Annotated in this window: 46 protein-coding genes and 1 pseudogene; 15 read left to right on the top strand and 32 right to left on the bottom strand. The window is 59.2% G+C overall.

The genetic code is table 11. The annotated features are described in order from the left end of the window. Window positions 1-220 precede the first annotated feature (220 nt). The 16 genes and pseudogenes from HMCN_RS0106200 to HMCN_RS0106125 form a co-directional block, all read right to left on the bottom strand. Entirely contained in the window at window positions 221-1,429 is a 1,209-nt protein-coding gene (locus HMCN_RS0106200; RefSeq protein WP_025916564.1) for an acyl-CoA desaturase, read from the bottom strand. Window positions 1,430-1,575: 146 nt separating this feature from the next. Beyond that, window positions 1,576-2,166, bottom strand: coding sequence for a phospholipase D family protein (locus HMCN_RS0106195; RefSeq protein ID WP_025916563.1), 591 nt, complete (start codon window positions 2,164-2,166; stop codon window positions 1,576-1,578). Next, on the bottom strand, window positions 2,159-3,472 hold the full coding sequence (locus HMCN_RS0106190) for an RsmB/NOP family class I SAM-dependent RNA methyltransferase (protein ID WP_025916562.1): 1,314 nt from the start codon (window positions 3,470-3,472) through the stop codon (window positions 2,159-2,161). The genes HMCN_RS0106195 and HMCN_RS0106190 overlap by 8 nt, the downstream gene beginning before the upstream one ends. Continuing rightward, a complete protein-coding gene (gene purN / locus HMCN_RS0106185) occupies window positions 3,469-4,113 on the bottom strand; it encodes a phosphoribosylglycinamide formyltransferase (protein WP_025916561.1) in 645 nt (214 codons plus the stop codon). The genes HMCN_RS0106190 and purN overlap by 4 nt, the downstream gene beginning before the upstream one ends. 91 nt (window positions 4,114-4,204) lie before the next feature. Beyond that, window positions 4,205-4,603: pseudogene (locus tag HMCN_RS0106180) on the bottom strand (barstar family protein); the annotation flags it as partial. Window positions 4,604-4,649: 46 nt separating this feature from the next. Next, window positions 4,650-5,030, bottom strand: coding sequence for a ribonuclease (locus HMCN_RS0106175; protein WP_035626056.1), 381 nt, complete (start codon window positions 5,028-5,030; stop codon window positions 4,650-4,652). Window positions 5,031-5,392: 362 nt separating this feature from the next. Then, window positions 5,393-6,562 (bottom strand): patatin-like phospholipase family protein, encoded by a 1,170-nt coding sequence (locus tag HMCN_RS0106170; protein WP_025916558.1) that lies wholly within the window; start codon window positions 6,560-6,562, stop codon window positions 5,393-5,395. A 69-nt stretch (window positions 6,563-6,631) separates the two neighbouring features. Next, entirely contained in the window at window positions 6,632-8,428 is a 1,797-nt protein-coding gene (ggt, locus tag HMCN_RS0106165; RefSeq protein WP_035626055.1) for a gamma-glutamyltransferase, read from the bottom strand. A gap of 99 nt (window positions 8,429-8,527) precedes the next feature. Next, window positions 8,528-9,286 carry a 3-hydroxyacyl-CoA dehydrogenase gene (locus HMCN_RS0106160; RefSeq protein ID WP_025916556.1) on the bottom strand — a complete coding sequence of 253 codons (759 nt, stop codon included), beginning with the start codon at window positions 9,284-9,286 and terminating at the stop codon, window positions 8,528-8,530. 154 nt (window positions 9,287-9,440) lie between these two features. After that, window positions 9,441-11,915, bottom strand: coding sequence for a sodium-translocating pyrophosphatase (locus HMCN_RS0106155; RefSeq protein ID WP_025916555.1), 2,475 nt, complete (start codon window positions 11,913-11,915; stop codon window positions 9,441-9,443). Between the two features lie 427 nt (window positions 11,916-12,342). Further along, window positions 12,343-12,999, bottom strand: coding sequence for an adenylate kinase (gene adk / locus HMCN_RS0106150; protein WP_025916554.1), 657 nt, complete (start codon window positions 12,997-12,999; stop codon window positions 12,343-12,345). A 187-nt stretch (window positions 13,000-13,186) separates the two neighbouring features. Further along, on the bottom strand, window positions 13,187-13,936 hold the full coding sequence (gene kdsB / locus HMCN_RS0106145) for a 3-deoxy-manno-octulosonate cytidylyltransferase (protein WP_025916553.1): 750 nt from the start codon (window positions 13,934-13,936) through the stop codon (window positions 13,187-13,189). Window positions 13,937-13,944: 8 nt separating this feature from the next. After that, window positions 13,945-14,136, bottom strand: coding sequence for a Trm112 family protein (locus HMCN_RS0106140; RefSeq protein WP_025916552.1), 192 nt, complete (start codon window positions 14,134-14,136; stop codon window positions 13,945-13,947). Further along, window positions 14,117-15,157, bottom strand: a complete 1,041-nt coding sequence (gene lpxK, locus HMCN_RS0106135) for a tetraacyldisaccharide 4'-kinase (RefSeq protein WP_025916551.1) — start codon at window positions 15,155-15,157, stop codon at window positions 14,117-14,119. Before lpxK ends, HMCN_RS0106140 begins: the two co-directional genes overlap by 20 nt. A gap of 112 nt (window positions 15,158-15,269) precedes the next feature. Next, window positions 15,270-15,707, bottom strand: coding sequence for a biopolymer transporter ExbD (locus HMCN_RS0106130; RefSeq protein WP_025916550.1), 438 nt, complete (start codon window positions 15,705-15,707; stop codon window positions 15,270-15,272). Window positions 15,708-15,721: 14 nt separating this feature from the next. Then, on the bottom strand, window positions 15,722-16,330 hold the full coding sequence (locus HMCN_RS0106125) for a MotA/TolQ/ExbB proton channel family protein (RefSeq protein WP_025916549.1): 609 nt from the start codon (window positions 16,328-16,330) through the stop codon (window positions 15,722-15,724). A 614-nt stretch (window positions 16,331-16,944) separates the two neighbouring features. On the opposite strand from HMCN_RS0106125, the gene xseA reads away from it, so the two are divergent. Further along, window positions 16,945-18,324, top strand: a complete 1,380-nt coding sequence (gene xseA, locus HMCN_RS0106115; RefSeq protein ID WP_025916548.1) for an exodeoxyribonuclease VII large subunit — start codon at window positions 16,945-16,947, stop codon at window positions 18,322-18,324. A gap of 90 nt (window positions 18,325-18,414) precedes the next feature. After that, window positions 18,415-18,993 carry a superoxide dismutase [Fe] gene (gene sodB / locus HMCN_RS0106110; RefSeq protein WP_025916547.1) on the top strand — a complete coding sequence of 193 codons (579 nt, stop codon included), beginning with the start codon at window positions 18,415-18,417 and terminating at the stop codon, window positions 18,991-18,993. A 307-nt stretch (window positions 18,994-19,300) separates the two neighbouring features. On the opposite strand, the gene HMCN_RS0106105 is transcribed toward sodB, so the two are convergent. Beyond that, entirely contained in the window at window positions 19,301-20,245 is a 945-nt protein-coding gene (locus tag HMCN_RS0106105) for a LysR family transcriptional regulator (RefSeq protein WP_155837433.1), read from the bottom strand. A gap of 648 nt (window positions 20,246-20,893) precedes the next feature. Here HMCN_RS0106105 and HMCN_RS0106095 point away from each other — a divergent pair. Further along, window positions 20,894-21,856, top strand: coding sequence for a glutathione S-transferase family protein (locus tag HMCN_RS0106095; protein ID WP_025916545.1), 963 nt, complete (start codon window positions 20,894-20,896; stop codon window positions 21,854-21,856). 11 nt (window positions 21,857-21,867) lie between these two features. Further along, entirely contained in the window at window positions 21,868-22,809 is a 942-nt protein-coding gene (locus HMCN_RS0106090) for a VTT domain-containing protein (protein ID WP_025916544.1), read from the top strand. 363 nt (window positions 22,810-23,172) lie between these two features. Here the strand turns inward: HMCN_RS0106090 and HMCN_RS0106085 are convergent, their stop codons facing one another. From HMCN_RS0106085 to HMCN_RS0106075, 3 genes are all read right to left on the bottom strand, one after another. Further along, window positions 23,173-23,727: a flavodoxin family protein gene (locus tag HMCN_RS0106085; RefSeq protein ID WP_025916543.1), complete on the bottom strand. Its 555-nt coding sequence runs from the start codon at window positions 23,725-23,727 to the stop codon at window positions 23,173-23,175. Between the two features lie 99 nt (window positions 23,728-23,826). Continuing rightward, the gene (locus HMCN_RS0106080; RefSeq protein ID WP_025916542.1) at window positions 23,827-24,237 is read right to left on the bottom strand and encodes a DoxX family protein; all 411 of its coding nucleotides are present in this window, start codon (window positions 24,235-24,237) and stop codon (window positions 23,827-23,829) included. Between the two features lie 36 nt (window positions 24,238-24,273). Continuing rightward, window positions 24,274-24,975, bottom strand: a complete 702-nt coding sequence (locus tag HMCN_RS0106075; RefSeq protein ID WP_025916541.1) for a pirin family protein — start codon at window positions 24,973-24,975, stop codon at window positions 24,274-24,276. A gap of 435 nt (window positions 24,976-25,410) precedes the next feature. Between HMCN_RS0106075 and HMCN_RS0106070 the strand changes: the two genes are divergently transcribed. The 6 genes from HMCN_RS0106070 to HMCN_RS0106045 are packed head-to-tail and all read left to right on the top strand — an operon-like array spanning window position 25,411 to window position 31,191. Next, window positions 25,411-25,992 (top strand): nitroreductase family protein, encoded by a 582-nt coding sequence (locus HMCN_RS0106070; protein WP_035626049.1) that lies wholly within the window; start codon window positions 25,411-25,413, stop codon window positions 25,990-25,992. Further along, entirely contained in the window at window positions 25,983-27,011 is a 1,029-nt protein-coding gene (locus HMCN_RS0106065) for an HlyD family secretion protein (protein WP_238551974.1), read from the top strand. The genes HMCN_RS0106070 and HMCN_RS0106065 overlap by 10 nt, the downstream gene beginning before the upstream one ends. Next, window positions 27,011-27,961, top strand: coding sequence for an ABC transporter ATP-binding protein (locus HMCN_RS0106060; protein ID WP_025916538.1), 951 nt, complete (start codon window positions 27,011-27,013; stop codon window positions 27,959-27,961). Before HMCN_RS0106065 ends, HMCN_RS0106060 begins: the two co-directional genes overlap by 1 nt. Next, a complete protein-coding gene (locus HMCN_RS0106055) occupies window positions 27,958-28,917 on the top strand; it encodes an ABC transporter ATP-binding protein (protein ID WP_025916537.1) in 960 nt (319 codons plus the stop codon). The genes HMCN_RS0106060 and HMCN_RS0106055 overlap by 4 nt, the downstream gene beginning before the upstream one ends. Next, the gene (locus HMCN_RS0106050; RefSeq protein WP_025916536.1) at window positions 28,914-30,050 is read left to right on the top strand and encodes an ABC transporter permease; all 1,137 of its coding nucleotides are present in this window, start codon (window positions 28,914-28,916) and stop codon (window positions 30,048-30,050) included. The genes HMCN_RS0106055 and HMCN_RS0106050 overlap by 4 nt, the downstream gene beginning before the upstream one ends. Before the next feature lie 7 nt (window positions 30,051-30,057). Further along, window positions 30,058-31,191, top strand: a complete 1,134-nt coding sequence (locus HMCN_RS0106045; RefSeq protein WP_025916535.1) for an ABC transporter permease — start codon at window positions 30,058-30,060, stop codon at window positions 31,189-31,191. A 212-nt stretch (window positions 31,192-31,403) separates the two neighbouring features. Here the strand turns inward: HMCN_RS0106045 and HMCN_RS0106040 are convergent, their stop codons facing one another. Further along, window positions 31,404-32,738, bottom strand: coding sequence for a D-amino acid dehydrogenase (locus tag HMCN_RS0106040; RefSeq protein WP_025916534.1), 1,335 nt, complete (start codon window positions 32,736-32,738; stop codon window positions 31,404-31,406). Window positions 32,739-32,853: 115 nt separating this feature from the next. Continuing rightward, window positions 32,854-33,726: an NAD(P)-dependent oxidoreductase gene (locus HMCN_RS0106035; protein WP_025916533.1), complete on the bottom strand. Its 873-nt coding sequence runs from the start codon at window positions 33,724-33,726 to the stop codon at window positions 32,854-32,856. Window positions 33,727-33,912: 186 nt separating this feature from the next. Here HMCN_RS0106035 and HMCN_RS0106030 point away from each other — a divergent pair, with 186 nt between their 5' ends. From HMCN_RS0106030 to HMCN_RS0106010, 4 genes are all read left to right on the top strand, one after another. After that, a complete protein-coding gene (locus HMCN_RS0106030) occupies window positions 33,913-34,596 on the top strand; it encodes a DsbA family protein (RefSeq protein ID WP_025916532.1) in 684 nt (227 codons plus the stop codon). 193 nt (window positions 34,597-34,789) lie between these two features. Further along, window positions 34,790-36,118 (top strand): dicarboxylate/amino acid:cation symporter, encoded by a 1,329-nt coding sequence (locus HMCN_RS0106025; RefSeq protein WP_193366396.1) that lies wholly within the window; start codon window positions 34,790-34,792, stop codon window positions 36,116-36,118. 244 nt (window positions 36,119-36,362) lie between these two features. Then, a complete protein-coding gene (yegQ, locus tag HMCN_RS0106015; RefSeq protein ID WP_025916530.1) occupies window positions 36,363-37,727 on the top strand; it encodes a tRNA 5-hydroxyuridine modification protein YegQ in 1,365 nt (454 codons plus the stop codon). Window positions 37,728-37,778: 51 nt separating this feature from the next. Next, window positions 37,779-38,648 carry a neutral zinc metallopeptidase gene (locus HMCN_RS0106010; RefSeq protein ID WP_025916529.1) on the top strand — a complete coding sequence of 290 codons (870 nt, stop codon included), beginning with the start codon at window positions 37,779-37,781 and terminating at the stop codon, window positions 38,646-38,648. Window positions 38,649-38,818: 170 nt separating this feature from the next. Here HMCN_RS0106010 and phaP read toward each other — a convergent pair whose 3' ends face one another. Together phaP and HMCN_RS0106000 are read right to left on the bottom strand one after the other, a co-directional pair. Then, window positions 38,819-39,385 (bottom strand): TIGR01841 family phasin, encoded by a 567-nt coding sequence (gene phaP, locus HMCN_RS0106005; protein ID WP_025916528.1) that lies wholly within the window; start codon window positions 39,383-39,385, stop codon window positions 38,819-38,821. 159 nt (window positions 39,386-39,544) lie between these two features. Beyond that, window positions 39,545-39,928 (bottom strand): beta-eliminating lyase-related protein, encoded by a 384-nt coding sequence (locus HMCN_RS0106000; RefSeq protein ID WP_025916527.1) that lies wholly within the window; start codon window positions 39,926-39,928, stop codon window positions 39,545-39,547. A gap of 223 nt (window positions 39,929-40,151) precedes the next feature. Here HMCN_RS0106000 and HMCN_RS0105995 point away from each other — a divergent pair, with 223 nt between their 5' ends. Next, a complete protein-coding gene (locus HMCN_RS0105995) occupies window positions 40,152-41,342 on the top strand; it encodes an acetyl-CoA C-acyltransferase family protein (RefSeq protein ID WP_025916526.1) in 1,191 nt (396 codons plus the stop codon). A gap of 93 nt (window positions 41,343-41,435) precedes the next feature. On the opposite strand, the gene HMCN_RS0105990 is transcribed toward HMCN_RS0105995, so the two are convergent. The 8 genes from HMCN_RS0105990 to iscU form a co-directional block, all read right to left on the bottom strand. Continuing rightward, complete coding sequence (locus HMCN_RS0105990) at window positions 41,436-42,281, bottom strand: methyltransferase (protein WP_035626045.1); 846 nt, start codon at window positions 42,279-42,281, stop codon at window positions 41,436-41,438. A 212-nt stretch (window positions 42,282-42,493) separates the two neighbouring features. Further along, window positions 42,494-42,688 carry a Fe-S cluster assembly protein IscX gene (gene iscX, locus HMCN_RS0105985; RefSeq protein WP_025916524.1) on the bottom strand — a complete coding sequence of 65 codons (195 nt, stop codon included), beginning with the start codon at window positions 42,686-42,688 and terminating at the stop codon, window positions 42,494-42,496. Window positions 42,689-42,713: 25 nt separating this feature from the next. Then, window positions 42,714-43,052 (bottom strand): ISC system 2Fe-2S type ferredoxin, encoded by a 339-nt coding sequence (fdx, locus tag HMCN_RS0105980; protein WP_025916523.1) that lies wholly within the window; start codon window positions 43,050-43,052, stop codon window positions 42,714-42,716. Window positions 43,053-43,120: 68 nt separating this feature from the next. Then, complete coding sequence (gene hscA / locus HMCN_RS0105975; RefSeq protein ID WP_025916522.1) at window positions 43,121-44,986, bottom strand: Fe-S protein assembly chaperone HscA; 1,866 nt, start codon at window positions 44,984-44,986, stop codon at window positions 43,121-43,123. 6 nt (window positions 44,987-44,992) lie between these two features. After that, window positions 44,993-45,613 carry a LysE family translocator gene (locus HMCN_RS0105970; RefSeq protein ID WP_025916521.1) on the bottom strand — a complete coding sequence of 207 codons (621 nt, stop codon included), beginning with the start codon at window positions 45,611-45,613 and terminating at the stop codon, window positions 44,993-44,995. Between the two features lie 27 nt (window positions 45,614-45,640). Further along, a complete protein-coding gene (hscB, locus tag HMCN_RS0105965; protein ID WP_025916520.1) occupies window positions 45,641-46,159 on the bottom strand; it encodes a Fe-S protein assembly co-chaperone HscB in 519 nt (172 codons plus the stop codon). A 376-nt stretch (window positions 46,160-46,535) separates the two neighbouring features. Then, a complete protein-coding gene (gene iscA / locus HMCN_RS0105960) occupies window positions 46,536-46,859 on the bottom strand; it encodes an iron-sulfur cluster assembly protein IscA (protein WP_025916519.1) in 324 nt (107 codons plus the stop codon). A gap of 58 nt (window positions 46,860-46,917) precedes the next feature. Further along, window positions 46,918-47,316 carry a Fe-S cluster assembly scaffold IscU gene (gene iscU, locus HMCN_RS0105955; protein ID WP_025916518.1) on the bottom strand — a complete coding sequence of 133 codons (399 nt, stop codon included), beginning with the start codon at window positions 47,314-47,316 and terminating at the stop codon, window positions 46,918-46,920. Between the last annotated feature and the right edge of the window lie 184 nt (window positions 47,317-47,500).

Raw genomic sequence — 47,500 nt, 5'->3', positions numbered from 1 at the left:
GTTCGACCTAACAAAAGAAAAACAAAATACAAAGTAATCGTATTTTTGTCGATAAAAAGCCCCGCACGACTCGGTCCTGCGGGGCTTTTTCTTGTGTGCCGCCCTTGCCTGCTAAACAGGCAGGAAGTCGTTATGCAAAAACGGCCCGGATGATCCGGGCCGTTTCATATCGAAGACCGGAGGACAATCAATCCATCATGCCGGCGCCTCTTGCATAATTTCAAGCATAGGTGCGCAAACGCAGCGAAAAATCCTGCAGCGACCTGATGCCGGAAGTTTCGGCCTTGGCGCACCAGTCCTGCAGCTGCTGCAGCAACTGGTCGCGACTGGCGTGCGAACGTTCCCAGATTGCCCCGAGTTCGACCCGCATCTCATGCATGGTCTTGAGCGCCTTGCTGTGGACGAACAATTCGGACAGCTGCTGCTGATGCGTGGCTTCCAGCTTGCATGGTTCGCGTTGTAAAAGTTTTTTTGACGAATTCAGGAAACCTGACTCCAGCTGCGCTTTTTCTTTCAGGTAAGCCAATTCTTCATGCCATGCGCGCTTCAGGAATTTGACGTACTTCGACATCACCTCATAGCGGTTGGCAATCACCGATTGCAGCGTATCGAGGTCAGCAATCAGCTTCTGCCGATCGAATTTCGGCTGCGGCGCGATTTTCCTGATCTTTGCCAAGCCAATGATTTCCATCATGCGGATATACATCCAGCCGATATCGAATTCATACCATTTCGACGACAGTTTGGCCGAAGTGCCAAAGGTGTGGTGATTATTATGCAATTCTTCGCCACCAATCAGAATCCCCCACGGCACAATGTTGGTGGAGGCATCGACGCAGTCATAATTGCGATAGCCCCAATAGTGGCCGACCCCGTTGATGATGCCGGCGGCAGTAATCGGAATCCACATCATCTGCACCGCCCAGACGGTGATGCCGATGACGCCGAACAGCAGCACGTCAATGAACAGCATCAGCACCACGCCTAAGCCACTGTATTTAGTGTAGACATTGCGCTCCAACCAGTCATCGGGAGTGCCGTGGCCGTATTTTTCGATAGTTTCGCGGTTTTTCGATTCGGCACGATACAGTTCCGCCCCCTCGAACAGCACTTTCCTGATGCCACGCGTAACCGGACTATGCGGATCTTCTTCCGTTTCGCACTTGGCATGATGCTTGCGATGAATCGCCGCCCACTCCTTGGTCACCTGCCCTGTGGTCAGCCACAGCCAGAAGCGGAAAAAATGACTCGGAATTGCATGCAACTCGAGCGCCCGGTGGGCTTGGCAGCGGTGCAGGAAAATCGTCACCGAAGCAATCGTGATGTGCGTGACGATCATGGTGAAAATGAACACTTGCCATCCGCTTGCCCGGCTAATGCCGGCGGAGAGAAAATCCAGCGACGCCTCAAAAATACTACTTAAAATCATTACTTCTCCGAATGAATCGCATCCGCGCGACTGTTTCCACGCCGACTAAATTTAGTCGGCATTGTACGCCCTTTGCAGAATTAGGATTTCAGCTGCGAATGCGCCTGTCTTTGGAAATGCACAAAGAATAAACGCCAGATCGCGCCTTATTTGTAAGACACTGCGCCCTGCCGGTGCCGCTCCCAGTTCTGCGCGTAGCGCGCTGCCAGCAACGGATTTTTGCGGGCGATCAGAATATTTTCCGCATTTTTATGCTGTGCCGACCAGGTGAAATTGTAGCTGCCGGTAATCACCGTAGCACTTGCGGTGCCGGCATCAATGACGATGACCTTGTTGTGCGCATTCTGATATTGGGTCTCCAGCCACACCGGAACCCCGGCTTGCGACAAGTCATGCGCTTTGGAGGATGGAACCTTGGCGGACTGCTCGGCATCGAGCAACACCAGAACGCTAACGCCGCGCTGCTGCGCGGCAATCAATGCATCGGCGATTTTTTTACTGGTCAGCAGGTAGGTTTGCACCAGTATCTGCTTTTTTGCGCCATCGATTGTAGTGATGATCAGTGTTTCAATATCATCCCAGGGCGAAAAAGCTGCTTGCAGGGTTCCTTGCGCGGCGATCGGATCAATCGACGACGCATCGAACGCCTGCGCTATCGGGGCGCCCGATAGCGCACCGACACCGGCCAGGGCGAGGCAAGCCCTGACAACTCGCCGCCGATTGAAAAACTCAATCAACTTGGGCCGGCTCGATTGCGTCCTCGGTGGCTGCAGCGGTCGCCACCGGCAGCGTCTTGCGCACCATAGCAGCGGCAAAAAAGCCGTCAGTCTGATGCAGATGCGGCGCGAGCTTCAAGTAATCCTGCATTTCGAGCGGGATTTTCTGCTCTGCCAGCACCTCTTTCATCGGCAACAGCGTGAAATCCGGATGACTGGACAAGAACTGGCTGACGATATCTTCGTTTTCCTCGTTCAGCAGGCTGCAGGTTGCATACACCAGCCGCCCGCCCGGCTTGAGCAGTCTGGCGGCGCTATCCAGGATGGCCGTCTGCTTCGCATTGAGTTCAACAATCGATTCCGGCGTCTGGCGCCATTTGACATCCGGGTTGCGTCGCAAGGTGCCCAGGCCGCTGCAGGGTGCATCGACCAGCACCCGGTCGATCTTGCCGGCCAGGCGTTTGATCTTGGCATCGCGTTCATGCGCGATCAGGACTGGATGCACGTTCGACAAGCCGCTGCGCGCCAGGCGCGGCTTGAGTTTGGCCAGGCGCTTTTCGGACACATCGAAAGCGTACAGGCGTCCGGTATTGCGCATTGCGGCACCCAACGACAAGGTTTTACCGCCGGCGCCGGCGCAGAAATCAACCACCATTTCACCGCGCCTGGCGCCCACCACTTGGGACAGCAACTGGCTGCCCTCGTCCTGGACTTCGATCGCGCCCTCCTTAAACAAAGGCAGATTTTGCAATGCCGGTTTCTTGATGACCCGCAGCCCCAGCGGCGAATACGGGGTCGGCTCGCACAGGATCGGCGCTTCTGCCAGTTTGGTGATGACGTCGTTGCGTGCCGCCTTGATCGAATTGACGCGCAAATCCAGCGGCGCCGGCTGGTTCAGGGCGTCGGCCAGTTGCAATGCCTGCTCCTGGCCATCGCGCGCAACCAGCTTTTCAAACAACCATTGCGGCAGATTCGAACGCAATGCAGGCTGCAGCAGGTTGCGGTCGATTTGCATCACCCGCGTCAGCCATTCGGTCTCCTCCTCGCTCAGGCCGCCGAGCACATCCACGCCCACCGCATCGGCCAGCCCGAGCAGGGTCAGCTTGCGCATGGTGGCGCCGCCGCCCGATTCGGCGAAGCTCGAATACACCGATTTATTGCGCAGCAGACCATAAATGCCTTCCGCAATGACGCCGCGCTCGCGCGAGCCCAAGCGCGGATGATCACGGAAATAGCGCGACAGCGTACCGTCGGCGGGGCCGGTAAAGCGCAAGATCTCGCGCAATACTTCTTCGGTTTGGTGTATGACTGCGGGTGGCAATCTCATGCGACATCCTTCTTTGTATGATCTGGCCGACATTCTTCGGCGTGGGTGCGGAGCTGCTTCTGCTGTGATGCCAGGCTGCCTTCGATAAACATGCGTACCGCACGCGGATAAATGAGGTGTTCCTGCACCAGCACGCGCGCCGCCAGCGATTGTTCGGTATCGCCCGGCAGAACAGGAATTTTTGCCTGCAGCACGGCCGGGCCATGATCAAGCTCGTCGGTGACGAAGTGCACCGTTGCGCCATGCTCGGCAACGCCAGCCGCCAACGCCTGCCGATGGGTGGCCAGGCCGGGGAAATTCGGCAGCAGCGATGGATGGATATTCAGTATCCGGCCGGCATAATGGGCGACAAACGGCGCCGTCAGGATCCGCATGAATCCGGCCAGCACCACCAGGTCGGGCGCAAAACCGTCGATGGCCGACTGCAGTGCGGCATCGAACTCCGCCCGGGATGGATAATCCTGGTTGGAAACGACCGCGGTCAGGATCGCGTGCGCGGCGGCGAATTGCAGGCCGGCAGCGTCGGCACGGTTGCTGATGATGGCGGCAATTCTGGCCGGCCAGCGCTCAGCCTCCAAGGCGCGAACTATCGCCTCCATATTGCTGCCGCGCCCGGAAATCAGGATAACGATGTTTTTCATGGCGCGCATTGTACCTTTTGTTGCGGGTTCGGATAGGAAAACAAAAAGCCGACTACGCGGTCGGCCTGTTCAGGACCCGCATTTGCCGGCCTTATTCGAAAGAGTAAAACACCCTGAACGCGACCTTTTTTTCGGCCCAGAAATCGGCGGCATCGCGAAACACATCCAACAAGGTTTCGCGCGCTTCCTTGTCGAATTTCGGGGTGTTGGGAATCTGTTCCAGCACCACCACAAAGCCAGGCTGGCGACCCGCCTTATGCACCAGGTCGGTCAGGCAGTCCGACAGCGCATCAAAATTCTTGCCAAAATGCTTTGGAAAGTGAAACGATTCCGCAATGGTGGACAGCACCTGCTGCTTGGTCGCGGCGTCCCCGCAATAGGCATACAGGAAATGCTGCCCAAGATTGGCGGCTTCCAGTTGCAGATCGGCGACCCGAAACGCGCGGATGGATTGCACCACATTTGGCAGCACGGTTTTTAACAAACTCATTTAACCCTCGGCTGGTACAAAAATTGGGCGTTGGTTTTTATATCCATCATTCTGCGATGCGTCTAAAACTAGCATAGTGATCTTCGGTGTAATAGTACTCGCCGGATGTCTGCGGGTTGCCGCCGGCCACGATGCGGCGCGGTCCGCGGCTGCGCACACCCGGCGTCCTGACGGTGTATTCGTGGTAATACCCGCGCTTCTGCCTGGGCAGTACCTGCTCATAATTACCAAAAACAACACCGTCCTTGGCGTAAGAAAAAGGGCCGCCCTGCTTGATTTGCACCAGCACTTGTTGCGCCTGCCTGGGCAGGTCGGATACATGCACCGCAGCCAGCGCTGCGGCATCCCTTGCCGACACGCCGACGGAAAACAGGATCGCGGCAAAAAAAAGGATGGTAGTGCGCAGTGATTTGAAATTCAAATTCATTTTCCGTCGATGTAATACATCCATTGGCAAACGTCAAAAACCCGAACCCCCATAGGGTAACGTGTTGTAGAAAACGAATCAACCCGAATCACAAGTAGATATTCTGTTTGGATATGCGGCAAAGCAGCAATTAATCAAGCTGGCAAATAAAAAAAACATGCGGATATGGCCTCCATCGGTGCTCTGGCATTTTTGCCGGACAATTCAGGCATTCCGCAGAATGCCTGAAATTATGCACATACGACGTATTGTATATTTTAATACCGTAACAAATACATGTGAAAAACTGGATTAAATCAATATACCCTGCATATTTCAATAATTTCAGAATTATTTTGAAGCGCAGGGACGGCAGCGATGATTCAGGTACCAAAAAAATTGAGCACATTTTCACGCTGCACAAAAGTATCCCGCAACCCCAGCGCAATCAGTTCCCGGGTATAGCTGGACTGAAACAACAAATAAGACGCCAGCGCCGCACCGCGGGCCTCGGTCGCACCGATGCCGCCCAATAGCGTTCGGATCGGGCGCGGCAGGCTGCCGACGTGGCGGCTGGCAATTTCATCGAGCCGCTCGGAAGGCGCAATGATCAGGGTCTGGATCGGGCGCAGTGGCGTCCTGCCTTTCATTTCGTCAGGCAGCATCGAAAGCGTCAGGTTGATGCGATTCAGGCGCTCGATGTCAACCGCCAGGCTATCCAGGAAAATGCTCGACATTGCGTGTCCGGCGATCTGGGCCAGGCTGGGATAGGGCGCGAACTCGGCTGTAGCGCGCTCCGGTTCCGCCAGGCGGCCGGCGCCGATTACCAGTATCTTGTCCGCCCCCAGGTGAATGGCTGGCGAAATCGGCGCCAGCTGCCGCATCGAACCGTCGCCGAAATACTCGCGGCGACCGAAACAGTACAAAGGCGTGGCTGGGAAAATGAAGGGAATGGCAGCCGAGGCCAGCAAGTGATCAACGCCGATCTGGCCTCGCAGGGCGGTGCGCTGGGTCCGGCTCCAGGGTTCGATATCGACGGCGCTCTGGTAAAAAGTCAGGTGCTGCCCTACCGTATAAGACGACGCCGTCACCGCCAGCGCATGCAAGCTGCCGCCGGACAATGCTGCATCCAGCCGCGGCAAATCCAGCATCCGGTGCAACAGGCTGATCAGCGGCGTGTTATCCAGCAATGCGTTGGGCGGATTCGCATGCCATTGCCGCAGCATCCAGCCGAACGACAGGATCGACAGCCAGCGCGCGCCGGAACGGATGACGCCAAGCGAATCGGCGCGATACACATGCTCGACTTCGAAATGTTCCCACACATTGACCAGAGCCTGCACGCCGGCGCCGAAATCGTCGGCGCTGCAGGCCAGTGCGGTCGCATTGATGGCGCCGGCCGAGGTGCCGCAAATAATGTCGAATGGATTGCGTTCGGAGCGCCAGCCTGCCTCGCCAAGCAGCTCCGCAATGGCCTGCAATACGCCGATCTGATAAGCGGCGCGGGCGCCGCCGCCGGTCAGCACAAGACCCGTTTTCCTTCTTTTTAGCATGGTCGAAGATTAACAGGCTGCAGCTCTTTTGTGTTGTCCGGCGGCGCGCAAACCGCCAATGCGCGCGCCTTAATCCCCCTTGTCGGTACCCTCCCGGCGCGGATCGGCACCGCCGAACCACATCTCTTCGCCGTGGATGCTGACGCGCATGATGCCTTGCAGGCCGGAAGTCTGCTCCATCACGCGTAGATTGTGGCCCTTCGCTTTTAATTCATCGACCAGTGCGTCCGAAACCCGGCCACGCTCCAGTTCGGTCGGGCCGTTGCGGCTGCCGAAGTTCGGCAGGCTGATCGCCTGCTGCACGTTCAGGCCCCAGTCCATGGTGCCGACCAGTACCTTGGCGACGTAGTTGATGATCGCCGAACCGCCCGGTGAACCGATGGTCAGCAGCAGCTTTTTGCTGCCCTTTTCGAACACCAGGGTCGGCGCCATCGTGCTGCGCGGGCGCTTGCCGCCCTGTACCCGGTTGGCGATCGGGCCGTTGGCGTCAGTGGAATCGAAGGAAAAATCGGTCAGCTGATTATTCAGCAGGAAGCCGTCCACCATCTGGCGCGAGCCAAACGCATCCTCAAGCGTGGTCGTCATCGAAATCGCATTGCCGCTGCCATCCACAATCGAGATGTGCGAAGTGCCGGACAATTCCGGTGAAGTATCCTGGCCCCAGGCCAAGTTCATTGCAGGCGGCGTGCCGGGCTTGGCTGTACCCATCGACGTGTCGCCGATCAGCGCCGCGCGCTGCGCCAGATATTGCTTGTCCAGCAGCGGCTTGATGCTGTTGCCCGGCAATGGCACGAAATCGGTATCGGCCACATAGCGGCCACGATCCGCATACGCCAGCCGCCCTACTTCCGAAAACAAATGCACCGCATCCGCAGTCAGGACGCCGTTTTGCGGCGCAAACGGGCGAATGTCCCGGCTTTCCAGCATGCCGAGCATTTGCGCGATGGCGATCCCGCCGGAAGACGGCGGCGGCATTCCGCATACGGTCCAGGCCTTGTAGTCGCTGCAGACCGGTGCGCGCACCCTGGCCTGGTAGCCGGCAATATCGGCTGCGGTCAACAGGCCGGGATTGAGCGGATGGTTTGCAACCTTGGCGGCGATATCCTGCGCAATGCGCCCTGTGTAAAAACTGCCGGCACCGCCGGCGGCAATCTCCCTGAAGACCTGCGCCAACGCCGGATTTTTCAGCATATGGCCGACCGGCCATGACCTGCCTTGCGGATTATAAAAATACGCGGCAGCGACTGCATCTTTTTTCAGGTGCTGCTCGGAAGCCAGCAACGCATTGAGGCGTGGGCTGACTGAAAAACCCTGCTCGGCCAAGCGGATCGCGGGCGTAAACAGCTCGGCCCACGGCAGCTTGCCGTATTGCCGGTGCGCCAGTTCCAGCATGCGCAGTACGCCAGGCGCACCGACCGAGCGGCCGCCCACCACGCCTTCATAGAACGGCAGCGCTTTGCCATGCGCATCCAGGAACAGCTTTTCGGTAGCCCTGGCCGGTGCGGTTTCGCGGCCGTCAAAAGCCTGCACGCTGCTGCCGTCAAAATGCATCAGGAACGCGCCGCCGCCAATGCCGGAGGATTGCGGCTCGACCAGGTTGAGCACCATCTGGGTCGCAATCGCCGCATCCACCGCCGAGCCACCCGCCTTGAGCACCTGGTAACCGGCTTCGGTGGCCAGCGGATTGGCGGCCGCCACCATGAATTTCGCGGCGACCGCGCCGGATTTTTCGGCATAGCCGCTGGCGGCTTCCGGCGCGGCCATGCCGGCAGCCGGGATTTCGTAACGGAAACCGGGGCTGCCAGCGCAAGCACCCAGCAAAACAGCGGCAGTGCAGGCGATGATGGCGCTTCTGATGGCGGTCATGGCAGTCTTCCATAAAAAAAGGCAAGCCAAGCTTGCCTTAGTGTAATCGGATTAAGCGGCATCGCCATTACGACAATGAGGATGCCGCAATACAGCCGCTTATTTCGGCTGCATCCGGATTGCGCCGTCCAGACGGATGGTTTCACCGTTGAGCATCACATTTTCGATGATGGTTTTTGCCAGATGCGCATATTCGGCCGGTTTGCCCAGGCGCGGCGGGAACGGCACCATCTTGCCCAGCGCATCCTGCACTTCCTGCGGCATGCCCAGCAGCATCGGCGTCTCGAAAATCCCCGGTGCGATGGTCATCACGCGAATCCCGCTGCGCGACAGGTCGCGCGCCATCGGCAGCGTCAGGCCAACCACGCCGGCCTTGGACGAGCCATACGCGGCCTGGCCGATCTGGCCGTCATACGCAGCCACCGAAGCGGTATTGATGATGATGCCGCGCTCGCCCTGATCGGTGGCATCGGTTTTAGCCATCGCATCGGCAGCCAGGCGCGACATGTTGAAGGTGCCGACCAGATTGATGTTGATGACGCGCTGGAATACTTCCAGCGGATGCGGGCCTTCTTTACCGACCGTTTTCACTGCGGGCGCAACGCCGGCGCAATTCACCAGTCCGCGCAGCGTACCCATTGCGGTTGCGGTGGCGACCACCGCCAATCCATCCGCCTCGGAAGTGACATCGCACTTGACGAACTTGCCGTTCAATTCTGCCGCAAGTTTTTCACCTGCTTCCACCTGAACGTCGGCCAGCACGACCTTGCCGCCGCCCTGGACGATCATGCGTGCAGTTGCCGCGCCCAAGCCGGAGGCTCCGCCGGTAATGATGAATACGCTATCCTTGATTTGCATGTTTTGCTTCCTTGATGAGTGAAGTTTCGATTTCTGATTATGTTGCCGAGATTACGTTTACGTAATGGTAAATCATCTTGGATTGTAGCTAATTTTTCCAGTGCAACGTTGAAAAAGCGGCTTTCGCCGCTTTTTCATTTAACAAGTTATGACCTTATCGCAGATTGACTTCCACCCGTCGCGCCTGCGCATCGTCGGTTCCGCCCAGTGCGGTCTGCGGCTTTTCCAGCACGATCGCATCCTCCGCAATGCCGGCAGCGAGCAACAGCTGCCTGACGCTGAGTGCGCGCTTCTTGGCGATTTCGGCATTGATTGCGGGATCGCCGCTGGCATCGTGATAACCGCTCAATACCAGCTTGCTGCCGACCGTGGATTTAGCTGCGGCGACCATCGGCGCCAGTTGATCGGCGGCGCCGGCCGGGGCGGCACTTACTCCCGAGGCGAAAGTGATTATCACGGCAGCCACCTGCGGCACGGCTGCAGGCGACGCCGCTGGTGCGGTTCCTGCCGGCGCAATCACTTCGCCGATGCCGGCCGATGACGTCACTACCGCAACCGGTGCCGGCATGGCGGCGCTCTGGATACCGGTTACCGGCAGCAAAGGCACGATCAGCAGCGCAACGATATTGATGATCTTGATCAGCGGATTGACTGCCGGCCCTGCGGTATCTTTATACGGGTCGCCGACTGTGTCGCCGGTGACTGCCGCCTTGTGCGCGTCCGACCCCTTGCCGCCGAAATTGCCATCCTCGATGTACTTCTTGGCGTTGTCCCAGGCGCCGCCGCCGGTGGTCATCGAAATCGCGACGAACAGGCCGGTGACGATGGTACCCATCAGCAAGCCGCCCAGCGCTGCCGGCCCGAGAATCAGTCCGACCAGCACCGGCACCACCACCGGCAACAGAGAAGGCAACACCATTTCCCGGATGGCGGAGGCAGTCAGCATGTCAACCGCCTTGTCGTACTCCGGCTTGCCGCTGCCATCCATGATGCCCTTGATGTCGCGGAACTGGCGCCGCACCTCGACCACTACCGCGCCGGCGGCGCGCCCGACCGCTTCCATCGCCATCGCGCCAAACAGGTACGGGATCAGGCCGCCGATGAACAGGCCGACGATCACCATCGGGTTCGACAGGTCGAACGTGATGTTCTGACCGACCGATTCCAGCGCATGGGTGTAATCAGCAAACAGCACCAGCGCCGCCAGCCCGGCGGAGCCGATCGCATAACCTTTGGTGACGGCCTTGGTGGTGTTGCCGACCGCATCCAGCGGATCGGTGATCGCCCGCACCGACTCCGGCATGCCGGACATTTCGGCAATGCCGCCGGCGTTATCGGTGATCGGGCCGTAAGCGTCGAGCGCCACGATGATGCCGGCCATCGACAGCATTGCAGTGGCGGCGATGGCGATCCCGTACAGGCCGCCGAGCCAGTACGAGGTCAGGATCGCTGCGCACACCGCCAGCACCGGAAAGGCAGTCGATTTCATCGACACGCCGAGGCCGGCAATGATGTTGGTGCCGTGCCCGGTGGTCGACGCCTGGGCGATATGCTTGACCGGCTTGAAATCGGTGCCGGTGTAATACTCGGTGATATACACCATCAGGCCGGTCAGCACGATGCCGACCAGGGCCGAACCCATCATCGGCCAGCGCATGTCCGGCGGCATGATCAGCCAGGTCGCAATCGCAAAACCGATCAGGGACAAGCCCGCCGCCCACCACAAGCCGGTGTACAGTGCCGACATGATCTTCTTGTCCGGCTTGGCCTTGACCATGCCGCAGCCGATGATGGAAGCGAAAATGGATGCGCCGCCCAGCGCCAGCGGATACAGCACCGCCTGCGCTTCCGCGCCCTTGACCAGCAGGCTGCCCAGCAGCATGGTGGCGATCAGCGTCACCACGTAGGTTTCAAACAAATCGGCCGCCATGCCGGCGCAATCGCCGACGTTGTCGCCGACGTTGTCGGCAATCACGGCCGGATTGCGCGGATCGTCTTCCGGAATGCCGGCTTCCACCTTGCCGACCAGATCGGCGCCGACATCGGCGCCCTTGGTGAAGATGCCGCCGCCGAGCCGGGCGAAAATCGAGATCAGGGAAGCGCCGAACGCCAGCCCGATCAGCGGCTTGATGACGTCATGCAGCGACACCGTGCTGCCCAGCCCGTGCGGCGCGGACACCGTGAGCACCCAGTAAAACAGCGTCACCCCCAACAGGCCCAGGCCGACCACCAGCATGCCGGTGATCGCGCCGCCCTTGAACGCCACATCGAGCGCCTGGCTCATGCCCTTGGTGGCAGCCTGTGCAGTGCGCACGTTGGCACGCACCGATACGTTCATGCCAATGAAGCCGCAGGCGCCGGACAACAGCGCGCCGATCAGGAAGCCGACTGCAGTGGTCAGCCCGACTCCCGGCAAAACAGCAATGATGACGAACAGAACCACGCCGACCAGTCCGATGGTGCGGTACTGGCGTGCCAGATAGGCGGCAGCGCCCTGCTGAATGGCAGCTGCGATTTCCTGCATGCGGGGGTTGCCGGGATCCTGCTTGAGAATCCAGCGTCGAGAATTGAGCCCATACACCACTGCAACCAAGCCACTGAGCACCGCAAACCATAAGACTGCTGCCATATTGCCTCTCCCTGTTATTAACGACATGGTTAAAAACATTCCGGGTAGTGGCGCTGGATTTTCATTATCCGACGTTCGCTACCCGTTTTTTGCAAAATGCGATGGTTCTTTTATTTATGCCTGACACTTGGCTCGCGACAAGACACCCGAATTGATCGCAGCACAAATCATTATAGGACCTGGAGTATCACCATTTTCAATGTATTTAGTGCATATTATTATTGCGGTATGAAAATATACTCCATGAATATCAAAGCATTGGCGGAAGCGTCGCTTTCTGGTAAAAAAATCCCGGCACAGATCTGCAGATTTTTTCGTCTCGCCCCTGCCTTTCGTGGACAGGGTTTTTCCCGCCGGCGAAGCGGGTATTTGTGTAGCTGTCTGATTGCCTGCGCTAACAAAAAAGCGGACACAAGGTCCGCTTTCTTTACTCTGCCAGTGCCGCGAAAGCCCGATCGCGAATTTCCTCGACTTGGCCGACGCCGGCAATCTTGCGATATTTCGGCGCGCCCGGCAAGCCGGCCTGCGCCCAGTTACCGTAATACTTGACCAGCACTTCGGTTTGCTCGTGGTACACCGCCAGGCGCTTCCTGACGGTTTCTTCCTGGTCGTCGTCGCGCTGCACCAGCGCTTCGCCGGTCTCGTCATCCTGGCCGGCAACTTGCGGCGGATTGTATTTGACGTGGTAGGTACGGCCCGACGCCGGATGGACGCGGCGGCCACTCATGCGGTCGATGATGGCTTCGTCCGGAACATCGATTTCCAGCACGTAATCAATGGCCACGCCGGCATCCTTCATCGCGTCGGCCTGCGGAATGGTGCGCGGGAAACCGTCGAACAGGTAACCGTTGGCGCAATCCGCATCTTTCAGGCGGTCCTTGACCAGGCCGATGATGATGTCGTCCGACACCAGGCCGCCGGCATCCATCACTTTTTTTGCGGCCAGGCCCAGCGGGGTTCCGGCCTTGACCGCGGCGCGCAGCATGTCGCCGGTGGAGATTTGCGGAATATTGTATTTTTCCTTGATGAATGTGGCCTGTGTACCTTTGCCGGCACCTGGTGCTCCTAACAGGATGAGACGCATGTTATTTCCTAAGACGAGTTTGAATTATGTCTGCAATTGCATCCGATATGCGCCTGGTCAGGACGATATGCTGCACTGCGATAATATGTTTTATCACATTAACTTTTCACGAAACTTACCACAAAATTATGCTGAATCGCTATTTTGATAACAAATTCACATCAAAATATTGGCGTAAAACAAGTGGCTATTGGAAGTATTGGCGCACCCGGATCAGGTCATCCCAGGTATCGACGCCGGCCGCCGGCGCAGCATCGGTGACGTGCACGGCAATCGGAAAACCGTGCCACAGCACCCGCAACTGCTCCAGCGCCTCGATTTGTTCCAGCGGCGACACCGGCAGCGCAGGATAGGCTTGCAGGAATGCATTGCGATACGCGTACAGGCCGATATGGCGCAATGGAACATAGCCCGGCGGCATGACCGTGCGGGATTCTGCGAACGCATCGCGCTGCCAGGGAATGGTTGCGCGCGAGAAATACAGCGCGCGGCCGGCGCGGTCGAGCACGACTTTCACCACATTCGGGTTGAACGCATCCCACACGTCGTCGATCGGGTGCGCTGCGGTGGCCATCGGCACGCAGTCGGCGATCTGTGCTGCAGTTGCAGCAATCAGGGCCGGATCGATCAACGGTTCGTCGCCCTGCACATTGACCACCACCGCATCGGCGGCCAGGCCAATGGCGGCGGCGACCTCGGCGATCCGGTCGGTGCCGCTGGGATGGTCGCTGCGGGTCAGGCTGGCGCGCACGCCGTGGGCGGCGCAGGCGGCCAGGATATCGATGTGGTCGGTGGCGACGATGACCTCACTGGCGCCGGACAGCAGCGCGCGCTCGGCCACCCTGACCACCATCGGCTTGCCGCCCAGATCGGCCAATGGCTTGTTGGGCAGCCGGGTCGACGCCAGCCGGGCCGGGATGATGACGGTAAAAGCCATCGTGCGCTTCAGGTACTGCCCTGGATTTGCGGCGGCGCGGTCAGCGTGCGGGCCTGGTCGGCCCACATGATCGGAATGCCGTCGCGGATCGGATAGGCCAGTTTGTCGGCGCGGCAGATCAGTTCCTGCGCTTTTTTGTCATGCACCAGCGGGCCCTTGCACAACGGGCACACCAAGATTTCAAGCAGTCGAGTGTCCACGACATTTCTCCAGAATTCGTTGGACCAGCGCACCATCGAGGTGCGCGGTCACGGGAACGACCCACAGCCGCGGATCGTGCTTCAGTTCAGTCACAAGCGCACATTTTACTGCATCCTTCTCCGTGATCAGGATGATGTCGGCGCCAATATCGGCAAATGGATTGACGGCAAAATCGTAATGATCGGGCAGCGGCAATTCATCGAAAACCAGCCCGGCCTGATGCAATGTGGCAAAAAACCGTGCCGGACTGCCGATCCCGGCCGCCGCCGCGATCTTCCCCGGCAGCACGCTCAATTTACGCAGCGGCAACTGCTGGGCCGGATCGCACAGGCGCTGCGCCACTGCGCCGGTCAATTCCATCCGATAGGCGTCGGCCGGCATCGCGGCCGGCAGATCGGCGCCCTGCGCCAAATTGAGCACCGTAAAGTCGCGCCGGCGCGTGGCCGGCTCGCGCAAGGGACCGGCCGGCAGCAGCCAGCCGTTGCCGGCGCCGCGGCCGTCGAACAGGACGATTTCGACATCGCGCGCCAGCCGGTAATGCTGCAGGCCATCGTCGGAGACGATGCAATCGAGTTCCGGATGCGCGCTCAACAAGGCTTGTGCCGCCGCCACCCGGTCGCGCCCGACCATCACCGGGCACTGCGCGCGGCGGGCGATCAGCAGCGGCTCGTCGCCGACCTGCTGCGGCGTCGCGTCCGGCAGCACCAGGCGCGGCATTTCCGCCGACGCACCGTAGCCGCGCGAAATCACGCCCGGCACGCGGCCGGCGCGGCGCAGCGCCTCGACCAGCCAGATCGTCAGCGGCGTCTTGCCGGTGCCGCCGACGAATACGTTGCCGACGATGATGACCGGCACCGGCAGCCGCACCGATGCCAGCCAGCCGCGGCGGTACAGCGCCCGCCGCAGCGCCAGCACGGCGCCGAACAGCCGCGCCAGCGGCCACAGCGCGCACGCCAGGAGGCCGCGGCGCAGCCAGGCGCGGTTCAGAGTCGATTCGAGAGTGGATCGGGCAGAAGCCAAGGTCGTTTTTCCGAGGGCGCGGGCAATTTTATATACTTACTGCAGCATTTTTAGTATGCGCAATATGGTACTGCGGAAAATGCTATGTTTTTTTGCATACCCCCGCATGAAATTATTTTTTACCGCTCACCTGAGTGGCAAATGTCACCTTGGCGAATTGCGCCAGGCGGGCCGCTTCCAGCACGTTGATCACGCTCTGATGGGGCGCGGCGCCGTCGGCGCTGATGACCACCACCGGGTCTTTTTGCGGCACGCCATTGAGCGTCGCTGCGGCTTTCAGGCTTTCGGCCAGTTCCTGCACATCGTGGTAGGCCACTGCGGTATCGTTGATGAGGTAACGGCTGCTGTCGGTGCCAACGCCGACATTGATCTCGAACGGCCGCTGCGGCACCTTTTCGGCGTCCGCAGTCGGCAGCGTAATTTGCAATTCGGAAAACTTGCTGTAGGTGGTCGTGACCATCAGGAAAATCAGGATCACCAACAGCACATCGATGAACGGGATCAGATTGATTTCAGGTTCTTCGCGAGCGCTGATTTTACGAAATTTCATGCTGCGCCTTTCGCTTACGACTGCCGTGTGCCATGCACGACGTCAACGAATTTCACCGCTTTTTGCTCCATATCGACGATGAAACTATCGACCAGCGCACGGAAATGCCGGTAAAAAACCAGCGCCGGCATCGCAATCAGCAAGCCGAAACCGGTGTTGTAGAGCGCTACCGAAATGCCGTGCGCCAGCTGCGCCGGATTGGCTCCGGTGGCGGTCTGCGAGCCGAAAATCTCGATCATCCCGACCACGGTGCCGAACAGCCCCATCAGCGGCGCCAGCGAGGCAATCGTCCCCAGCGTGGTCAAAAACCGCTCGAGTTCATGCGCGACGCCGCTGCCGGCTTCCTCGATCGACTCCTTCATGATCTCGCGCGGCGCGTCGACGCTGCGCAGGCCGGCGGCCAGCACGCGGCCCAGCGGCGAATTCTGCTCCAGCTTGTCGATCACTTCGGCGTTCACCTTGCCGCTGCGATGGACGCGGATCACTTCGTCGAGCAAAGTCGGCGGCAGCACCAGATTGCGCCGCAAATAGATGCTGCGTTCGATAATCAGCGCCAGTGCAATGACTGAAGAAATGAGCAACAGCCAGATCGGCCACCCGGCTGCTTGAATAATGGCGAACAAAGGAAACTCCCGGTTGGTATTGAAGATGGATTGAATAGCGCGAAGCCGCAATGTAACGTGTTGGGAACGTGGCGGCAAGCACGAATCCATTGCCAGCGCACGAAAAAAACACGATCCCGCAGCCTGCCCCGCCCGTTGTCCCCAATCATCAAGTTCTGCACAAATTATGTGGATAACTTTGTGTGCAAGTAATGGGTAGACGATTAAGTGGTTGATTCTTATGGCTTTATAAAACCTGAACGAAAATTAGGCAGACGTTGTGCGCGCCATCCACTCCAATGTTGTGCACATATTTTGTGGATAACTGTGTGCGCAAGCTCAGGAACAAGTTATAAGCCGTTGATTACAAATTGATTTAACGTTTTGATTAAAATCAAGGCAGAGGCAATTTCCAGCCGGAATCGCATTAATTTCATTGTCACAAACGCCACAAAACGCTGCAGCGGCGCATAAAACAGCGCAAACCGGCAGCATTGCATGGCACAATCGCCGGCAATCCCGGTTCTGCACATTTTTTGTGGATAACTTTGTGCGCAAGTACCGAAGCCGGGGCCGAAGTACTTGATCCGTAAGGATTTTTCATTGTCGTCTATAAAGAATGCAGCGCCATATCGATGATTACGCCAAACGACTCCCCGGATATTTTTCCCGCTACGCCGATCCTGAGCGTCTCGGCACTCAATCAGGCGGTAGCCAGGATGCTGGAGCGCGGCTTCCCGCTGACCTGGGTGGCGGGAGAAATTTCCAACTTCACCCGCGCCGCATCCGGCCACTGGTATTTCACGCTCAAGGACAGCACCGCCCAAGTGCGCGCGGTGATGTTCCGCGGCCGCGCCCAATACGCCGACTTCATCCCCAGGGATGGCGACCGGGTCGAACTGCGCACGCTGGTCACGCTGTATGCGCCGCGCGGCGATTACCAGCTGAATGTGGAAGCGATCCGGCGCGCCGGCATCGGCAACCTGTTCGAGGCGTTTCTGCGGCTGAAAGAAAAGCTCGGCGCCGAAGGCTTATTCGACCCGGCGCGCAAACGGCCGCTGCCGCTGTTCGCCAGAACCATCGGCATCGTCACCAGCCCGCAAGCCGCCGCCCTGCGCGACATCCTGAGCACGCTGCAGCGGCGCGCCCCGCATGTCGAGGTGATCCTGTACCCGACCCCGGTGCAGGGCGAAGGCGCTGGCGGCAAAATCGCCGACGCCATCCGTCTCGCCTCCAACCGCGGCGACTGCGATGTGTTGCTGCTGTGCCGCGGCGGCGGCAGCATGGAAGACTTGTGGTCGTTCAATGAGGAAGCGGTGGCGCGTGCGATTGTCGATTGCAACATGCCGGTGATTGCCGGCGTCGGCCATGAAACCGACTTCACCATCGCCGACTTCGCCGCCGACCTGCGCGCGCCGACCCCGACCGCCGCCGCCGAGATGGCAGCCACGCCGCGCGCCGACTGGCTGGCAACCATCATGTCACAGGCCGATGCGCTGCTGCGCGCAAGCCGCCGGCAGCTGTCGGACCGCGGCCAAACGCTGGACTGGCTGTCGCACCGCTTGCTCAGTCCGAAGGCGGCCATCGCCCGCGAACGGCAGCAACTGCAGGCGCTCGGCCAGCGCCTGCGCTTGGCCGAGCGCACCCGGCAAAGCGCGGCGCGCTTTGCACTGACACAGATCAGCACCCGGCTCGGCGCACAACGGCCCGATAGCGCCGCCCGGCGCAATCTGTTGCACGAACATGCGCGCCGCCTCGCTGCGCAACTGGCATCCGCAGCAACCCAGCACCGGCAAGCGCTGGCGGCACTGGCCGCGCAACTGGAACTGCTGAACCCGCAACGCACGCTGGAACGCGGCTACGCCATCGCCACCAACGCTAAAGGCCAGGTCATCCGCAGCCCCAACGCACTGCACCCGCGCGACACCGTCACGCTGCGCCTGGCCGGCGGCAGCGCCCAGATCGGCATCGCCAGCGTGCAGCCGGTGCTGGAATCGCTGGGATCCCCCGAATAAGCGCCGCCTGCAAGCGATGCGCATCCGTCATACAATTGACGATCCTGCAAAATCGATTTTTACCTGAACGAACAACCAAAAGGACACATCATGGAACATACCCTGCCAGCCCTGCCGTACGCATTGGACGCACTGCAACCGCACATCTCCAAGGAAACCCTGGAATACCATTACGGCAAGCACCATCAGACCTACGTCACCAACCTGAACAATCTGATCAAGGGCACCGAGTTTGAAAACGCCACGCTGGAAGACATCACACGCAAGGCGTCCGGCGGCCTGTTCAACAACGCAGCCCAGGTTTGGAACCACTCCTTTTACTGGAATTGCCTGTCGCCCAACGGCGGCGGCGCACCCAGCGGCGCGCTGGCTGCCGCGATCAACGCCAAATGGAGCTCGTTCGACAAGTTCAAGGAAGAATTCACCAAATCCGCAATCGGCAACTTCGGCTCCGGCTGGACCTGGCTGGTGAAAAAGGCCGACGGCTCGGTCGACCTCGTCAACACTTCCAACGCTGCGACCCCATTGACCGGCGCCGACAAGCCGCTGCTGACTTGCGACGTCTGGGAACACGCGTACTACATCGACTACCGCAACGCTCGCGCCAAGTACGTCGAAAGCTTCTGGAATCTGGCCAACTGGGATTTCGTCGCGAAGAATTTCGCCTAAGCGTCGTCAGCGCTGTCTAAAAATGTGACAAATTGAATATGTTTTAACAAATGTTCAATGAACATCAAGAGCCATTGCTTTAATGTAATGGCTCTTTTTTTTGCTTAATCGTGTCTGTTCACGCTGGCCGTACTCGTTCCGACTTCCCGCTGACAGCTTGAGTTGCGCGGCCACCATGCGCAACGGGAAACGGCACTTCATCGGCGGGAGCAGAGGCAACCGTTCCCCGAAACGAAGTAGCCCACTGAATCAACCGTGATAGCGCAACGCACTGATCAGTAAGGCGAATGCGTCAATCGTGCACTAACTAACCAGCCCTACAGCGCTCCCCCAGCAATGCCGAACGCGTCACGGGAGTTTGCAGTTGCTCGAGCCACCACTGCAGCGCCCGCCCCTGACCCGCCTTGCCGCCCTTGCGCCAAGCGTAACTGGAATGGATCTGCTGTTTGGCCCGTTCCACGCTTTTGACCACCAGCCGTCCGGTGTCGATATAGGGTTGCGCGAGGCAGGTAGGCAAGAAGCCGGCGCCCAAACCTCTCACCTGCGCATCCAGTTTCGTGGGCATATCCGCCACGGTGAGCACATCCTGTCCGGTCAGCAGGCCAATCGAGAGGCTCGCACCATGCTGGACCGAGTCGGCAATCGCTACCGCCCGGTGCTGGCGAATCACCTTATCAGATAACGGCTCAGTTACGTGTGCCAGTGGATGATGCGGCGCCACCGCAAAAACAAAACTCACCGTGCCAAGGGGTTCCCGGCGCAGGCCAGTCTTCGTGTTGTCATCCATCACCACGCCTAGCGCAAGATCAGCCTGCCCGCACGTCAGGGCCTCCAGCGTGCCAGACAGCGTTTCGGCACGCAGCTTTAGCCTGGTTGGCGGATTCAGCTTTAAAAAAGTTGCGCAAAGTTCCATCACCGTAACATGATCGATGATGCTGTCTACCGCAACGGTGAACTGCGGCTCCCACCCCGTTGCCACGCGCTTGACGCGATTGGCTACCGCGTCGATTTCCGCTAACAAGCCGGCCCCCTCCCGCAGCAGTTCCGCACCCGCTTCTGTCAGTTGGGCCTGGCGTGAGCTGCGGTCAAACAGCAATACGTCAAGGGCGTCTTCCATCTGACGCACACGGTAAGTCAGGGCACTTGGCACCATGTTGCTGGCGCGTGCCGCCGCCGCAAAACTGCCAGTATCGGCGATCACTTGCAGCATGGCGAGGGAGTTAGGGGTCAATACATCGCGCGGTGTGGGCATGAAAGTCATCTTAATTCAATTATTTTGAATGATGCCATCAAATTGCCAGGATCAGCAAGGCGTTGGCCGCGACCACAATGGTTCCGGCATCGACAAGGGCTGCGGCTAAGCAACAAGGGGCGAGAGATTGCAAATCTCTTACCCACCGTTTTACCTCGCCCCGAACCTCACAGTTTGTTTCATCCATAAATTGAGTCTCATGCATGACAAAGCCGACCTTACTTACCGGGCCAGAACTGCTTTCCGGGGAGGATTTTGCCCGCGTATGCACCGAAGTCACTGGTAAGCCCGTCCAATACGTCACGCCGGACGAGGCCACCTTAACCTCCCTGCAACTATTGATCTGTACGGAGGGCGCATTGGCCAATGACGAGGGACGCGCAATCTATCAGTCGATTTGCGGCGCATGTCGCGCACCCGAGAATGCCATGGTCAGTTCGCCCAAAGCAGGCGACACTGCCGAATGGAGCCGGCGCTTGCCCAAGGGACTGGAGGCGGTCACGGACAACGCCGTCAATGGTTTCCGCGGCCATGCCGCCCAAAGGGCGGCGCCAGCATGCTTTCCCGCGAGCAGGTTCGCCAAGCGATCGAGTACATGGCGGTGCCCAGGAAATGAGGCGTCGGCTTTTTTTAGGATAGGGTACAAAAATGAGCGGTTATCTGGAAAACGGCCAATGGCACGACGGCTGGTATGACACCCGAGCCACCCATGGCGAGTTCGTACGCACCGTGTCGGGCTTTCGCGATTGGGTCACTGCGGACGGGTCCAGCGGCTACCCGGCCGAACCGGGCCGTTACCACCTCTATGTTTCGCTGGCCTGTCCCTGGGCGCACCGGACCCTGATTGCACGGGCTCTGAAAAAGCTCGAGGCGACCGTGCCGGTATCGATCGTGGAGCCGGCGATGTCGGACCAGGGCTGGGCCTTCAGCGCAACCCTGCCTGACAAGGCAAACGGTTTCTCCCATTTACATCAGCTTTACACCGCGGCTCGGCCCAACTATACGGGGCGGGTCTTGGTGCCGGTGCTGTGGGACACCCAGACCCGCACCATTGTCAGTAACGAATCGGCGGAGATCGTGCGCATGCTGAACCAGGCATTCAATGCCTTCGGGGACGAGCGGGTCGATCTTTACCCGGCGCCGCTGCGCGATGAAATCGACCGCATCAACCAGTTCGTTTACGACAACATCAACAATGGCGTCTACCGCTGCGGTTTCGCCTCCACTCAGGCCGCTTACGAGCAGGCTTTCGCCCGGCTGTTTGAGGCCCTGGACCGGATCGAGTTGATGCTCGCCAGCAGTCCTTATCTGGTCGGGCGATCGGCCACGGAGGCGGATTGGCGGCTATTTACCACCCTGGTCCGTTTCGACGCGGTCTATTTCGGACACTTCAAGTGCAACCGCAACCGTATCGAGGATTTTCCGCATCTGTCGCGCTATATGCGGGAACTCTACCTGGTACCGGATGTGGCATCGACGGTGAATATCGACCACATCAAGCGCCACTACTACATCAGCCATCCCCACATCAATCCGTCGCGCATCGTGCCAGTGGGGCCACGGCTCAATTTCCTCGCTGCCGCCGACCAGGCCGGCGGCAGCCAGCATTAACGGCGGCATCTATGGAAGATATTGTCTCCCTGTTCGCTCAGTACGGCCTGCTTGCCGTCTTTGTCTGCGTCCTGGTCGAACAGCTGGGCGCGCCCGTGCCAGCGCTGCCGTTCCTGTTGCTGGCCGGGGGCGCTGCTGCCAGCGACGGCGTCTTCGCAATGCAGGCCGTGGCCGTGGCGACGCTAGCCTCCATGATCGCCGATTCGCTTTGGTTCTTCGCCGGACGGCGCTTCGGGCACCGGGTGCTGGCGCTGCTTTGCCGGATTTCGATCTCTCCGGACAGCTGCGTGCGCCAGAGCGAGCTGAGCTTTGCCCGGCGCGGGGTCGCGACCCTGGTCGTCGCCAAGTTCGTTCCCGGCTTGTCGACATTGGCGCCGCCCTTGGCCGGCGCACTCGGCATGCGCACCGTCTCCTTCGCTGTTTTCAATCTGGCTGGCAGCATATTGTGGGCGGGCAGCGGCATCGCCGGAGGCCTGTTTTTCCACAATCAGATCGAGTCCCTGCTGAAAAACCTGAGCGATCTCGGCAGCACAGCCGTGGCGATTGTCGCAGGCTTTCTCGGAGCCTATATTGCAGGACGTATCTGGAGGCGTTGGCGAGTGGCACGATTAGTCGCTAACTTGCCCATGGTTCAGCCCGATGAACTGGCGGATCTGATTGCAAAGGGGGAAGACCTGGTTATCGTGGACGTGCGAGCTTCTCTGAACCAGCTATCCTTGGACGAGCGCATCCCGGGGGCGCGCCATATCGAACTAGCCAGCATTGAAACCATCTCTATCGATGGATGGCCACAGAAAGCCAAAATCATTACCTACTGCTCCTGTCCGAATGACGCTTCGGCGCTCAAGGCTGCGTATCTTCTGACCAAACGCGGACTCGTTGTCAGCGTTCTGAACGGTGGCATTGAAGGCTGGGCGGACGCCGGCCATCCAATGGAAGCCGCGGGCATTTGATTGTTGGATACCCGTTTTTACGGGGACACATGTTGAAATTGATCGGGAAGAATCAGTTGGCGCGTGTGCCGCTTGCATCGACGAATTCACTTCCATGATGTACTCGATGTCGCTATCAGCGAGGATCTGTTACACATCGCCAGCAAGTACCCGATGCATAGCGCATTGAGCGGACGATTTAAGATAAAAAGTGGGCTACTTCAGCAAGCTGTTCTTCACGGAATTTTAGCTGTAAAAACAAGAGCGCACCCATGCTGGGTGCGCAAAAAATCATCTTGACGGTGGCCCGTAACAACATAATGCCACTTGAAAATTGTGTTACCCCGGATAGAATCTTTCACGCTCCGCCCGGGGCAGGCCATTTTAGCCCTTGAATTTTGCAGTTACCGCGGCTACGCGCTTACCGAACAGCATGGCGGTCTCAAGGTCACCGGGCAGCATTTCGTCCGGGCTGCTGTCTGATGGCGATTGCGCCATGGCGCCGCTAAAGGAGCCAACATAATTGACGTCATTGCGCTGGGCGGCCTTCGCGTTGCTCGGCATCATGCCGGTACCAACCCAGATGCCGCTTTGCTGCATGGCCAGAGTGCACAGGTATTGCAGCGTCGACAACTTGTCCCCGTTCATAGTGGCACTGTTGGTGAAACCGGCGAACACTTTGTCTTTCCATTGCTGGGAGAACCAGGGCTTGGAAGACGCATCGGCAAACTTCTTGAACTGCCAAGAGACGCTGCCCATGTAGGTCGGGCTGCCCATGATGATGGCGTCGGCAGCATTCAGTGCTTCCCAGCCGCCTTCTGGCAGATTGCCATCGGCATCGATTGCGATCAGTTGGGCGCGAGCGCCTTCTGCAACGGACTCAGCCATACGCTTGGTGTGACCATAACCAGAATGATAAACCACGACTACTTTTGCCATTTTTTTTCCTTGAGAGACCTACGTTGTGAAATGAATTTGAGAAAACTGTGCCGTTGGTCGATTCCAGGCAAACATCGGCGTCCATCGACCAAACCGAGCTTACGCTTTGCTGCGGGCGTCAACGCTCCAGGCACCGGCACCCCAGGCAGCCAGTGTAAGCAGACCACCGACTACAGCGATGTTTTTGAAGAACAGCAGTTGCGTGACTAATTGTTGGTCCGCTGGCACGGCCCAATAGGCATGGAAAAAGAACGATGCGACCAAGGTAAACAGCGCAAGTGCCGAAGCCGCGATGCGGGTGCCGAACCCCGCTATCAGGGCCACGCCACCGAGGATTTCGACCGTTAAGGCAATGATCGCAGCCAGCGTGGGCATAGGCAGGCCCACGGACGTGATGTAACCAACGGTGCCTGCAAAGCCGGTGATTTTGCCGATGCCCGCAGGCAGAAACAACACGGAAAGAAGCAGGCGACCAGCCAGGCTCAGGGGATTTTGAAGTTTGTTAAACATAGGAATCCTATTATTTCAAGTTAGAAAACAAAAAAATTAAGCCGCTAGATCGAACACCAATACCTCGGCATTGCTACCGTTAGCCAAGGAGATTCTATTTTCGCCTTCCAGCATAATTGCATCACCCGCATTGATGGGCTGGCCATTCACTTCAAGAACGCCGCGCACCAGATGCACATAGGCTTTGCGGTTTGGGTTAAGCGCCAGTTCCGCGCGCTCGTCGCCATCGAACAGGCCCGAATAGAGCGCCGCATCAGCGTGGATGGTGACCGAGTCTTGTGCTCCGTCGGGTGACGCTACCAAGCGCAGAGCGCCGCGCTTCTGTGCAGCGGGAATCGTTTTCTGATCGTAACTCGGCGCAATGCCGGTCACATTCGGCTCAATCCATATCTGCAGGAAGTGGGTGGTCTGGTCTTTGGCATGGTTGAACTCACTGTGCATCACGCCAGTACCTGCGCTCATGCGCTGCACATCGCCCGGCGGAATGCCCTTGACGTTACCCATGCTGTCCTCGTGTGCCAGTTCTCCCGACAGCACATAGCTGACGATTTCCATGTCGCGGTGACTGTGCTTGCCAAAACCGGTACCAGACGCAATGCGGTCTTCGTTGATGACGCGCAGGTTTCCCCAGCCCATATGGTCTGGATCGTAATAGCCTGCGAATGAGAATGAGTGATGGCTCTTGAGCCATCCGTGGTCGGCATAGCCCCGATCTTGTGATTTGCGAAGAGTAAGCATGAATTGATCTCCTGGTTGATGAGATCAATTATGGCCTCGGCCATGTCATTGATGCGCCGCGCCGTTTGATGACATCGTTCAAAACAATTGAACGTAAGATTAGTCATATGCCGACTGCTTGTGGTGTATTGCTCACAGGCGGCGCTCGCCAGCCGCTTCTTGAAATCAACGTTGTAATTGCGCCGCCCCTTCCGGCCGCCTGTCTTTATGCTTGTGTTTAAAGTGGCCCCCACTCCAGTGGGTACTGCTTTGGCAGTGTCAATGATCCGATGGACAGACGGCCTTGATAATGGTTGGCCGAGACTCGTATTTTTCTTGTGCTGGGTCAACTGTCCATGTCCGCACGTGTTTATATTAGGTCAATTGGAAGCCTGTTTTTGGCTTCTCTCCTGATCGTCTGCTGCAGCGACAGATTGTTACAGTGAAGGAATGTCCATGTCCCAATCTATCGATACGATGACCATTAGGGACGCCATCTATGGGCGCTGTTCGGTGCGCTCCTACACGTCAGAACGGATTGACCAACCGACCTTACACACCCTATTGGCGGCTGCGGTGCGTGCACCGACTGCGATGCACGGCGAGCCTTGGCAATTTGCTATCGTTCAAGATGCTGAATTGCTCAAACGGTTGTCAGATCGCGCCAAGGAACTTTTCTCCGCCGAGGCAGCGCACCTGCACCCGGATCAACACAGCCTCGCTGTTTTTACCCAACCAAGCTTTAATGTCTTTTACGACGCAGGAACCTTGGTTGTCATTTGCGCCAAGAATACGGGGCACTTCGCTCTGGCCGACTGCTGGTTGGCAGCGCAGAACCTGATGCTGGCGGCGCACGGGATGGGCCTGGGGACTTGCGTCATCGGTTCGGCCGCATCAGCGCTCAACCTGCCCGACGTGAAGCTCGAACTCGGCATTCCCCCCGCGACAACCGCCGTAGCTCCGATCATTGTTGGCAAACCGCGCGGGGAAGCGCTGGCCAGTGCGCGCAACGAGCCGCAAGTTTTGGCTTGGCGTTAGACGACGTCATTCATGCAGCTATGACCTCAAGGCACCGGATCATCCTGACGGCCGTAGCCGTGCTGGCGGTGTTGGCACTACTGTTAATGACAGTATTCCGAACCCCGATGCTGACATTCTGGCATGCTACAGATGACACTAATATATTGCTCCTTTCCGGCAACATCGAGGCACACGAAAGCGTCCTTAGCTTCAAGACCGTGCAGTCGCGCATCGTAGCCCTTCCATTCAACGAGGGCCAGTGGGTGCATAAGGAAGAAGTGCTCGCCGTTGTCGATGCATCCGACTATCGACAGCAGATGACGATTGCCGAAGCTAATCTTGTCGTGCAGCAGCGGCAACTCGAATCTGCGCGCCAAAACCTGTATACGGCTGGCCGCACACTGCTGGTCGATCAGGCGGATCTGAAGCAACGTCAACTCGACCGGAAACGGGCGCTTGACCTGCAGCAAAAAGGCTTTGTTTCCACTGCGGCGCTCGACCAGACCGAAACGGCCTTGAAACAGGCCGCCGCCGTGCTTGAACGCGATCAATCGCTGCAGACGGCAGCGGCGCGCAATATAGAGGTTGCGAAAGCCAGTGTGCATAATGGCGAAGAAACAGTTGCGATGGCGCGCATTGTCGTTGGTTACACGACGCTGACGGCACCCTTCGACGGGGTCGTCAGCGTGCGCCAGGCAGAACTCGGCGAGGTGGTGGTGCCCGGCACGCCGGTTCTGACCTTGGCCGATCTCGACCATATCTGGCTGCGTGCCTACCTCAACGAAGCCGACCTCGGCCGAGTGCGGCTAGGGCAGGCCGTGACCGTCAGCAGCGATAGTTACCCCAACAAGCGCTATCAGGGGCGCATTGCTTTCATTGCCGATAAGGCGGAATTCACGCCGAAGAGCGTCGAAACGCACGCCGAGCGCGTGAGCTTGGTTTATCGGATCAAGATCGACATCGCTAATTCAAATCACGAACTGGTACCCGGAATGCCTGCCGATGCGAGAATCGAACTGCACGTCGCGGGGTCGTGATGAACGCACCGGTTACGGCAATGATCGAAGTCAGCGAACTGGAGAAGCGTTTCGGGGCGTTGACGGCAGTTGGAGGCTTAAGCTTCGCAGTGCAGCAGGGCGAAATCTTCGGCTTAGTGGGACCGGATGGTGCCGGCAAGACGACCACCATGCGCATGCTGGCGAGCGTTATGCGGCCCGATGCCGGAAGTATCACCATCGATGGCATCGACGTGCTGGCGCTTCCGGAACTGGCCAAACGCCATGTCAGCTACATGCCACAGCGCTTCGGCCTCTATGAAGATCTGACGGTGGAGGAGAACATCCGCTTCTACGCCGACCTGTTCGAGGTACCGCGCATGGTCTGGCAGGCGCGCGCCGACGCCATGCTCGTGGCCGCTGATATGAGGCCGTTCCGCAAGCGACTGGCTGGTCAGCTCTCGGGCGGCATGAAACAAAAGCTCGGGCTTATCTGTTCGCTGGTGCATACGCCGCGGGTTCTGCTGCTCGATGAGCCGACCACTGGCGTTGATCCATTGTCGCGGCGCGAGTTCTGGCAGATCCTCTATTCGCTGCGCAGCGAGGGCGTGGCGATGCTTATTTCCACCGCCTATCTCGACGAGGCCGAGCGTTGCGACCGTCTCGCCTTGCTGCATGCGGGCACGATGATGTACTGCGACACCCCGGCCGGGCTGAAGACACGCATGCCGGGGGCGATGCTCGAAATTGTCGCCGCTGATCCGCGGCGGGTGCGCGATGCAATACGCGCGCTGCCGGGGGTACAGGATGTGCTGCTGGTCGGCATTGGCGTCCATGTTCACGTCGATGGTGCCGAGCGTCTGTCGCAGATTGCTGCCGCGCTGGCAACAGCGGGCCTTGCCGTAACAGCTATCGAGGAAGTTGCGCCAAGCATCGAGGATTTGTTCGTCGCCCTGCTAAAGCACGAAAACGGGAAGGAGCATGCGCAATGACAAGCGATCTCCAAGCGCAGATCATCGTAGAAGGACTGGTTAAGCGCTTCGGCGTTTTCGTCGCCGTCGACCATGTCAGCTTCGCTGTGGGACGCGGCGAGATCATGGGCTTCATCGGCCCCAATGGCGCCGGCAAATCGACCCTGATCCGCATCCTCTGCGGCCTGCTGCGCCCCAGTGCCGGTCGCGCGCTGGTCGCCGGCATCGACGTCGCGCAGGACCCGGAAGCGGTGCGCCGACGCATCGGTTACATGTCGCAGAAATTCTCGCTCTACAACGACATGAGCGTGGTCGAGAACCTGCGTTTCTTCGGCGGTATTTACGGCGTCCCGCGCGCCGACTTCGCCGCGCGACTGCGTTTTGCCGTTGATATGGCCGGTCTGGCCGGGCGTGAGGATGCGCTGGTCGCGACCTTGGCCGGCGGATGGAAACAGCGTCTGGCGCTCGGCGCCGCAATCCTGCATCGGCCGTCTATCCTCTTTCTCGACGAGCCGACCTCGGGCGTCGATCCCGGTTCACGCCGGCGCTTCTGGGATCTGATCCACTCCCTCGGTGAAGAGGGGGTCAGTGTGCTGGTGAGTACGCACTACATGGACGAAGCCGAGTATTGCCACCGCATCGCGCTGATCAATCGTGGCCGCCTGATTGCGCTCGGCACGCCGCAGGCATTGAAGCAGCATTCGCTCGGCGGGGAATTGCTGGCGCTGGAGGGCGATCGCATTGGCGATGCCATCGCTCAACTAGAGAAATCGCCCGGCGTACAGGATGTGGCGATGTTCGGCAATGCGCTGCATGTGCTGGTGGACGAGGCCGCGGCACGTTCCCCCGAGCTTCTGGCGCGCCTCGCTTCGGTGGGGATGGCTAATGTGCGCGTGCGGCGGATCGAACCGTCGCTGGAAGACAGTTTTGTGCACCTCGTCGGCGCCAGCGCACTGCAGGCAGGCGGTGCGCCGTGAAATGGCGGCGGGTCAAGGCGATCGTCGTCAAGGAGAGCCTGCAGATCGTGCGCGATCCGCGCAGCCTGATGATCGCGCTGCTGATTCCGCTGCTGCAGATGTTCATGCTCGGCTATGGCATCAACCTCGACGTCAAGCATATTCCGCTGTGCGTCTACGACCGCGAGGGTAGCCAGGCGTCGCAGGACTTGATGCGCCGTTTCGTAGCCTCGCCGTATTTTGCGTTGCAGGGGATTGCCAGCAGCTACGCCGAGCTCAGGCACGACCTCGACAGCGGTCGTTGCCGCCTGGCCATCGTGGTTCCCTCCGGATTTTCCAAAGGGCTTGCCGATGCCGGCGAGGGCGTGGTTCAGGCGCTGCTTGATGCGACCGACACGAACACGGCGAACCTTGCTGCCAATTATGCGCGTGCTGTCGTCGCCGGCTATTCCGCCGATGTCCAGCTCGATTTCATTCGGCAAAGAGGCGGCAGCGTGCAGACACTGACGCCGGTCGAGGTGCGGGCGCGGGTCTGGTTCAACGAGGATCTGGTGAGCCGGAACTTCATAATACCGGGGGTCGTTGCCCTGGTCATGGCCATCGTCGGCTCGCAACTGTCCTCGCTCACCATAGCCCGCGAGTGGGAGCGAGGGACGATGGAGCTGCTGGTGTCGACGCCGATCGAGCCGCTGGAGTTAATGCTCGGCAAGTTGCTGCCGTATTTTGTCATCGGCATGGTCGACGCATGCATCTGTCTGGCACTAGCGGTGTTCTGGTTCGCAGTCCCATTTCGCGGCACGCTTGTCGCACTCTTCACCACCACCGGCCTGTTCCTCACGGTGGTGCTGTGCATCGGCTATTACGTCTCGGTATCGATTCGCAGCCAGGTCGGGGCGAGCCAGGTGGCGCTGTTGCTGACGATGTTGCCGACGACGCTGCTCTCGGGTTTCTCCTTCCCCATCGATCAGATGCCGGCGGCGGTGCAGGCAGTCACCTATCTGGTCAGCGGCCGCTATTACGTGACCATCCTCAAGGCGCTGTTTCTCAAGGGCGCACCTTGGGGCGAACTGGTGTTGCCGATATTTTGCCTGGCGCTGTATGCGCTGGTGATGGTGGTGCTCGCGGCACGCGCCTTCCGCAAGACGCTCGATTAGGGCCGCCATGATCGGACGCATCTTCCACCTACTTCTGAAGGAGTTCCTCGAACTGAAACGCGACAAGTCGGCGCGCTTCCGTTTGTTGGTGCCGCCGGTGGTGCAGATGATCCTGTTTGGCTACGCTGCGACTTTCGAAGTGTTCAATGTAGCGACGGTTATCCTCGATCAGGACCAGACGCAGGAGAGCCGCGCGCTGGTGGCCGATTTCGTCCACAGCAGCCGCTTTAAGCTCGTCGCCATCGCCGCCGGGCGCCGGCAAGTGCAGGACGCGGTCGAAAGCAGTGCAGCGCAACTCGGCATCGTTGTGCCGCCGGGGTTTGCCGAATTGCTGCGCAAAGGCCAGAGCGCGCCGTTGCAAGTTCTGGTCGATGGCACCAACTCCAACACCGCCCTGATCGCGCTCGGTTACGCCGGTCAGATTTCCGGCGCCTTCGGCCAGACTTACGCGCAGAACTTGGCCGAGCGCACCGGCCGTGCGCTCGGCCGGCCGCTGGTGAGCGTTAATCTGCAGGAGCGCTACTGGTACAACCCCAATCTCAACAGCCGCTGGTTCTTTGTTCCCGGCGTGATCGGCACGCTGACCTTGATTACCATCGTCAACCTGACCGCCTTTGCGATCGTGCGCGAGCGCGAGGTGGGGACGCTCGAGCAGATTCTGGTCACGCCGATCCGGCCGATCGAGTTCATCATAGGCAAGACGCTGCCGTTTTTCTTCATTGGCCTGCTGGAAGTGTCGATCGTGGCGGCGGTCGGCATGGTGTGGTTTCAAGTTCCGTTCAAGGGCAATCCGCTGGTGTTGCTTCTCGGCACCTGCCTCTTCCTGCTGAGCGTGCTCGCGATCGGCCTCTTGATTTCGACCTTGTGCAAGACACAACAACAGGCCTTTGCATCGAACTTCTTTGTACTCAACCCGATGTTCATTCTTTCGGGGTTCAGCTTCCCAATATCCAGCATGCCCGATGCATTGCAGTGGGTCACTTACCTCGATCCGCTACGTTATTTTCTCATCATCATCCGTGGCACTTATCTCAAGGGCGTCGGCATCGACGTTCTCTGGCCGCAGATGGCGGCGCTGGCAGCGCTGGGACTTGGTTTGTTTGCGCTCGCTGTGCTGCGCTTTCGTAAGTCACTGGATTGAGCAGGGGCGAGCAAGCGCCATTCGAAGCACTGGTCGTGGCTGTTATCAACGCACGCGGGTAGCCAATTTTCAGACTGCCTGCCGGCAGGAACAGCCGCCGCGCGGCATCCTTGATAGGCAATCCTTCAGTCTCCACCAACTTGACTGCATATTCGCACTAACAATCCTGCGGTGAATTGCCGACATTGGCAATCCCGGCCAGCGGGCGGCAATCAGCCGTGCTGCGACTGGCCGGGTCTGGGCAAGACCGGTCTGGCCAATGCGGATCGGGCACGTCGCGGCATGCCGGCAAAGGAAAAATCCAGCTCCGGTTGCCGGCCCGACACGATATCGGCAATCGCGCGCCCGGAGCCGCAGCCCATGGTCCAACCGAGCGTGCCGTGTCCGGTATTCAGGAACAGATTACTGAATCCGGTTCTCCCGATATACGGCACGTTGGAGGGCGTCAGCGGCCGCAGGCCGGTCCAATAAGCCGGATTGTCGTAGTCGCACGCGTCCGGGAATAATGCACGGGTGCGGCGCGTGATGGCGTCGCAGCGGATGCTATTGAGTTCGCGCGAATAACCGTTCAATTCGCAGGTGCCGGCCACCCGCAACCGGTCGCCCAGCCGCGACAACACCAGCTTGTAGCCGTCGTCGGTCAGCGAAACGGTCGGCGCCGCTTGCGCATTGGTGATCCGGTAGGTGGCCGAATATCCTTTTCCGGGATAAATCAGCAGATCAATCCCCAGCGGTTTCAGCAGCGGCGCCGAGAAGCTTCCCAGCGCCACCACGAAGGCATCGGCGCGCAATACCTGATGCCGGCCATCCGGCCCGATGACCTCGACCCCGACGATTTTGGCGGCCGGGCCGGTGCCTTCGGAAAGCAGGCGGGTAATGCTGGTGCCGAAGCGGAAGTCGACGCCTGCTCCGGCCGCCCTGGCAGCCAGGCCGGTGGTGAACTTGTAGACATCGCCCGATTCGTCGCTTGCGGTGAAATCGCCGCCGACGATCCGGTCGCGGCTGCCGGCCAGCGCCGGCTCCAGCCGGATCACCTCGTCTGCGGCAATCGAGTTGCGCGGGCAACCCAACTCGCGCATCAGCCGCGCGGCTGCCAGCGACTTTTCGAACTCCTTGCCATCGGTATAGAAATGCAGGATGCCGCGTGTCAGGCAGTCGTATTCGATCCCGGTTTCCGCACGCAATGCCTGCAGGGTCTGGCGACTGTATTCGGCAATCGCGACAATCTGGCGAATATTATCGGCAACCCGGGCCGGCGTCGATTCCCGCAGAAAGTGCGCGCACCATTTCCACTGCAGCCATTCCGGCCGCAACCGGAACAGCAGCGGCGCATCTTCCTTGCCGAGCCACTTCAACACCTTCAGCAACGTGGCGGGATTGGCCCACGGTTCCGCATGCGACACCGAAATCTGGCAACCATTGGCAAAACTGGTTTCCAGGGCAGCACCGTTTTGGCGTTCAATCACGGTCACCTCGTGCCCGTCCTGGCTTAAAAACCAGGACGAAGCAGTGCCGACAATACCAGCGCCCAATACTATGACTTTCATATCGCCCTTATTCTCACTTGCTGCAATGTCACTTGCCCCAATGCGCTTTCCGATCCCGTCAGAACCGGGAGATGCGGCGTTAATTGCCTATAAATCATCATCGCGGCAACAGTTTTCAGTGGTCGCGATCCACCAGCATCATCAAGCTGGAGGTATCCAGTTTGCCGCCACCGCGTTTTTGTATTTCCGCATAATAGGCATCGACCACACGCGTAACCGGCAGCAAGCTGCCGTTACGCCGCGCTTCTTCCAGGCAGATGCCCAGATCCTTGCGCATCAGATCGACCGCAAAGCCGAAATCGAATTGCGATGCCAACATGGTCTTTCCCCGGTTTTCCATCTGCCAGGATTGCGCCGCGCCTTTGGAGATGGCATCGATCACGCGTTCCCCGTCCAGCCCGGCATTCTTGGCGAATGCCAGGCCTTCGGCCAGCGCCTGTACCAGCCCGGCAATGCAAATCTGGTTCACCATCTTGGTCAGTTGCCCTGCCCCGGCAACGCCCATGTGCACCACCGCGCGCGCATAGGACGCGATGACCGTCTCGGCCTGAGCGAATGCCTCTGCATCACCGCCCACCATCACGGTCAACTTGCCATTTTCGGCGCCAGCCTGGCCACCGGAAACCGGAGCATCCAGAAAAGGTATGCCCAATTTGCCAGCCTCCAGATGCAGCTTGCGCGCTGCATCGGCAGAGGCGGTAGTGTTGTCGATCAAGATGCTGCCGGCGCGCATGCGCGACAGGGCGCCATCCGGCCCCAGCGTCACCTGGTACAGATCGTCGTCGTTGCCGACGCAGGTAAACACGAAGTCGGCATCTGCCGCCGCCGCTGCCGGCGTTTCGGCACTGCGCCCCGGATGCGTTTCCAGCCACGCTTGCGAGCGTGCCGGAGTGCGATTGAACACCGTCACCGCATGACCGCGTGCTGCCAGATGTCCGGCCATCGGAAACCCCATGACACCCAATCCAATAAATGCCACTTTTGCCATTTTCAGCCCTTTGCTGTTGGTCAATCCATTATGCCAGCTGAAATTGTGGCATAAATCCGCACCCGAACCGGGTCGGCGGCAATTTTTTGCGCGGCGGCCGCGCTCAGCGAGCATCCGGGCCGGCAACGCCGTCCGCGCTAAATTGGTACCATTGCCGCATCGCCACCATCAGCAGCAAGGAATCGCATGACTCACCTGATCTATATCGCCGACCCCATGTGTTCATGGTGCTATGGTTTCGGCCCGCAGCTTGATGCACTGCTCGATGCGCTGCCTGACGCGCAACTCGATATCGTCGTGGGCGGGCTGCGCGCCTACCACACCGAAGTGATGGACGAAGCCAAAAAAGCCAGCATTCTGGGCCACTGGAAGCATGTGGAAGCCGCCAGCGGACTGCCGTTTTCGACCTCGGGCATGGCGCGCCCGGACTTCGTGTATGACACCGAACCGGCCTGCCGGGCGCTGGTTGCAGCCCGCATCCTGGGCCAGGATTTGCCTTCGCGTTCGATGCTGGATGTGTTGCATGCGATCCAGCACGCTTTTTACGCGCAAGGCCGGGATGTGACCGACCTGCAGGTGCTGGCGGAGATTGGCGCGGCGGCGCTGACGGAGATCCGCGGCCGGGGCAACGGCTTGGCCGGGCAAGCGGCTGCGCCGCTCGACAGCGCCGATTTCCTGGACACGCTGAGCGCCGCCTCGACCAGCGCCGAAACCCGGCAGGATTTCGCGCAAGCCCAGCGCTGGGGCATCCAGGGCTTCCCGGCGCTGGTACTGGAGCATGATGCAACGCTGCACCTGATCTGTTCCGGCTATACAAAAACCGCAGTCCTGCTGGAGCGCATCGAAGCCATCACGCAAGCGGCGCCGTAAGCGCCCCGCTCACATCTTCCCTGGCGACAAATCGTTCCTTTGCTGCCGGTTGCGAAACCCGCCGCAACCACCGCATCGGACACAGTGTTTCCGGGGCGCATCGCAAAATATTTTTTCATAATGTGGTTTTCCACAATAGAAGTAATGGCCCGCTTTATGGACAATGCGCGGCAGACATCGCTTCTTTGGAGACATGATGAAAAAGCCAATTTACAAAGTACTGTACGTTCAAGTGATATTCGCCATCGTATGCGGCGTGTTGCTGGGCGTGTTCGAGCCCAAGCTCGGGATCGACATGAAGCCTCTGGGCGACGGTTTCGTGAAACTGATCAAGATGATCATCGCGCCGGTAATCTTCTGCACCGTCGTGACCGGCATCGCCGGCATGCAGGACATGAAGAAAGTCGGCCGCGTCGGCGGCAAGGCGCTGTTGTACTTCGAGATCGTCTCCACCTTCGCACTGATGATCGGCCTGGTGGTCGCCAATGTGCTGAAACCGGGCGCCGGCTTCAACGTCGACCCGGCCACGCTGGACTCCAGCGCGATCGCGCAATACACGGCGAAGGCCCATGCCCAAAGCAGCGTCGATTTCCTGCTCAACATCATCCCGACCACCTTCGTCGATGCGTTTGCCAAGGGCGACATCCTGCAGGTGCTGCTGATCGCGATCCTGTTCGGTTTCTCGCTCTCGCTGCTGGGTGAAAAAAGCCGAGTCGTCACGCACCTGATCGAAGAAATCTCGACTGCCGTGTTCGGCGTGGTCGCCATCATCATGAAAGCCGCCCCCATTGGCGCATTCGGCGCGATCGCCTTCACGATCGGGAAGTACGGCATCGCGTCGTTACTGCCGCTGGCCAAGCTGATGGGTTCGTTCTACCTGACCTGCGGCCTGTTCATCTTCATCGTGCTGGGCACCATCGCCAGAATGACCGGCTTCTCGATCTGGCGCTTCCTCAAATACATCAAGGAAGAATTGCTGATCGTGCTGGGCACCAGCTCCTCCGAAAGCGCGCTGCCATCGCTGATGCAAAAACTGCAAAAACTCGGCTGCGCCAAATCCGTGGTCGGCCTGGTGGTGCCGACCGGCTACTCGTTCAACCTCGACGGCACCAATATCTACATGACGATGGCGGCGCTGTTCGTGGCACAGGCGACCAATACCGATTTGACGCTGACCCAGGAATTGACCATCCTCGGCGTGGCGATGCTGACCTCCAAGGGCGCGTCCGGCATCACCGGCGCCGGCTTCATCACGCTGGCGGCGACGCTGGCCGTGGTGCCGACCATCCCGGTCGCCGGCATGGCGCTGATCCTTGGGATCGACCGCTTCATGAGCGAATGCCGCGCACTGACCAACTTCATCGGCAACGGCGTCGCAACCATCGTGGTATCGAAATGGGAAAACGAGCTCGATCAGGAAGCGCTGCAGCGGGAATTGCACAACCCGACCCCGGCGGCGGTCGCGGCGGCACCGCATGAAGTCAGCCCAGTGCCGGCCTTGCGGCAGCGGGAATCGACCTGAAACCAGAAAAACCAGCCTGCCGGCTGGTTTTTTTATGCATACCACAATACAGATGTGTGTATTTTTTAATTAATAGACAAATAAAGCTGAAAATAATGCTTTTATTAGCATACCCCTGTTTATCGACCATGGCTGCGGATAATTCAGGGGTTCCATTGCGGCCGACCTGAGGCATACCAGGCGCTTCTCAGACCCGTCCAGTATAATCACCCCCTGCTTTTCCATTCAGAATGCCATCGCCGCCATGTCCGACTCCCCTGAACTACTGCTCCCCGCCGGCTCGCTGGCCAAAATGCACGCCGCCTTCGACTATGGCGCCGATGCCGTCTATGCGGGCCAGCCGCGCTACAGCCTGCGCGCCCGCAACAACGAATTCGCGACGCTGGAAGCGCTGCAGGCCGGCATCGAAGGCGCCCATGCGCGCGGCAAATTGTTCTTCGTCGCCAGCAACATCTTCGCCCACAACGCCAAGCTGAAGACCTACATCAACGACATGGCGCCGGTGATCGCGATGAAACCGGACGCGCTGATCATGGCCGACCCCGGCCTGATCATGATGGTGCGCGAAAAATGGCCGGAAGTACCGGTGCATCTGTCGGTCCAGGCCAATGCGGTGAACTGGGCCGACGTCAAGTTCTGGCACAAGATGGGCCTGACACGAGTGATCCTGTCGCGCGAACTGTCGCTGGACGAAGTCGAGGAAATCCGCCAGCGCTGCCCTGAGATGGAAATCGAAGTGTTTGTGCACGGCGCGCTGTGCATCGCGTATTCCGGCCGCTGCCTGCTGTCCGGCTACTTCAACCATCGCGACCCGAACCAGGGTACCTGCACCAATTCCTGCCGCTGGGATTACAAGGTCGAGCAAGCCGACGAGGACGCCACCGGCGATCTGGCGCGGATTCCGGTCGAAACCATCAAGCTCAACTATCAAGCGGCGATGGAAGAAGCGAATCAGGCCTTTTCCGCGCTGGGCAACATGCAGCGCCACCCGCTGGCCAACCAGCCCTACCTGATCGAGGAAGCCGGCCGCCCGGGCGAACTGATGCCGATCCTGGAAGACGAGCACGGCACCTACATCATGAACTCCAAGGATCTGCGCGCGGTCGAGCACATCGAGCGACTGGTCAAGATCGGCGTCAATTCGCTGAAGATCGAGGGCCGCACCAAGTCGCTGTACTACGTGGCGCGCACCGCGCAGGTGTACCGACGCGCGATCGACGACGCAGTCGCCGGGCGTCCGTTCGACCTCAACCTGCTGGGCGAACTGCAAGGGCTGGCCAACCGCGGCTATACCGACGGCTTCTACCAGCGCCACCATACGCAGGATCACCAGAACTACATGGAAGGCGTATCGAAAACGCATCGCAGCAAATACGTCGGCGACGTGCTGTCGGTGGCAGACGGCTGGGCGCTGGTGGAAGCGAAGAACCGCTTTTCAGTCGGCGACCAAATCGAGATCATCCACCCGAGCGGCAACCAGACCGTGACGCTGGAACGGATGCAGGCCTTTGACGGCAGCGAAATCAGCGTCGCTCCGGGCAGCCCGCACAAGGTGCGCATCCCGCTCGACGCCCGCTTCGACAAAGCCTTGATATCGCGCCTGCTGTAAGGCGGCGCTTCCGTTACACTCTCGTTCATAAGAATTTGCCGGAGTGGCGACATGAAATGGGAAGGCAATCGCGAAAGCGATAACGTGGAAGACCGCCGCGGCGGCGGTGATGGCGGCGGCTTCGGCGGACGCTCGATCGGTCTGGGGACGATTGCGATTGCGCTGGTGGCCTCGTATTTCTTCGGCGTCAGCCCGATGACCGTGATCAGCCTGCTGTCGGGCGGCTCCGGCCAGATCGGCAGCACCCGGTCGGCGCCGGCGCAACCGGCTGCACGCAATGACCCGATGGTGAAATTCGTTGCCACCGTACTGGCCGACACCGAGGATACCTGGGGGCCGATTTTCCGCCAGAGCGGCTCCAGCTACGTACAGCCGAAACTGGTGCTGTTTGCCGGCTCCACCCCGACCGCCTGCGGCACCGGAGACACTGCGTCCGGCCCATTTTATTGCCCGGGCGACCAGAAAGTGTATATCGATCTGGCGTTCTTCCAGACCATGCGCGAGCGTTTTCAGGTTTCAAGTGATTTTGCGCAGGCGTATGTGATCGCGCACGAGGTCGGCCATCACGTACAACACATCTCCGGCATCATGGACAAGGCCGACAAGGTGCGCCGCAACGGCTCGGAAAAACAAGCTAACGCACTGTCGGTCAAGCTGGAATTGCAAGCTGACTGCTTCGCCGGCGTCTGGGCCTTTCACGCCAATCAGGCGCGCAGCATCCTCGAGACCGGCGATGTGGAAAGCGCATTGAAAGCGGCCACCGCGATCGGCGACGACACGCTGCAACAGCAGGCGCAAGGCCATGTGGTGCCGGATTCCTTCACCCACGGCACCTCGGCGCAACGGGTACGCTGGTTCAAGCGCGGCATCGATAGCGGCCAGCTGAACAACTGCAATACCTTCGGTGCCCAGCAACTCTGAACTGCGGCAATTATCAGCACTCCCGGGCTGATGCGAAAATCGCAGGGCATCGATTGACATCATAAATTTGATGCACACATTTCCGGAGCTGCGCGCAAGCACCAGGCAGAATCGCCGGTAAACGTAAAACGGGCCGCAATGCGGCCCGTTTTTACGTTCTCGTTGCTGAATTACTTCTTGCCCGTCTTGGCAGCTGACTTCTGCGCGGCCGCTGCAAAACTTTGGGTCGCCTTGGTAACATTTTCTTCCAATGCTTCCGCTGCTTTCTTGGTGGTTTGCAGCATCTGATCGTAGCCGGCATTGGCGTTGGCAACCACCGACTTGAGCATCTCGACCACGCCTTCGGAACCAGGAGGCGCATTCTTGGTTAACTCTGCGATCATCTTGCTCAGATTTTCGCTGGTTTCAGCGAGCTGCGCCTCTGCGGCCTTGGCCAGTTCCTTCTGGCTGGCGGCAGTGATGCCGGCCAGCTCACGGCTGTATGCAAGCGCCTTTTCCGCGCTCGGTTGCGTCTGGGAAGCGCTAATTTTCAGAAAATCCTGCATGTCTTTCGCCGCCAGCAGCTGCTGGCCTGCCGCTGCCGAATCCTCAAGTGTGGCTTTGGCAACATTGACGTTCAGGTTGATGATTTTTTCCGCTTCGCCAAATACCTTGGCGGTCAGGGAATTGATCATTGCCAATTGCGCTTCAAAGTGGGACTTGCTTGCTGCCAGAAACTGCTCTTGAATTGTAGACATGACACTCTCCTTTTTGTTGAGTATTGCTAATCGAACCACGTAATGGTGCGCTGCACAAATGCACTTTACACAAGACACAGAAAAATGTCCAGCATTTTTTGTGCGGCGCAACATAAGAGATAAAAGCCAATACATTCGACTCCCACCCTGCCGAAGCGCTCAATCCGCCGCCAGGCTGCGCGCAAATACCCCGATTACCTGCGCGACATCCGGATGCGTCACATCCCTGTGCGTCACCAGCCGCATGTGGGCGCTGACGCTGGCAACGATGCCGTTTTCCTGCAGCGCCGCAGCCAGTTCCAGGCAGCATTGCGGCGGCACATCCACATACACGATATTGGTTTGCGGCATCCGCACCGCCAAACCGGGAATCTGCGCCAAACCTTGCGCCAGATACAGTGCATTCGCGTGATCCTCGGCCAAGCGCGGCACGTTATGCTCCAGCGCGTGGATGCCGGCCGATGCCATGATGCCAGCTTGGCGCATGGCGGCGCACGGCTGGGTGGCGGTATCGCTACGCAGGTCGATGGTTGCAGGCGCCATGCTGGATTTCCTTTTCTGATGCATCCACTGAGAAATGCAACGAGTCGATGAATTGACGCAGCGCACATTATCCGTCACATGTTTGCCTGTTTCGGGCTTATGTCAATAAAATTGGGGATTATTGCGCGCTATAATCAAACAAGATGCATTTTGCGCGCTTGGCATCTCTTCGAATTTCGCATCATTCATTCACATACGGATAAATTAATCAAAAGGAAATGACATGGCAAACGCAAGACAAGTAGTGATCGTCGGCGCAGCACGCACCGCTATTGGGACTTACGGTGGCGCCCTGAAGGACACCCCGGCCTGCGAACTCGGCGTGGTTGCAGTCAAGGAAGCCTTTGCCCGCGCCAAGGTCGATCCGGCCAGTGCCGGCCAGATCGTGCTCGGCAACGTGATCCACACTGAAACGCGCGACATGTACGTCTCGCGCGTGGTCGGCGTCAATTCCGGCATGGCACACGAATCGGTGGCGCTGACCCTGAACCGCCTGTGCGGCTCCGGCCTGCAAGCGATCGTTACCGCAGCCAATGCGATTCAACTGGGCGACACCGACATTGCGGTTGGCGCCGGCGTTGAAACCATGAGCCGCGCCGCGTTCTCGGTACCGTCGGCCCGCTGGGGCGCGCGCCTGGGCGACACCAAGATGGTCGACATGCTGGTCGGCGCAGTCACGGATCCGTTCGGCGTCGGCCACATGGGCATCACGGCCGAGAACGTTGCGGAAAAATACAAAATCTCGCGCGAAGAGCAGGACGCTTTTGCAATCGATAGCCAAAAGAAAGCGCTTGCCGCAATCGCTGCCGGTCACTTCAAATCGCAAATCGCACCGGTCGAAATCAAGACGCGCAAAGGCATAGTCGCCTTCGATACCGACGAGCATCCGAAAGCCGATGCCACGCTGGAAAGCCTGGCCAAGCTCAAGCCGGCATTCAAGAAGGATGGCGGCACCGTAACTGCCGGCAATGCCTCCGGCCTGAACGATGGCGCCGCCGCTTGCGTGCTGATGGAAGCCGGCGCAGCGGAACGTGCCGGCCTGTCGCCGCTGGCGCGTCTGGTATCGTACGCGGTCTGCGGTGTCGATAATGCGATCATGGGCACCGGCCCGATTCCTGCGGTGCAACTGGCGCTGAAACGCGCCGGCCTGAAGCTCGACGACATGGCCGTGATCGAATCGAACGAAGCTTTCGCAGCGCAGTCGCTGGGCGTCTGCCGCGGTCTGGAACTCGACCCGGCCCGCACCAACCCGAACGGCGGCGCGATTGCGCTGGGCCACCCGCTGGGCGCAACCGGCTCGATCCTGACCGTGAAATGCGTGTACGAACTGATTCGCACCAACCAGCGCTACGGCCTGATCACCATGTGCATCGGCGGCGGCCAGGGGATTGCAGCGATCGTCGAACGCCTGTAACCAGGCGCCGCAGCCGGAATCTGTCCGGCCAACAAAAACCCGCGCATCGTCCAGCGATGCGCGGGTTTTTTTAACGCGTGCCGGGCGCTACCTTCATGCGGTAAAAAAGCGCTCCGCCATTTCCTCCAGCCCCAGCGTCGCCAACACTTCCTGCAGCCGCTCCGACGGCCGCTTGCGCGGCAGGTCCTGGTAGGTGGCGATGATCAATTCGTTCTTCATCGAATGTTCCCAGCCGACCAGTTCGGTCACGTTGACCTGGTAGCCATGCGCTTCCAGTTGCAGGCAGCGCAGCACATTGGTGACCTGGCTGCCGAATTCGCGCGTATGCAGCGGATGGCGCCAGATTTCAGTCAGCGCGCTTTTCGCCAGCGCCTTGCCCTTGTTGCGCTTCAGCACCGATGCCACCTCGGCCTGGCAGCATGGCACCAGCACCATGAAGCGCGCGTTCTTTTTCAAGGCGAAACGGATCGCATCGTCGGTCGCGGTATTGCAGGCGTGCAGAGCGGTGACGATATCGACCTCGGCCGGCAGCCGGTCGGACAGGGTCGCTTCGGCCACCGACAGGTTCAGGAACGACATGCCGGGGAAATCCAGCCGCGCCGCCAGCGCCTCGGACTTTTGGACCAGTTCATCCCGGGTCTCGATGCCGTAAATGTGCGAAGCGCCGGCCAGCGACTTGAAGAACAGGTCGTACAGGATGAAGCCCAGATACGACTTGCCGGCGCCATGATCGACCAGGCGAATTTCGCCGCGCTGCTGCAGCACTTGTTGCAGCAAGGGTTCGATGAATTGGTACAGGTGGTACACCTGCTTGAGCTTGCGGCGGCTATCCTGGTTCAGCTTGCCGTCGCGCGTGAGGATATGCAATTCCTTGAGCAGCTCTATCGACTGGCCGGGCCGGATTTCGTGCATCTGGGCTACGGGCTTTACATCTGACATTGCACAAGATCCATTCTGAACGCAAAGGAGCAGGAAAAATCCTGCAAAATTTACAAAATACTTGGGGTATAGCTAAAATACCTGCATTTTACCCACGGCTTTATTGCGGCATTTAAAAATACATAATTGGGTATATAAAGCCGCGCAAAAGGCATGAAAAGCGCCTTGCGAACACTCGCGAGTGCGCTTTTTCGTGCCATTTGATGCCGTATTTATTCTGCCTCGGCAATCCATGCCATCTGGATCGATTCGAGAATTTTTTCGCCCGAATGGTCGGGCTGGTCATCGAAGCCATCCAGTTCGCAGACCCAGCGGTGCAAATCGGTAAAGCGCACCGTCAACGGATCAATTTGCGGGAATTTGTCGAAAAGTTCTTCCGCAATACGCTGGCTATCGGTCCATTTCATGCTGTTCTCCTGTCCGTCCTGCGGATCAATGATTTTCGCGTGCGTGGTTGATCGTGTACTTCGGAATTTCAACCACCAGATCCTCTTCGCCCACCAGCGCCTGGCAGGACAGGCGCGAAACCGGCTCCAGGCCCCAGGCCTTGTCGAGCAAGTCTTCTTCCGCTTCGGTGGCGTCCTCCAGCGAGGCGAAGCCTTCGCGGATGATGACGTGGCAGGTGGTGCAGGCGCAGGATTTTTCGCATGCATGTTCGATCTCGATCTCGCTGTCGAGCAGCACATCGCACAGCGATTTTCCGGTCGGCGCATCGATCACCGCACCGTCCGGGCACAGTTGCGGGTGGGGAAGTATGACGATTTGGGGCACTCTATTTACCTCGAAAATGGGATGGGCTGCCGCGAACGGCATTGAACGATGCGAAAAATATTCTTGCGTCAGGCGATTTCATCGAGCTTCTTGCCGGCCAGAGCGGAGCGCACACTGCGATCCATGCGGCGGGCGGCGAAATCCTCGGTGCCGTGCGCCAGTGCGCTCACCGCAGCGCGAATTGCAACATGATCGGTGCCCTGGACTTGCTCGCGCACACCTTGCAGCAAGGCATCGATGGCAGCGCGCTCATCAATGGACAGCAAATTGCCATCGTCATCCAGTGCCGACCGGGTTGCCAGCATGATCCGTTCGGCCTCGACCTGCTCTTCGCGCAACGCGCGCGACTGCATGTCGATATCCGCCGAAGCGAAGGAATCCTGCAGCATGCGCGCGACTTCGTCATCGCCCAGGCCGTACGATGGCTTGACCACGATCGAGGCTTCCACCCCGGAACGCAATTCCCGCGCCGACACCGACAGCAGGCCGTCCGCATCGACCTGGTAGGTGATGCGAATCCGCGCGGCGCCGGCCGCCATCGGCGGGATGCCGCGCAATTCGAAGCGGGCCAGCGAGCGGCAATCGCTGACCAGCTCACGGTCGCCCTGCACCACATGCACCGCCAGCGCGGTCTGGCCATCCTTGAAAGTGGTGAACTCCTGCGCCCGGGCGCACGGGATGGTGGCATTGCGCGGAATGACTTTTTCCGCCAGCCCCCCCATGGTTTCGATCCCGAGCGAGAGCGGAATCACGTCCAGCAGCAGCCAGTCGTCGCCGGCAGTGCGGTTGCCGGCCAGCAGATTGGCCTGAATCGCCGCGCCCAGCGCGACTACCTGATCCGGGTCGATGTTCGCCAGCGGCGTAGTCTGGAAGAACTCTCCGACTGCCTTGCGCGCATGCGGCATCCGGGTCGCACCGCCGACCAGCACCACGCCGTCGACATCGTCGGCCGACAAGCCGGCATCGCGCAGCGCCTTGCGGCAGGGTAATAATGTTTTGGCGACCAAATGCTGGGTAATTTCAACGAATTGGGCCGCACTTACGACCAGACTCACGCTTTCGCCCGAATTCAGCGTCGCATCGATGCGGGTTTCGGATTTGGATGACAGCAGCTCTTTGGCTTCGCGCGCCTTGACCATCAGCAGCCGGGTATCCTGATCCGACAGCGGCGCTAGCTTGGCCTGCTCGATGATCCAGCAAAACAGCCGGTGGTCGAAATCGTCGCCGCCCAGAGCGGAATCGCCGCCGGTGGACAAGACTTCGAACACGCCCTTGGTCAGTTTCAGGATCGAAATATCGAAGGTGCCGCCGCCCAGATCGTACACCGCATAAATCCCTTCGGAGCCGTTGTCCAATCCATAGGCGATCGCCGCGGCAGTCGGTTCGTTGAGCAGGCGCAACACGTTGATGCCGGCCAGACGGGCCGCATCCTTGGTGGCCTGGCGCTGCGCATCGTCGAAGTACGCCGGGACCGTAATCACCGCGCCGACCAGATCGTCGCCCAACGCGTCTTCCGCCTGCTGGCGCAGGGTGGCCAGGATTTGCGCGGAAATTTCGACCGGGCTCTTGACGCCGGCGACGGTATTGATCTGCACCATGCCGGGCGCATCCTGGAAATCGTAGGGCAGGTTCTCGACATATGGGACATCCTTCAGGCCGCGCCCCATGAAGCGTTTGACCGACACGATGGTATTTTTCGGGTCTATGGTCTGCGTCGCCTGCGCCTTGTAGCCGATATGCACCTGGCCGCCGGGCAGATAGCGCACAATGGACGGCAGCAGGCAGCGCCCCTCCGCATCCATCAGGATTTCGGGAATGCTGTTGCGTACGGTGGCGACCAGCGAATTGGTGGTGCCCAGATCGATTCCGACCGCCAGCCGGTGCTGGTGCGGCGCGGTGGACATGCCGGGTTCTGCGATTTGTAAGAGTGCCATGCGATATTACCGTGAAGCCGGCAAGGCGATGCGAATACCGAGGCCGATAAAGGCACACCCTGCCAGACGATTCAAATAAAGGGAAGCGGCGGCATTACGCTGCAGATATGCACCGACGATTCCGGAAAAAAAAGCGATGCTGCCGAAGATGGACAGCGTCACCAGAATGAACAGGCCGGCCAGCAGCAGCATCTGGGCGGCGACATGCCCCGCCTGCAGATTGACGAATTGCGGCAGGAAAGCGATGAAAAAGAGCGTCACCTTGGGATTGAGGATATTGGCAACCACGCTCTGCCAATAAATTTTGCGCGGCGCCACCATGGTCGCCAAGGCATCCGTGTTGACGATGGCTCCCGCGCGCAAAGTGCGCACGCCAAGGTAAATCAAATAGGCCGCGCCTGCGTAACGGATCACGTCATAAGCCAGCGGCGCAGCCTGGATCATTGCCGCAAAACCGAGCACTGCCAGCAGGGTATGGAAAATCAGCCCGGAACTAAAGCCCAGCGCCGCCACCAGGCCGGCCTTTTTGCCCTGCGTGATGCCGCGCGTCAGCACATAAAGATTGTCCGGACCGGGAGCCAGCGTCGCGGTCGCCGCCGCGACCAGGAATAACCAGATATCAGGCATCAGTTTTCACCTTCATACATGCGTCGATCAAGCAGCTTCGTGGGCGGCGAATGCAGCGCCGATCTCGTGGCCGAATTTCTCCAGAAACATCAATTGCCGCACGCCCAATGCCGCCTGGGTGAAGTCTGCCGCATCCAGCGCAGCGCCGATCTGTGCCACCTGGTCCTTGCGCAGCGCGCGCAATTCGGCATCGATCTTGTCCAGCGCCGCCACATCGCGGGCTGCGCGGGCATCGTCGAGGGCCTCGCGCCATTCCATCTGCTGCATCAGAAAAGCCGTCGGCATCGCGGTATTCGATTCCGTCTGCAGATCGATGCCGTGCAGTTCGCACAGGTAAGCCGCGCGCTTGAGAGCATCCTTCAAGGTCCGGTACGCCTCGTTGGCACGCGTCGCCCATTGCATTGCCACCCGTTTTTCGGCGTCGCTGGCAGTAACGAACTTGTCAGGATGGACACGATTCTGAACTTCGTGATACGCGGCATCAAGCGCCTTGGCATCGAGCGTGAACTGCTGCGGCAGCTGGAATAAATCGAAGTGATTTTGCATTTACATTTGCGCAAGAATTAAAACAAAAGCCTGTCCGGACATCAACAGGCTCATTTTCGGGCAGGATGCTCATCATTTACAGCGAAAATCGGAACGCGACATCCGCCAATCCAGCAGATCGTAACCGATGTTTCCTGTTGCCTACGAAAGGCGCGAATGAAATTCAGAATCCGATGCCTCGCTAAAACATAGGGAGTATAGCCATTTTTATGGATTTTCCCGCATACAAATACTGCGGGTAAAAAATATACTCTTTACAATAAACGGGTGCGTAAAACTCTCGCCACAGCGGACAGCTCTATTTTAACGTTATTAATCATCACTTTTTTCATGTTTTCGTGGACATTGTTTTTCCACTGCATGAACACGCACCGGATTAAATCGTAAAAGATTCGCCGCAACCGCATTCATCCTTGACGTTCGGATTATGGAACTTGAAGCCTTCGTTCAAGCCTTCGCGCGCGAAATCCAGTTCGGTGCCATCAATGTAAGACAGGCTCTTCGGATCGACGAATACCTTGACGCCATGCGATTCGAACACGATGTCTTCCGCTTCCATCTGGTCAACGTATTCGAGCTTGTAGGCCAAGCCGGAACAGCCGGTGGTACGGACCCCGAAACGCAGACCGATGCCATTGCCGCGCCGGTCGATGTACCGGCTGATGTGTTTCGCCGCTTTTTCAGTGAGAGTAATTGCCATGATTTTCTCCGTGACGTTCTTCCGGCGGGAAGAAAGAATGCTGTTTTGCACCAAAAACTTACGCTGCCGGCGATTCCGTGCCGTGCTTGGTTTTATAGTCCAGCACCGCGGCCTTGATCGCATCTTCGGCCAGAATCGAGCAGTGAATTTTCACTGGCGGTAATGCAAGTTCTTCGGCAATTTGGGTATTCTTGATATCCAGCGCCTGATCCAGCGTCTTGCCCTTGACCCATTCGGTCACCAGCGACGAGGATGCGATGGCGGAACCGCAGCCGTACGTTTTGAACTTGGCATCCTCAATCACGCCATCCGCACCGACCTTGATTTGCAGCTTCATCACGTCGCCGCACGCCGGCGCACCGACCATACCGGTGCCAACCGAATCGTCGCCCTTGTCGAACGCGCCGACATTGCGCGGATTTTCGTAGTGATCGAGAACTTTCTCTGAGTAAGCCATTTTGATGCTCCTTAAAACGATACGTTGATGCGCTTCAGATTCTGAATACGACAATCCGGCTCAATGGGATGCCCATTTGATCGAACTGATGTCGATCCCTTCCTTATGCATGTCCCACAGCGGCGACAATTCACGCAATTTTGCCACTTTCGATTTCATGAGTTCGATGGTGAAATCAATTTCT

It is taken from the genome of Herminiimonas sp. CN (assembly GCF_000622895.1).
Taxonomy (GTDB): Bacteria; Pseudomonadota; Gammaproteobacteria; order Burkholderiales; family Burkholderiaceae_D; genus AVCC01.
Note: the sequence above shows the minus strand (reverse complement) of the source record. Positions and strands in the feature narration are given on the sequence as shown.

Excerpts from the sequence above, each read along its gene's own strand:
- HMCN_RS0106200 (WP_025916564.1), bottom strand. The coding sequence starts at position 1,429 with ATGATTTTAAGTAGTATTTTTGAGGCGTCGCTGGATTTTCTCTCCGCC.
- HMCN_RS0106190 (WP_025916562.1), bottom strand. The coding sequence starts at position 3,472 with ATGAGATTGCCACCCGCAGTCATACACCAAACCGAAGAAGTATTGCGC.
- purN (WP_025916561.1), bottom strand. The coding sequence starts at position 4,113 with ATGAAAAACATCGTTATCCTGATTTCCGGGCGCGGCAGCAATATGGAG.
- HMCN_RS0106175 (WP_035626056.1), bottom strand. The coding sequence starts at position 5,030 with ATGAATTTGAATTTCAAATCACTGCGCACTACCATCCTTTTTTTTGCC.
- HMCN_RS0106170 (WP_025916558.1), bottom strand. The coding sequence starts at position 6,562 with ATGCTAAAAAGAAGGAAAACGGGTCTTGTGCTGACCGGCGGCGGCGCC.
- ggt (WP_035626055.1), bottom strand. The coding sequence starts at position 8,428 with ATGACCGCCATCAGAAGCGCCATCATCGCCTGCACTGCCGCTGTTTTG.
- HMCN_RS0106160 (WP_025916556.1), bottom strand. The coding sequence starts at position 9,286 with ATGCAAATCAAGGATAGCGTATTCATCATTACCGGCGGAGCCTCCGGC.
- HMCN_RS0106155 (WP_025916555.1), bottom strand. The coding sequence starts at position 11,915 with ATGGCAGCAGTCTTATGGTTTGCGGTGCTCAGTGGCTTGGTTGCAGTG.
- adk (WP_025916554.1), bottom strand. The coding sequence starts at position 12,999 with ATGCGTCTCATCCTGTTAGGAGCACCAGGTGCCGGCAAAGGTACACAG.
- kdsB (WP_025916553.1), bottom strand. The coding sequence starts at position 13,936 with ATGGCTTTTACCGTCATCATCCCGGCCCGGCTGGCGTCGACCCGGCTG.
- HMCN_RS0106130 (WP_025916550.1), bottom strand. The coding sequence starts at position 15,707 with ATGAAATTTCGTAAAATCAGCGCTCGCGAAGAACCTGAAATCAATCTG.
- xseA (WP_025916548.1), top strand. The coding sequence starts at position 16,945 with ATGATTACGCCAAACGACTCCCCGGATATTTTTCCCGCTACGCCGATC.
- sodB (WP_025916547.1), top strand. The coding sequence starts at position 18,415 with ATGGAACATACCCTGCCAGCCCTGCCGTACGCATTGGACGCACTGCAA.
- HMCN_RS0106105 (WP_155837433.1), bottom strand. The coding sequence starts at position 20,245 with ATGCCCACACCGCGCGATGTATTGACCCCTAACTCCCTCGCCATGCTG.
- HMCN_RS0106095 (WP_025916545.1), top strand. The coding sequence starts at position 20,894 with ATGAGCGGTTATCTGGAAAACGGCCAATGGCACGACGGCTGGTATGAC.
- HMCN_RS0106090 (WP_025916544.1), top strand. The coding sequence starts at position 21,868 with ATGGAAGATATTGTCTCCCTGTTCGCTCAGTACGGCCTGCTTGCCGTC.
- HMCN_RS0106085 (WP_025916543.1), bottom strand. The coding sequence starts at position 23,727 with ATGGCAAAAGTAGTCGTGGTTTATCATTCTGGTTATGGTCACACCAAG.
- HMCN_RS0106080 (WP_025916542.1), bottom strand. The coding sequence starts at position 24,237 with ATGTTTAACAAACTTCAAAATCCCCTGAGCCTGGCTGGTCGCCTGCTT.
- HMCN_RS0106075 (WP_025916541.1), bottom strand. The coding sequence starts at position 24,975 with ATGCTTACTCTTCGCAAATCACAAGATCGGGGCTATGCCGACCACGGA.
- HMCN_RS0106070 (WP_035626049.1), top strand. The coding sequence starts at position 25,411 with ATGTCCCAATCTATCGATACGATGACCATTAGGGACGCCATCTATGGG.
- HMCN_RS0106060 (WP_025916538.1), top strand. The coding sequence starts at position 27,011 with ATGAACGCACCGGTTACGGCAATGATCGAAGTCAGCGAACTGGAGAAG.
- HMCN_RS0106055 (WP_025916537.1), top strand. The coding sequence starts at position 27,958 with ATGACAAGCGATCTCCAAGCGCAGATCATCGTAGAAGGACTGGTTAAG.
- HMCN_RS0106045 (WP_025916535.1), top strand. The coding sequence starts at position 30,058 with ATGATCGGACGCATCTTCCACCTACTTCTGAAGGAGTTCCTCGAACTG.
- HMCN_RS0106040 (WP_025916534.1), bottom strand. The coding sequence starts at position 32,738 with ATGAAAGTCATAGTATTGGGCGCTGGTATTGTCGGCACTGCTTCGTCC.
- HMCN_RS0106035 (WP_025916533.1), bottom strand. The coding sequence starts at position 33,726 with ATGGCAAAAGTGGCATTTATTGGATTGGGTGTCATGGGGTTTCCGATG.
- HMCN_RS0106030 (WP_025916532.1), top strand. The coding sequence starts at position 33,913 with ATGACTCACCTGATCTATATCGCCGACCCCATGTGTTCATGGTGCTAT.
- HMCN_RS0106025 (WP_193366396.1), top strand. The coding sequence starts at position 34,790 with ATGATGAAAAAGCCAATTTACAAAGTACTGTACGTTCAAGTGATATTC.
- yegQ (WP_025916530.1), top strand. The coding sequence starts at position 36,363 with ATGTCCGACTCCCCTGAACTACTGCTCCCCGCCGGCTCGCTGGCCAAA.
- HMCN_RS0106010 (WP_025916529.1), top strand. The coding sequence starts at position 37,779 with ATGAAATGGGAAGGCAATCGCGAAAGCGATAACGTGGAAGACCGCCGC.
- phaP (WP_025916528.1), bottom strand. The coding sequence starts at position 39,385 with ATGTCTACAATTCAAGAGCAGTTTCTGGCAGCAAGCAAGTCCCACTTT.
- HMCN_RS0106000 (WP_025916527.1), bottom strand. The coding sequence starts at position 39,928 with ATGGCGCCTGCAACCATCGACCTGCGTAGCGATACCGCCACCCAGCCG.
- HMCN_RS0105995 (WP_025916526.1), top strand. The coding sequence starts at position 40,152 with ATGGCAAACGCAAGACAAGTAGTGATCGTCGGCGCAGCACGCACCGCT.
- HMCN_RS0105990 (WP_035626045.1), bottom strand. The coding sequence starts at position 42,281 with ATGTCAGATGTAAAGCCCGTAGCCCAGATGCACGAAATCCGGCCCGGC.
- iscX (WP_025916524.1), bottom strand. The coding sequence starts at position 42,688 with ATGAAATGGACCGATAGCCAGCGTATTGCGGAAGAACTTTTCGACAAA.
- hscA (WP_025916522.1), bottom strand. The coding sequence starts at position 44,986 with ATGGCACTCTTACAAATCGCAGAACCCGGCATGTCCACCGCGCCGCAC.
- HMCN_RS0105970 (WP_025916521.1), bottom strand. The coding sequence starts at position 45,613 with ATGCCTGATATCTGGTTATTCCTGGTCGCGGCGGCGACCGCGACGCTG.
- hscB (WP_025916520.1), bottom strand. The coding sequence starts at position 46,159 with ATGCAAAATCACTTCGATTTATTCCAGCTGCCGCAGCAGTTCACGCTC.
- iscA (WP_025916519.1), bottom strand. The coding sequence starts at position 46,859 with ATGGCAATTACTCTCACTGAAAAAGCGGCGAAACACATCAGCCGGTAC.
- iscU (WP_025916518.1), bottom strand. The coding sequence starts at position 47,316 with ATGGCTTACTCAGAGAAAGTTCTCGATCACTACGAAAATCCGCGCAAT.